39 protein-coding genes (1 of these 39 running past the window's edge) are annotated in these 57,671 nt (G+C 53.7%); 26 read left to right on the top strand and 13 right to left on the bottom strand.

The window, feature by feature from the left end; genetic code table 11:
- Both E1757_RS12645 and E1757_RS12650 read left to right on the top strand, forming a co-directional pair.
- Window positions 1-7,406: PQQ-dependent sugar dehydrogenase (locus E1757_RS12645; protein WP_133228475.1), on the top strand; the 7,406-nt coding region annotated here is incomplete at its 5' end.
- 592 nt (window positions 7,407-7,998) lie between these two features.
- Window positions 7,999-8,781, top strand: a complete 783-nt coding sequence (locus tag E1757_RS12650) for a prohibitin family protein (protein ID WP_246079196.1) — start codon at window positions 7,999-8,001, stop codon at window positions 8,779-8,781.
- A gap of 102 nt (window positions 8,782-8,883) precedes the next feature.
- Here E1757_RS12650 and E1757_RS12655 read toward each other — a convergent pair whose 3' ends face one another.
- Complete coding sequence (locus E1757_RS12655; RefSeq protein ID WP_133228480.1) at window positions 8,884-9,132, bottom strand: hypothetical protein; 249 nt, start codon at window positions 9,130-9,132, stop codon at window positions 8,884-8,886.
- 266 nt (window positions 9,133-9,398) lie between these two features.
- On the opposite strand from E1757_RS12655, the gene E1757_RS12660 reads away from it, so the two are divergent.
- The 8 genes from E1757_RS12660 (at window position 9,399) to rpmG (ending at window position 21,143) form a co-directional block, all read left to right on the top strand.
- Window positions 9,399-10,583, top strand: a complete 1,185-nt coding sequence (locus tag E1757_RS12660) for an MFS transporter (protein WP_133228483.1) — start codon at window positions 9,399-9,401, stop codon at window positions 10,581-10,583.
- A 135-nt stretch (window positions 10,584-10,718) separates the two neighbouring features.
- Window positions 10,719-11,723 (top strand): zinc-dependent alcohol dehydrogenase family protein, encoded by a 1,005-nt coding sequence (locus E1757_RS12665; RefSeq protein ID WP_133228485.1) that lies wholly within the window; start codon window positions 10,719-10,721, stop codon window positions 11,721-11,723.
- A gap of 504 nt (window positions 11,724-12,227) precedes the next feature.
- On the top strand, window positions 12,228-12,905 hold the full coding sequence (locus E1757_RS12670; RefSeq protein WP_133229086.1) for a response regulator transcription factor: 678 nt from the start codon (window positions 12,228-12,230) through the stop codon (window positions 12,903-12,905).
- The gene (locus E1757_RS12675) at window positions 12,902-14,275 is read left to right on the top strand and encodes a sensor histidine kinase (RefSeq protein ID WP_133228488.1); all 1,374 of its coding nucleotides are present in this window, start codon (window positions 12,902-12,904) and stop codon (window positions 14,273-14,275) included. Before E1757_RS12670 ends, E1757_RS12675 begins: the two co-directional genes overlap by 4 nt.
- A 526-nt stretch (window positions 14,276-14,801) precedes the next feature.
- Window positions 14,802-17,915 (top strand): efflux RND transporter permease subunit, encoded by a 3,114-nt coding sequence (locus tag E1757_RS12680; protein WP_133228491.1) that lies wholly within the window; start codon window positions 14,802-14,804, stop codon window positions 17,913-17,915.
- A gap of 89 nt (window positions 17,916-18,004) precedes the next feature.
- Window positions 18,005-19,327, top strand: coding sequence for an efflux RND transporter periplasmic adaptor subunit (locus E1757_RS12685; RefSeq protein WP_133228493.1), 1,323 nt, complete (start codon window positions 18,005-18,007; stop codon window positions 19,325-19,327).
- 415 nt (window positions 19,328-19,742) lie between these two features.
- Window positions 19,743-20,960, top strand: coding sequence for a GTP-binding protein (locus E1757_RS12690; protein ID WP_133228496.1), 1,218 nt, complete (start codon window positions 19,743-19,745; stop codon window positions 20,958-20,960).
- A gap of 33 nt (window positions 20,961-20,993) precedes the next feature.
- Window positions 20,994-21,143: a 50S ribosomal protein L33 gene (gene rpmG / locus E1757_RS12695; RefSeq protein WP_133228499.1), complete on the top strand. Its 150-nt coding sequence runs from the start codon at window positions 20,994-20,996 to the stop codon at window positions 21,141-21,143.
- A gap of 532 nt (window positions 21,144-21,675) precedes the next feature.
- Here the strand turns inward: rpmG and E1757_RS12700 are convergent.
- The gene (locus tag E1757_RS12700) at window positions 21,676-22,581 is read right to left on the bottom strand and encodes a LysR family transcriptional regulator (RefSeq protein ID WP_133228502.1); all 906 of its coding nucleotides are present in this window, start codon (window positions 22,579-22,581) and stop codon (window positions 21,676-21,678) included.
- Window positions 22,582-22,716: 135 nt separating this feature from the next.
- Here E1757_RS12700 and E1757_RS12705 point away from each other — a divergent pair, with 135 nt between their 5' ends.
- The gene (locus E1757_RS12705; RefSeq protein ID WP_133228505.1) at window positions 22,717-23,994 is read left to right on the top strand and encodes an adenylosuccinate synthase; all 1,278 of its coding nucleotides are present in this window, start codon (window positions 22,717-22,719) and stop codon (window positions 23,992-23,994) included.
- An 89-nt stretch (window positions 23,995-24,083) separates the two neighbouring features.
- On the opposite strand, the gene E1757_RS12710 is transcribed toward E1757_RS12705, so the two are convergent.
- The 7 genes from E1757_RS12710 to uraA all read right to left on the bottom strand — a co-directional run bounded on the left by E1757_RS12710 (window position 24,084) and on the right by uraA (window position 34,815).
- Complete coding sequence (locus tag E1757_RS12710; RefSeq protein ID WP_133228507.1) at window positions 24,084-25,523, bottom strand: sulfatase family protein; 1,440 nt, start codon at window positions 25,521-25,523, stop codon at window positions 24,084-24,086.
- 29 nt (window positions 25,524-25,552) lie between these two features.
- Window positions 25,553-27,139: an arylsulfatase gene (locus E1757_RS12715; protein WP_133228511.1), complete on the bottom strand. Its 1,587-nt coding sequence runs from the start codon at window positions 27,137-27,139 to the stop codon at window positions 25,553-25,555.
- A 7-nt stretch (window positions 27,140-27,146) separates the two neighbouring features.
- Window positions 27,147-28,808 carry an ABC transporter substrate-binding protein gene (locus E1757_RS12720; RefSeq protein WP_133228515.1) on the bottom strand — a complete coding sequence of 554 codons (1,662 nt, stop codon included), beginning with the start codon at window positions 28,806-28,808 and terminating at the stop codon, window positions 27,147-27,149.
- Window positions 28,809-28,944: 136 nt separating this feature from the next.
- Window positions 28,945-29,841, bottom strand: a complete 897-nt coding sequence (locus E1757_RS12725; protein ID WP_133228517.1) for a carbohydrate ABC transporter permease — start codon at window positions 29,839-29,841, stop codon at window positions 28,945-28,947.
- Between the two features lie 35 nt (window positions 29,842-29,876).
- The gene (locus tag E1757_RS12730) at window positions 29,877-30,845 is read right to left on the bottom strand and encodes an ABC transporter permease (protein WP_133228520.1); all 969 of its coding nucleotides are present in this window, start codon (window positions 30,843-30,845) and stop codon (window positions 29,877-29,879) included.
- A gap of 221 nt (window positions 30,846-31,066) precedes the next feature.
- On the bottom strand, window positions 31,067-33,421 hold the full coding sequence (locus tag E1757_RS12735) for a helix-turn-helix domain-containing protein (protein ID WP_165972093.1): 2,355 nt from the start codon (window positions 33,419-33,421) through the stop codon (window positions 31,067-31,069).
- A gap of 125 nt (window positions 33,422-33,546) precedes the next feature.
- On the bottom strand, window positions 33,547-34,815 hold the full coding sequence (gene uraA, locus E1757_RS12740) for a uracil permease (RefSeq protein WP_133228526.1): 1,269 nt from the start codon (window positions 34,813-34,815) through the stop codon (window positions 33,547-33,549).
- Between the two features lie 204 nt (window positions 34,816-35,019).
- Between uraA and E1757_RS12745 the strand changes: the two genes are divergently transcribed.
- The 8 genes from E1757_RS12745 (at window position 35,020) to E1757_RS12780 (ending at window position 45,829) form a co-directional block, all read left to right on the top strand.
- A complete protein-coding gene (locus tag E1757_RS12745; RefSeq protein WP_133228529.1) occupies window positions 35,020-35,508 on the top strand; it encodes a DinB family protein in 489 nt (162 codons plus the stop codon).
- Window positions 35,509-35,857: 349 nt separating this feature from the next.
- Window positions 35,858-36,877 carry a response regulator transcription factor gene (locus E1757_RS12750; protein ID WP_133228531.1) on the top strand — a complete coding sequence of 340 codons (1,020 nt, stop codon included), beginning with the start codon at window positions 35,858-35,860 and terminating at the stop codon, window positions 36,875-36,877.
- Window positions 36,877-38,694: a cache domain-containing sensor histidine kinase gene (locus E1757_RS12755; RefSeq protein ID WP_133228534.1), complete on the top strand. Its 1,818-nt coding sequence runs from the start codon at window positions 36,877-36,879 to the stop codon at window positions 38,692-38,694. The genes E1757_RS12750 and E1757_RS12755 overlap by 1 nt, the downstream gene beginning before the upstream one ends.
- Window positions 38,695-38,788: 94 nt before the next feature.
- Window positions 38,789-39,760 (top strand): ABC transporter permease, encoded by a 972-nt coding sequence (locus tag E1757_RS12760; RefSeq protein WP_246079172.1) that lies wholly within the window; start codon window positions 38,789-38,791, stop codon window positions 39,758-39,760.
- A gap of 15 nt (window positions 39,761-39,775) precedes the next feature.
- Window positions 39,776-40,669 (top strand): carbohydrate ABC transporter permease, encoded by an 894-nt coding sequence (locus tag E1757_RS12765; protein WP_133228537.1) that lies wholly within the window; start codon window positions 39,776-39,778, stop codon window positions 40,667-40,669.
- A gap of 50 nt (window positions 40,670-40,719) precedes the next feature.
- Window positions 40,720-42,378, top strand: coding sequence for an ABC transporter substrate-binding protein (locus E1757_RS12770; RefSeq protein WP_133228539.1), 1,659 nt, complete (start codon window positions 40,720-40,722; stop codon window positions 42,376-42,378).
- Window positions 42,379-42,496: 118 nt separating this feature from the next.
- Window positions 42,497-44,746 carry a glycosyl hydrolase family 95 catalytic domain-containing protein gene (locus E1757_RS12775; protein WP_133228542.1) on the top strand — a complete coding sequence of 750 codons (2,250 nt, stop codon included), beginning with the start codon at window positions 42,497-42,499 and terminating at the stop codon, window positions 44,744-44,746.
- Window positions 44,747-44,791: 45 nt separating this feature from the next.
- A complete protein-coding gene (locus tag E1757_RS12780; RefSeq protein WP_133228545.1) occupies window positions 44,792-45,829 on the top strand; it encodes a glycoside hydrolase family protein in 1,038 nt (345 codons plus the stop codon).
- A 174-nt stretch (window positions 45,830-46,003) separates the two neighbouring features.
- Here the strand turns inward: E1757_RS12780 and E1757_RS12785 are convergent, their stop codons facing one another.
- Window positions 46,004-46,351, bottom strand: coding sequence for a sensor histidine kinase (locus E1757_RS12785; protein ID WP_133228547.1), 348 nt, complete (start codon window positions 46,349-46,351; stop codon window positions 46,004-46,006).
- 168 nt (window positions 46,352-46,519) lie between these two features.
- Here E1757_RS12785 and E1757_RS12790 point away from each other — a divergent pair, with 168 nt between their 5' ends.
- The 4 genes from E1757_RS12790 to E1757_RS12805 are packed head-to-tail and all read left to right on the top strand — an operon-like array spanning window position 46,520 to window position 50,298.
- Window positions 46,520-47,065 (top strand): SiaB family protein kinase, encoded by a 546-nt coding sequence (locus tag E1757_RS12790; RefSeq protein WP_133228551.1) that lies wholly within the window; start codon window positions 46,520-46,522, stop codon window positions 47,063-47,065.
- 22 nt (window positions 47,066-47,087) lie between these two features.
- Entirely contained in the window at window positions 47,088-47,474 is a 387-nt protein-coding gene (locus E1757_RS12795; protein WP_133228554.1) for a DUF1987 domain-containing protein, read from the top strand.
- Window positions 47,475-47,478: 4 nt separating this feature from the next.
- On the top strand, window positions 47,479-48,456 hold the full coding sequence (locus E1757_RS12800) for a sensor histidine kinase (RefSeq protein ID WP_133228558.1): 978 nt from the start codon (window positions 47,479-47,481) through the stop codon (window positions 48,454-48,456).
- A gap of 3 nt (window positions 48,457-48,459) precedes the next feature.
- A complete protein-coding gene (locus E1757_RS12805; RefSeq protein WP_133228561.1) occupies window positions 48,460-50,298 on the top strand; it encodes a SpoIIE family protein phosphatase in 1,839 nt (612 codons plus the stop codon).
- Between the two features lie 137 nt (window positions 50,299-50,435).
- Here E1757_RS12805 and E1757_RS12810 read toward each other — a convergent pair whose 3' ends face one another.
- Window positions 50,436-51,788 carry an FAD-dependent oxidoreductase gene (locus E1757_RS12810; protein ID WP_246079173.1) on the bottom strand — a complete coding sequence of 451 codons (1,353 nt, stop codon included), beginning with the start codon at window positions 51,786-51,788 and terminating at the stop codon, window positions 50,436-50,438.
- Window positions 51,789-51,903: 115 nt separating this feature from the next.
- Here E1757_RS12810 and E1757_RS12815 point away from each other — a divergent pair, with 115 nt between their 5' ends.
- Window positions 51,904-52,944 carry a LacI family DNA-binding transcriptional regulator gene (locus E1757_RS12815; protein WP_133228565.1) on the top strand — a complete coding sequence of 347 codons (1,041 nt, stop codon included), beginning with the start codon at window positions 51,904-51,906 and terminating at the stop codon, window positions 52,942-52,944.
- Between the two features lie 280 nt (window positions 52,945-53,224).
- Here E1757_RS12815 and E1757_RS12820 read toward each other — a convergent pair whose 3' ends face one another.
- On the bottom strand, window positions 53,225-54,190 hold the full coding sequence (locus E1757_RS12820) for a mannonate dehydratase (RefSeq protein WP_133228567.1): 966 nt from the start codon (window positions 54,188-54,190) through the stop codon (window positions 53,225-53,227).
- Between the two features lie 217 nt (window positions 54,191-54,407).
- On the opposite strand from E1757_RS12820, the gene E1757_RS12825 reads away from it, so the two are divergent.
- Both E1757_RS12825 and E1757_RS12830 read left to right on the top strand, forming a co-directional pair.
- The gene (locus E1757_RS12825) at window positions 54,408-56,657 is read left to right on the top strand and encodes a heavy metal translocating P-type ATPase (protein WP_133228570.1); all 2,250 of its coding nucleotides are present in this window, start codon (window positions 54,408-54,410) and stop codon (window positions 56,655-56,657) included.
- A gap of 45 nt (window positions 56,658-56,702) precedes the next feature.
- Window positions 56,703-57,659 carry a sulfite exporter TauE/SafE family protein gene (locus E1757_RS12830; protein ID WP_342774566.1) on the top strand — a complete coding sequence of 319 codons (957 nt, stop codon included), beginning with the start codon at window positions 56,703-56,705 and terminating at the stop codon, window positions 57,657-57,659.
- A 7-nt stretch (window positions 57,660-57,666) separates the two neighbouring features.
- Here the strand turns inward: E1757_RS12830 and E1757_RS12835 are convergent, their stop codons facing one another.
- Window positions 57,667-57,671, bottom strand: partial view of a FixH family protein gene (locus tag E1757_RS12835; RefSeq protein ID WP_133228573.1) — the final stretch only. 445 nt of this gene lie beyond the right edge of the window; only the last 5 of its 450 coding nucleotides appear in the window; its start codon lies beyond the right edge, outside the window; its stop codon occupies window positions 57,667-57,669.

Consider the following 57,671-nt stretch of genomic DNA (forward strand, 5'->3'; position numbering starts at 1 on the left):
CGGATGCGTTCGGAGCGGCCAAGGAGCCGTCCGCAGCGCTGGCGAGCGGCGACAAGCTGACCGTCACCGCAGCGAACGGCCAAGCGTCGCGGACGTACGCGATCGCCGTGTCGACGGTGCCGGCAGAGCCGAGCGCCAACGTGCAAATCCAACTGAAAGCGAGCGGTCACGCGAACCTGATCGCGCTGGATGAAACAGCGCACACGGTAACGGCGCTGGACGGTACGACAGTCGAGCAGCTGACGGCGCAGATCGAGTCGACAGACGGCTCGCAGCAGACTTACGCCGTGACGGATGCGGGCGGAGCGGCCAAGGAGCCGTCCGCAGCGCTGGCGAGCGGCGACAAGCTGACCGTCACCGCAGCGAACGGGCGGGCACAGTCGGTTTACAGCATCATCGCGGCTGTATCGAAACGATATGAAGGCGAAGCGGGCACTCCGTTTACAACATCCGGAGTAACTGCCGGAACGGCCAACGATGCCAATGCAAGCGGAGGCAAATATTTGCAGCTGAACGGGACGCCTGCTGTCGGCGACTGGCTTGAATTCAAACTGAATGTGTCCCAAGCGGGTACTTATCATGTCGTGTTTGGCTACAAGTCCAACAACAATCGGTCGATCACCCAATTGTACGTGGACGACGTTCCGTTCGGCAATCCGATCGATCAATACGCTGCGGCATCGGCAATGACTTCCGTCAAGCTCGGCAATATTACATTTGCCCAAGCCGGCGAGCATAAATTCAAATTCGTCATTACAGGCAAAAATGCGGCCAGCTCCGCATATGCGACCACGTTCGATTTTATCGAGCTGACGGATATTTCCGGCGGCGGCAATCCCGGATCGGAGTCGAGCAATACGAATATTCAATTGAAAGGGCCGCATCCGTATGTGACATCCGTCAATACGGCGAACGCATCGATTGCGGTATTAGGCGGAGCAACGGCAGCGGATTTGGCCGGCCTGGTCGAAGCTGCCGACGGCTCCGCCCAGACTTACGCCGTCTTGAGTACGAACGGCAGCAGATCGTCCAAGGAGGCCGTTGTCAAGAAGCCGGGCTCGCCGCTTGCCACCGGCGATAAGCTGGTCGTAACGGCGGCAGATAAAATGGCGACGGCTTCCTATGCAATCAACGTCACCATCCCGAAAAAGACCGATATACCTTATGACGTGCGGATTATCGCGGAAAACCTGCATATTCCATGGGCGTTCGATATGGCGAAGAACGGCACGCTTTATTTCACGGAGCGCAATGGCAAAGTACGTTTGATGCGCGGCGACCAGCTGAGAAGCGAGCCCGTGATCGATCTATCGGCCAATTTGTTCCTGAAGGGCGAAAGTGGTCTGCTCGGTATGGTACTCGATCCTAATTTTGAAACAAATCGTTACATGTATGTTTACCAGTCTTATATTAAGTCGGGCACGGCTACCGCTAACCGCGTACTCCGGCTGGTTGTGTCGCAGGACGGGAATACGGCGGCGATCGACAAGACGCTGCTGGACGATCTTCCCGCTACGCCAACGAACGGCAACGGCAATCATAGCGGCGGCCGAATCAAAATTGGCCCGGACGGATATATGTATATTACAGTCGGTGAAAATTACGTTCAAGAGAAAGCGCAAAATTTAAACGATCCCGGCGGCAAAATTCTCCGCATGAAATTGGACGGAAGCGTCCCTGCCGATAATCCGTTTGTCGGCAACCCGGCTGCCAATCCTTATGTATATTCTTACGGCCATCGGAATCCGCAAGGGCTGGCCTGGAATGATTCGGGGGTGTTGTACAGCGCGGAGCACGGTGATGTCGGCCACGACGAGATCAATATCATTGATCCGGGAGGCAACTATGGATGGCCTGTGATCGAGGGCGATCTCGAATCCGTAGTAAACGGTGTTACGCTGCGTGCGCCGATCCTGCATACCGGCAACGACCGGCTGGCTCCTTCGGGAATCGCTTTTGTCAAGAAAGGGCCTTGGACCGGCAAGCTGTTCGTCACCAACCTGAGAGGCTCGCAGCTGGTGCTGCTGTCTTTCGAGGATGGCAGAATGAAACAGGAAGCTTATTTTAACAGCGAATACGGCCGGATTCGAGACGTATTCGAGGATGCGGCAGGCAATATTTACATTTCGTCAAGCAACCATACGGATCCGAACAAAGACAGGGTCGTGAAGCTGACGCCGATGAATCGTTCGGCGAATACAAACATTAAGCTTAAGGATCAGCACCCGAATCTGCATGCCGTTGATATAGGGACACTGACGCTGAAAGCGATGATCGGCTCCACCGTTGCAAATTTGTCGGCCCAGATCGAATCGACATCCGCAGATGCGCAAGGTTATGCCGTAACCGACACAAGCGGCCAAGCCAAAACGGAAGGTCCGCTGGCAACCGGAGATAAGCTGGTTGTCACGGCAGCGGACGGCATGACGAAAGCGTCCTATACGATAACGGTGTCCAACATATATATCGGGCGGACGACGCCGTATACGGTTAATCCAACGAGAACCGTAACGACGCCCAACCAGGCCGGGGCGATAGACGGCGTACATTTGCAAGTAGCGACTACGACCGTGGGAGATACTGTCGAATTTACGCTGAATGTGCCGGCGGCGGGCAATTACGGAGTTATTTATTCGTATAAAAAGCACCCGGGACGCGGTATTTTCCAGCTGAGCATCAACGGTACGCCGCAGGGAGCCCCTCTGGACCTGTATGTTCCGGATGCGCAGGCGGGAATGTATAAGTCGAACATGGGCGAGGTCGCCATTGCGGAAGCGGGCGGGCACAAATTCAGATTCGTTTATACAGGGAGAAATGCTGCGGCGACGAGCGGAGCGCTCTCTGTCGACTATATTGAGCTGGTGCAGCTGTCGGCAAGCGGCAATCCCGAACCCCAATCCAATAATACGACGGTTCGATTAAAAGCGTCCGGGCACGCGAACTTGACCGCAGTCGATATGGTTAACAAAACGATAACGGCTGTTAGCGGTACAACGGTCGCGCAGCTTGTAGCGCAGGTGGAAGCGGCGGACGGTTCGGCGCAAACGTATGCCGTCACGACCGCAGGCGATCAGGCCAAAGTCGCAGGCGCATTAGTCTCCTCGGATAAGCTGGTTGTGACGGCCGCCGACGGATCGACCAAAGAGGCTTACACCATCACCGTGGAAACGGACAATGCCAATGCGACCAGCGCAGGAGAGCTCAGTCTCGTGGATGAGGTCATGACCGCAGGCACGACCCGCAATATCCAGGTCGCTTATAACGTCACCAGCAAAGTTCCGCTTACGACGAGCTCGACCAACCACCCGGTATTCCCGAAATGGGAAGTCATCTTTACGCTGCCGAATGGCATTGCGGCTACTACGGCAGACGAGGTTTCCATTGTCGGCATGGATAAGCGCAAATTGACCTCGGGCGAAATCAGCGCGAACGGCAAAATCGTGACGCTCAAAGAGCTTGAGCTTCAGCCGCATAACGGCACGGATGTGCTCCTGTTTCTGAACGCGAAGGCCGTTCCTGCCGTTTCGTCCCAGGGTTATGAATTTAAAGCGACGAATGCGATTCAAGGAAAAGATCACAGCGTCGGAGCGGCATCGGAGAAGGCTGTGCTGAGCAGCGTGGACACTGTCTCCGATTTGAAACGGGTAATCAAAATCGAGAAATATTCGGAGCCCGATTACACGAGGACGCAATTGTCCTGGCTGACGCCGGCCAACGCGACAAACGTCAAAGTCGAGCAATCGACCGACGGCGGTTTGACATGGAGCGACGCGAGCTTCACCGTTCAGCAAAAAACGGTTACGACCGACGATGTCAATAAGATTAAAGCACTCAACGGGGAGCTAGTCGACAGAAAGCCGGCTTCCGAGTTGACCGATCTCGATAAAATCGCGGTCGGGCTGCATGAAATTCCGAAATATGCGGTTGGCGTTTCTGTCACGACAGCGGATGTAACGAATCTGACGCTGAATAAAAATTATGAATTCCGGTTAAAGGTGACCGGCGGAAACAATGCAGGAATATCCAATACCGCCAAGTATTATACGGGCCATTTTAACATTGCCGATTTCGGCGCGGTTTCTGCAGCTTCCACGGCCGGCGCGATTGACAATACAAGAGCCATACAAGCCGCTTTCGATACGGCGGCGGCAACGGGCGGCGGTACCGTATACGTGCCTGCCGGCATTTTCGGCCAAGGCACGATTCATCTGAAAAGCAACGTGTACCTGTATTTGGCGGAAGGCTCCGTGCTGTGGGCATTGAAAGGAGCGATCGACGACAGGGGCGTCCGTTTGAACCAATACCAGGATAACGGCCACAGCTTCCATCACAGCGCGATGTTTTACGGATTGCGGCTCGATAATGTCAAAATTGTCGGTACCGGCCTCATCCACGGCGGAACGGCCATGATCACCGGCGATCCGGCCAGCAGCTCCGGACAATCCGACAAGCAGGTATCGCTCACGCTCAGTACGAACTATGAGTTCGGCGGATATGGCGCAGCAGGCGGACCGTATGCGTTGAAAGACAAGAGCAACAAGCTGAAGGTGCAGCGGGTCGGGCACTTCCAGCTTCTGTCCGGCGGCGTCGACTACATGGATATTCATGACGTATATGTCGTAGACGAGGACACGGCCAAAAAGTTCGACAACAATAACAACCTGATCGGATATATCGGCGGCACTTATACGAACCGGGATATTTTCGACCTGATGTCCGACAGCTTCGTATCGATCGTCAATGTGTACACCGAATTTGCGGCGGACGACATCGTCAAATTAGGTAGCGACTATGCGCTCGGATTTACGAGGCATACGGGCAACTACAGAGTCGATCAAATCGAAGGCTGGACATGGTGCAACCTGTTCCAGATCGGCTCGGAGACGGTCGGCAACATTTCCAATATTCATGTTTCCAACATTAATGTGCACCAGGCCGATAAATCGGGCTTTTCGATCTCCATCAACGACGGGACGACAGTCAACAATCTGCTGCTTGACGGCACGAATAAAATGACAGGCACGAAGGCGCCTATTACGATGGCCATCAGCAACAGAGGACGCCGTCCCGGAGGACCTGAAGCCGGATTGGTGGGAGGCATTAAAAACGTAACGTTGAAAAACATTCAAATCACGGAGGCGGTAGGCGTCAAGAGCGGCGAAACATGGGCGCCGACCGTAAGCGGCTATTTTAACAAGGATACCGGCATTACGCATTACGCCGAAAATATTACTTTGGAGAACATCAGCATCACCGCCAAAAAGGCGAACCCGACACGCAGCTCGGCGCAAGTGGCTTTAGGTCAAAACCTGACCGATCCGGTGAAAGATGCCGTTCCGGTCGAAATGCCGACCCGGTACCCTTCGCCGGCGGGCAACTACAATGTAGGCGATTTGGGGCAGCGTCCGTCCTATGGTTTTTATTTGCGCCATATTAAAAATGCGGAGCTGAGAAATGTGACGACAACCTTTGATGCCGGTGAGGATGACGGACGATATGCCGTTGCCGTCGAGGACGTTATCGGCGCTCGCTTCGATCGTCTGACAGTTCCAAAATTCAGCGCTAAAAACGATTATTTGGTAAAAATTAGCAAATCTAGCGGTGTTACATTTGTAAACAGCGCTCCGATCGGCGATTTGAACGGCATCGACGTGGCCGATCAGCAGCTGCTTCCGGCGCAAGGCGGCTCGACCGCCATCGAATTGAAGCCGGTTCATCCGAATTTGATTGCGTTAGACCCGGTCGCCCGCATCCTTACAGTCGGAGCCGGTACATCGGTTGAGCAGCTCATGGCCCAGATTCAATCGGCGAACGCCTCGTCTCCAACCTTTGCGGTCGTAACGGCAGGCGGCCTGCCTAAGGTGACAGGGCCTGTCGCGGCCGGGGATAAGCTGGTCGTCACATCGCAGGACAGCTCGAACTCAACGGACTATTCCATTGTTTTGGAAGCGCTGAGCGCCAATACGGATATCCGGATGAGATCGGCGCATCCGAACATTCGGGCTATCGATACGGCCGCCCGCTCGATCTTAGCGGATACCGGAACGACGGTCGAGCAGCTGCTGGCCCAGATCGAATCGGCCGACGGCTCGCACCAGACTTATACGGTGGCCGACTCGGCGGGCGGCGAACGGGGCGGCGGCGCGCTTGCCGCGGGAGATAAGCTGAACGTGAGGGCGGCGGACGGCGCCGCGCAGGCAAGCTATGCGATCGTCATGTCCGTATCGCGAATTTATGAAGGCGAGTCTACGCCGTTTACGACATCCGGCATCAATACGACTACAGCTAACGATGCCGCCGCCAGCGGAGGAAGCTACAGACAGTTCGGCTCGACTTCGGCTGTCAACGATTGGATCGAATATACCGTTAACGTTCCGGCACCGGGTACTTATAATGTCCTGTTTACTTACAAGACGAACAATAACCGGGGGATCGTCCAGCTCTTTATCGATGGGACGACGCAGGGCAATCCGGTTGACGAATATTTCGCCAGCCAAACGTACCGGACCGCCGATCTCGGCAATGTAACATTCACAACCGGCGGCGACCGCAAATTCCGGTTTGTCGTTACCGGTAAAAATGCAAGCAGCAGCGGAACCGGCATCACCTTCGACTATATTAAACTGGTCGAGATTCCGGGCGGAGGTCCCGCACCGGGCCCAATGAACGTCAGGCTTCAAACGATACCGCAGCAACAACCGTTCGTTCAAGTAAAGCAGAATGCGCATCCGCATATCATCGCTGTCTATAATCAGGAGAGGAGCATCATCGCGTATACCGGCACGACGGCAGCCGATCTTACAGCCGAGATCGAGTCGCCGGCCGCCATGAACCAGTCCTATACGGTGACGGACGCCGTCTACGGTCAAATAAGCGGAAGCAAGCCGCTTCAAACGGGGAACCGGCTTAACGTCACGTCTCAAGACGGAACGGCAAGCACGTCGTATTCCATCACCGTGACAGATATCGTTTATGAAGCAGCCGTGACCGGCAAATACACCATGTCGGGCAATTTTTCGACGACGGCCGGAACCGACCATGCGACGAATTATGCCTACAACGGAGCGACCAACGGTTCGCAGCTGCAGGTAACATTTACCGCCGCAGGGGATTGGATCGAATTTACCGTTAACGTTCCCGCCGCCGGAAATTATCAAATCGCTTTAGGCTATTGTAAAAGTAATAACAGAGCCAATCCGCAGCTGTCGGTTGGCGGGACTGATGTCGGTTTGCCGGTAGTTCAATATGTATCGGACGCCGCATTGCAGGGTATGTATTTGAGCGCGATCGGTCAAGCGCATCTGGAAGCAGGCAGTCAAACCTTCAGATTCAAGCACGCGGGCCGCAGCGGCGGCAGCGGAAATGTCATTTCATTCGACATCATTACGCTGACGAAATTGAACTAGGACCGCAAAAGTGACGCGAAGCTTTGAAGCCGATTCCGCTAACCCGTGTTCACCGGGTTTCATCAAGAGTGAAAGCGACTCTTGATCTTACTTTTGGGGGAGCCCCCATTGGATACATCATTAAGTAATTAATCGCATGTCCGTCCTGCGGAGAAAGGCTGCCAACCGGCAGCCTTTCTCTATTGACAGACAGCTTAAGCATGATTGGCTTCGCCTATCCTTGACATGTATGCCCGTCAATGAAGACGGAGAAGCCGTTTAGTTTTGTTGAATAGCAAGTATAAGATTTTATACTTTGCTTCGCACAACCTTGATAAACGCGCTCGTCCCCTAAGGACGCGGAGCCGTTATCCTTGGAACGGAGCGTTTGCCTTATTTTAATGTTTGCGAAACGGCAAGATGCTATCCCTGCAAGAAAAGCTGCCGTTAAAGCGCCGATGCGGCTTCTTCGGACCGCTTCGGGTCGGGCCATAATAATTTTTACGAAACATATCCGCCGTTCCCACGTATTGAATAGCATATAAAAACGAACTACAGGAGGGTTATGTGGATGAACAGTGAAACGACCGTAAAATTTCCGGGTCCGAAGAACATGTCCAAAACGATTGTAGGTCTGGTGGTTGCAGTCCTCATTATTTTGCTTGGACTCCAGTCGTTTACCATCGTGGAGGCAGGCCACCGCGGCGTCGTATTGCAATTGGGGGCGGTTCAGCCGCAGGTGCTGGAGGAAGGCTTGCACTTTCGGATTCCGTTGATTCAGAAGGTGATTCCGATCGAGGTCCGCGTGCAGAAGGCTGAATCCAGCCAAGTTTCCGCCAGCCGCGATCTGCAAACCGTAACGACGACATTGGCGGTTAACTATCATTTGGAAGGGGTAAACGTGAACAGCCTGTTCCAGAAAGTCGGCATGGAATATAAAGCCCGCGTCGTAGACCCGGCGATCAGCGAAGCGTTGAAAGGAATTACGGCACAATATACGGCTGAGGATCTCATTGCCAAACGTTCCGAAGTCAGCTCCAAGGTCAAAGAAGCGCTGGCGGCCAAGCTGAGCCTCTATAATATGGTGCTGGACGAAATTAATATTACGGAGTTTAAATTTTCCGAGGAATTCGACCGCGCTATTGAGCAGAAGCAAATTGCAGAGCAGCAGGCGCTTAAATCGAAGCTTGATCTGGACCGGATCAAAATTGAGAAGGAGCAGGAAATTACGCGCGCCCAGGCGCAAGCGGAAGCGTTAAGGCTCCAAAAGCAGGAAGTTACTCCGGAGCTTATTAAACTAAGGGAGATCGAAGCCCAGCTTAAAGCGATTGAAAAATGGAACGGCTCCATGCCGAATGTCACCGGCGGCGCGACACCGTTTATTAATGTGAAATAACCGGAACAAGTGTAATGAACAGCAGAAAACCGAGCGATTTTCATCGCCCGGTTTTTTTGCCGTTGAGGAAATAATGCGCGGCCGAGGGCCGCAGACAGGCTATCAGAATCTCCGTCTATGTCTTGTTGACAGCAGCGTGATAACGAGCAAATCGAAGAGCACAAGCGACAAAATAAACGGAAAGAAGGATGTGTGAGCTTTATTGCCGTCGCGGAACGAGGAAACCTGCAGGTATACTTTTTTCTTGTCTACCTTGACGATTTTGCCTTTGTACGTGCCGCGTTTCGTTTTGATGGAGACGTATTTATTCATATAAGTTTTGCATTTTATATAATTCGATATGGCTGACATTCGGATCCACCCCATTCTATTGCGCCTTATTATCCAGCATATGAAAGGCGAGAGCGAACGGTGTGGGTACAAGACCTGCTGAACGGAATGAACGGAATTGTGGGGGACACGATGCCGTTAAATCGGAGTGGACGCCCGCTTGCGTTCCGGTTAACTAGAAATTTTAATTGTCATCCTTAACCGCAAGTGGAATAATAGAAAAGGATCGGCTTTCATACCGGGAAGCTTCCCGATTAAAAAAGGCAACCGAGGAAGGCGGATTTCCAATGAACAATAAGAACATTGTGATTCTGGCGCTCTTTTATGCGTTTATTTATATGAGCACGGGATCTTTCTCGTCTTATATCGGCGTTTATTTCACGGAGGTGGGGGTCAGCAATACCCAAATCGGCGTGTTAACTTCCATCGGCGCCGTCGTAGGGATGTTTACGCAGCCGTTATGGGGGCTTGCCGGGGATCGCTCGAAGTCGAAAAACCGGATTTTGATCCTATGCACGCTGCTGTCCTGTATCACGGTATGGCTCGTGCCGGCTGCCGGAAGCCTGTTTTGGCCGCTGCTGCTGGCGATGGCGCTGTTCAGCCTGTTTCAGATTGCAATCAATCCGCTGAGCGATGCGATCACACTGGAGCTGTCCTCCAAAGGGGTCGTACGGTTTTCAACGATTCGGACGTTCGGTTCGGTCGGGTATGCGTTTATTTCCATTTTTGCCGGATGGCTGTTCGCCGTTCACATTCATTCGATTTTTCTGGTGACGTCGCTAATTATGCTGGGCTGTTTTTTGCTGTCTCTCGGAATTCCGCAGGTGGCCGGTCATCAGAGCGGCATGAAAAAGGTGAGGCTTGTTGAGATTTTTAAAAACAAACAGCTGACGGTGTTGTACGTCTACACGCTTTCCTTATCGATTTCGATGGGTTTTTTATGGTCGTTCCAGGCGATATACAGCAGAGATCAGGGGATCGGCATGGAGGTTATCGGGCTCGGTCTCGCGATCGGCTCGGTCGCCCAATTTCCGTTCATGATATTTTTTCAGCGGTTTTACAACCGGTTCGGCATTCGCAACATTCTTATTTTCTCAGGAATCATCCATACGTTAAGATGGTGTTTGTACGCTTTTGCGCTGACTCCGGTGACGTACATATTGACCTGGATACTGCATGGCGGGACTTACATTTTGTTTTATATGTGTCTGGCGGAGTACGTCAATACCCATGTCGTAAAGGAACTGAAAGCAACCGGGCAGATGCTCAATTCCGTCATCCAGCTAAGTATCGGCAAAATTATCGGCGGGATGCTGGGAGGCTTGTACGCGGCGCACTTCGGCTTTCAAAATTCCTTTGCGGTACTGGCTTTGATGGGCGCCGTCTCGACGGCGGGCTATTATTGGGCCGGAAAATATTTTTCGGCAAAAGCGGCGGACCGGGAGCCGTTGGCGCAAAGCGGTAAAATGTGATTAAAGGCAAAGCCGTCGGCGCATAGGCGGTAAAATGTGACTACAGGCAAGATACCTGCGGAGCGCCGCTAGCATCCCGGCATACCGGAACGAATCGCAAATAAAACTCAAACAAAACAAGGAGGACTATCACTAATGAAAGCAGCCGTGTTAAAAGGAACCCATCGTATCGAAGTGGGCGAATGGGAGACGAAACCACTCTCGCAAGATGAAGTCAAAATCCGGGTAAAAAGCTGCGGCATTTGCGGCACGGATCAGCATATATACCACGGCCATCCCGGCTCGGCGGCCGTGACGCCGCCGGTTGTGCTGGGTCATGAGCTGGCTGGAGAGGTCGTGGAGCTTGGGGCAGGGGTCACCGGCCTGCAGGTGGGGGACCGCGTATCGGTGGACCCCAACATCTACTGCGGAAGCTGCGAGTACTGCCGCAGCGGACGCGTGCAGCTGTGCGACAATCTGCAGGCCGTCGGCGTGACGCGCGATGGCGGGATGGGCGAATATTGCATTGCGCCTGCAGCCAATTGCTACTTGCTGCCGGATACGATGAGCTATATCGAAGGGGCGATGGTCGAGCCGCTCGGCTGCGTGCTTCACGGCTTCCGTAAGGTGGATATCCGCCCGACGCATACGGTGCTGCTGATCGGCGGCGGATTTATCGGGCAGCTGTTTCTGCAGCTGGTCAAGCGTCAAGGCGCCGCGCGCATTATCGTAAGCGATCCGGCGGTCGAGAAGCATGCCGGACTGCTTGCCCTGGGCGCGGACGAAGCGGTCGTCCCCGCAGGAGAAGCGTTGGAGCGGCTGCAAAACTCGGCCGATGTTGTCATTGAATGCGTAGGCCGCCAGCAGTCCATGGAGCTGGCGATCCAAGCGGCGAGAAAGGGCGGCCAGGTGCTGCTGTTCGGCGTCGCATCGCCGGATACGCAGATTGCCGTATCGCCGTTTGCGATATTCGCGAAGGAGCTGCGGCTGTTCGGCTCTTTCATCAATCCGCATACGCACGAGGAGGCGATCGAGCTGATCCGGCAAGGCATCGTGCGAATTGAGCCGATCATCAGCCATCGCTTTACGCTGGAACAAATTCCGGATGCGATGAGCCGCTATCCGCAATTGAACGTATCGAAAGGCGTTATCGTCTGGTGATCGAGCTATTTTCCGCTTTCTCCGCAATTTATTCACCGGACTTCTAAAGCTGGAAAAATGCGCATGTCCATTGTGCATTAGACGTATATTGCATACCGCAGGACGCCGAAAGGCGTCCTTTTCGATCTGTGAAAGCCAGTCCTTCAATTACACCATTTTCCCCCAAATAACGTCGCCTCGGTCCGTCCCTCGTATTTAAGGGGTTAAGCTTGAAATTTGTGTTTTGTTCATATTCAGTTCACATTGGCACGGTAATATAAAATGAGCATAAATATACGCTCCGGACTGCAACGCATTACATAAGACAGGACAGGAAGCCGTCGTTGAACGGTAGGGCAGCCATGCTTTTTTTCAAGCCTTTATTTCTATTCATCTACAGTTTGGGACAGGCGGCTTGATCGTTCCGATCCGGTCCGGCTTGCCGTATCTTAACGCCGGCCTGCTTCTGAGATAGACTATTATAAAGAAAAAAAGTTTGCGTATCAACGAAAGAGGGAAACCATGGTGGCCAAAATTTTAATTGTGGACGATGATCCTTTTATTAGACAGCTGATCAAGCTGGCTTTGCGAAACGAAGAGACGCAGTTGCTCGATAGCAGCAACGGGCTTGAGGCGCTTGAGTTGTTGGAGCGGACAATGGTCGATCTGGTCATTCTTGATATTATGATGCCGCTGATGGACGGATGGGAGCTGTGCAAGGAAATCCGCATCCGCTATCCCGACCTTCCGCTGCTCATGGTGACGGCCAAAAGCGAGCCGGCGCATAAGGTGAAGGGATTTCAGTTAGGCACCGACGATTATGTGGTCAAGCCGTTTGACCCGATGGAGCTGGCTATGCGGGTCAAGGCGCTGATGAAGCGGTACCGGATTCATACCTCTCAAGTTATGCTGCTTGGGGATACGGAGTTAAACGTCAAAAATCTCGAAGTAAGCCGCCAAGGCAAACGGCAGACGCTTCCTATGAAGGAATTCGAGCTGCTGTTCACGCTCGCGAAGCATCCGAATCAGGTGTTCACGAGACAGCAGCTGGTCGATCTCATTTGGGGAAGGGATTACGAAGGGGGAGAGCGAACCGTGGACGTTCATGTTAAGCGTCTTAGAGAACGCTTCACTGAGGATGCGCCTGACTTTGCCATTGTGACCGTACGCGGATTGGGCTATAAATTGGAGCTTAAGGCATGATCCGTTCCCTCTATGTTCGTGTCGCGCTGACTTTTATCGTGTCGGTTATCTTGGGGTTGAGCATCGCCTTTTATACTTCCAATTATTGGTTCAGGGATTTATTCGAATCGGGGATGCAGAATGATTTGTATAATGCTTCGGAGGATATGGTCGCGATTTTCCAGGAGATGAAGGGGACCGATATGGAAACCTATTTGCATAACCTTCATTGGGCCAGACGGTACTCCGTCACGCTGTACGATTCGAAGCTGAATAAAGAAGTGTTCGGTCTGCAGCAGGATCGTGTGAATATACCGGATTCGGCGGTGGAGCAAGTATTGAACGGTCAGGCTGCCAGGCAGACCGGGGAGCCGTTCGAGCAGTACGTAGGATATCCGTTTCAACTCAAGAACGAAAGCTACGCTCTTTTCGTTAGGCCGGTTATACGGAATAACGAGGACAATTTCAGATATATCTTATCTACCTTTCTTGCTATTACGCTCATTATGGGGAGCGCCTTCGTACTCATTGCCGCGCGTTATTTGGTGAAGCCGCTCAAATTGCTGACCCAGGCAACCCAACGTATATCAAAGGGCGATTTTGACATTACATTCAGCTGGTTGAACCGCAAGGACGAGGTTGGCGACTTGGCCCGCAGCTTCAGCCATATGGCGGGAGAGCTCAAGCAGCTGGAGCTGATGCGGCAAGATTTTGTCTCCAGCGTGTCTCATGAAATTCAGTCGCCGCTAACGTCAATTGCGGGATTTTCCAAGCTGATTCGGTATACGGAGCTGCCGGAGGATGAACGGCATCAATATTTGGAAATCATTATGACCGAGTCGGAACGATTGTCCCGTCTAAGCGATAATTTGCTCAGCCTTGCTTCTCTGGAGTCGGAGCATCATCCGTTTCACCCGGTATCTTACCGTCTTGACGAGCAAATACGCCGGATTATCGTATCTCAGGAGCCGCTCTGGTCGGCCAAGCAGTTGGAGATGGAGCTCATACTGCCCCAGGTGATGATTGTCGGGGATGAGGATCAGCTGAGCCAAGTATGGATTAATTTGCTTAGCAACGCTATCAAGTTCACGCCGAAGAACGGCAAAATTAAGGTGAAGCTGGAATTGCTGACCGACCGCGTGCAGGTAACGGTCCATGATTCGGGAATTGGCATATCTCCGGATGCCATCCATCACATCTTCGATCGCTTCTATAAAGCGGATCGTTCCAGGCAGCGGGAAATAGGAGGCAGCGGACTGGGGCTGGCGATCGTCAGGAAGATTGTCGAGCTTCATCAAGGCGTTGTTGCCGTGGACAGCAAGCAGGGCAAAGGATCTGTGTTTAAAGTAACGCTCCCCGGCGTAATGAAGAAAAAGGCAGCCGTATCTTGAAAAATAAATTCATAAGCAATGCCGCAGGAAGCGGGTGCCCGATGATAGGGCGCCTGCTTTTTTCAAGTGAACTCGTTCAGCTTTGCTGAACATCGGGGAATCAGATGGGGACTCTACCCCACCTGATTCAAGGTCCACCTTAGAGGTGGAGGTCTTAACCCGATAAAGTCGTAATCGGATAAACGAACGATAAGTTTACGAAGCCTCCAAGACAGTCGATTCCATGGGGTTAAGGGCTTGGAGGATGGCTGGGCAAGTTCATGTACCGGGGGCTCCCCCAAGTAAGCCCAAGAGATGCTTACACTCTTGACGAAACCCGGTGGACACGGGTTTGCGGAATCGGCTCCGAAGCGTCAAGTCGCCTTTGGGGGACTGGTATTGGCTTGACACTGATGCCAAAGCCCCGTTTTGCCGGATTATTTTCGGATTATTCATATTAAGTTCATATTGACATATTATGCTAGTCTCTGTACATAAGAGAGCAGCTGAAAAGACAAACCAGGAAAGGACCGAGGGGAGTGCTGAAATGAACCGATTAATCCAATTTTCCATGAAAAACGTATCGGCTTTGTTCATCATCATGATTCTATTGTTTGGAAGCGGCGTTTTTGCGACGAGCAAGCTCAAGGTTGAGAACATGCCGAACGTATCGTTCCCTGTTGTTATGGTAAGCGCAACCTATACAGGCGCGCCTAAGGACGTTATGGAACAAATCACAGAGCCGCTGGAGAAGAAGCTGGCTAATATCGAGGATCTCGATTCCATGAGTTCGACCTCGAGCGAGAATAACGCGAGAATCATACTGATGTTCAAGCAAAATGTAGATACCGATAAAAAAAAGCGGGATGTCGAAAGCTTGCTGCAGGAAGTGATGCTTCCGGATTCGGCGGGAACACCGAAAGCTTCGACCTTCGGAGCTTCTTCGATGCCTTCCGTTTATTTGGTAGCTAACGCGGAGAACGGGATGAGCCAGACGGAGCTTGACAAGCTCTATGAAGATACGATTAAACCGGATTTGGAATCGATCAAAGGAATTGACCATCTGGACTCCATCGGGGTTCGCGACAGCAGCCTGGATATCGAATTGGATGCGGACGCCTTGAGCGCGTATGGCTTGACTCCGACTCAAGTGACCTCGGCCATACGCGCCGCCGTAACCAAGAGCCCGATCGGCACCGTGGAAGTTGAAGGCAACGATAAAAGCGCGCGCGTTACGGGCGATATCAAAAGCGTATACGATATGGAGCAGATTGAAATTACGGGCGGCCAAGGAAACATCGTCACGCTGGATCGCGTAGCCAAGGTCAAGTCGATTACCGAATCCGATTTTGTCGGACGCTTCAACGGCAAGCCGGCCATCTCGATGATTTTATACAAGACGGGCAATGCCAACGCGGTCGATTTCTCCAATGCCGTCGAAAAATTAAAAGAACAATGGAAAACGTCCATGCCCAATGCGGTGTTCAAAACGACTTACGATAGCGCGGACGAGATTAGGGAATCGATCAACGGCATGCTGCGGGAAGGCGTGATTGGGGCGCTTCTGGCCTCGCTCATGATTTTGGTGTTTCTGCGCAATATTCGGATGACCTTGATTGTGCTCGTATCGATCCCGCTTTCGATTCTCATTACGCTGCTGCTGATGTGGGAGCTGGGTCTGACTCTGAATACGATGACGCTCGGCGGGATGTTTATAGCCGTCGGACGCGTGGTGGACGACTCCATCGTCGTTATTGAAAATATATATACTTCGCTTGAAAAGGCGCAAAAGCGCAATGAATCCGTCATTCTGCTGGCTACCAAGCAAGTGGCAATGGCGATTACGTCTTCAACATTGGCTACGGTAGGCGTCTTCGCGCCGATCGGCATGGTCAGCGGCGTGGTCGGCGGCTTTTTCCGTCCGTTCGCTATTACGTTGGCGTGCGCCCTGCTGTCATCGCTGCTGGTGGCTCTTACGGTCATTCCGATGCTGGCGAAGCTGCTGGTGCTGAAAGGAAAGCCCGGCAAGGGACATGCGCATGAGGGCGCATCTCAAAGCAAATTCATGCAAGCCTACGAAAATTTACTTCATTGGTCGTTGAAGCATCGGATTAAATCGCTTCTTATGGCAGCGCTGTTGTTCGTCGTCACGTTGGCAACGACCATTCCTGCGTTGGGGTTATCCTTTCTGCCGGAAGGGAAGCCTTCCCGAACGATGTATTTCGTTATGAAGCTGCCGAACGAAACGGCGTTCGAGGCTACGAATGCGAAGACGCAGGAGCTGGAGCAGATGCTGATGGACGAGAAGGACAGCCTGGGCAATCCGCTGTTTACTTATGTAGAAGGCTTGGCCGGATATAACGGCAACGGCACCAACCGTGTAACTTATGCTTCCCAAATTTATGTTGAGGTGAACGAGCAAGTAAATCCCGACAAAGTGAAGGAACAGGTGAAGCAGTTTATTCTCTCCGAGCTTCCGGCGGGCTCCGAAGTACAGCCGAGAAGTGTGGGGGGAGGAAGCGGCATATCGAGCACCGATTTCTCCTATAACCTGAAGGGCGAGGATCAAGCGCGGCTGGAACAGGCTGCGGCGATTGTCAAAGCGAAGCTGCAGGAGTTCGAAGAGCTGAGCGAGGTCGAGGATAGCTTGAGTGACGGAAAAACGGAGATCGAAATTGCCGTCGATCAAAAAAAGGCGCGTTCTTTCGGCTTGACCGCATCCTCGGTCCGGGAAACGGCGAGCAATTGGCTCCAAAAACAAAAGCTCGGCGATTTGAAGCTGGATGGAGAAACCTTTACAACGACGGTATCGATGGACAAGTCGGATAAAAATTCGCTCGAGAAGCTCGGCAATATCCCGCTAAGCGGCCCGAACGGTTCCGTCGTCTATTTAAAGGAAGTCGCCAAGATCAGCCTTATATCAGGCGCCGTCTCATTAAGCCGCGACGATCAGAAGCAGCTTGTTAAGGTAACCGCGAAGATTAAGGCGGACAATAAAGCCGCAGTAAGCGCCAAGGTGTCGGGCGCACTGCGTACCGTGGAGCTTCCTGACGGCGTAACCCGCGAAGTGAAAGGGGTCAATGCAGATATTAACGAAAGCTTTACGCAATTGTTCATGGCTATGGCGGTTGCGGTCTTCATGGTATATCTCATAATGGTGCTTGCGTTCGGAAACGCATCCGCGCCGTTCGCGATATTGTTCTCGCTTCCGTTGGCGGCCATCGGCGGACTGATCGGGCTGGTCATCACCAGGCAAGCGCTCAACGTTACTTCCATGATCGGCTTTATGATGCTTATCGGTATTGTCGTTACGAATGCCATCGTATTGATTGACCGTGCCCAGCAGCTGCGCGAAGAAGGCTATACGGTTCGTCATGCCTTGATCGAGGCGGGCAAGATCCGGTTCAGACCGATTATTATGACGGCGGGGGCGACGATTATGGCGCTGATGCCGCTGGCTCTCGGTTTGTCGGGAGAAGGCGCTTTAATCGGCAAAGGCCTTGGGGTCGTCGTTATCGGAGGCTTGACGACAGCGACGATTCTTACGTTGGTCGTTGTACCGATCATTTATGAGCTTATAGAGGAAATGAAGGCGTACATCTCGCGGAAATTTCATAGCGGCGGCCATTCTGCAAGCCATGAAGGCACGCTTGAAGGATAAGCGTTCACATTAAAGTCCGGCATCGTGCCGTAATTCACCGGACTTCCAAGCAGATAGAAAGTTCGCAAAAGCATGGAGGAGGCAAAGCAATGAAGAGGATGAGCACAGACAATACCAAAAAAACGATTCGTCCCGTACGCCTGCTGGCGATAATGGCGCTGGCCGCAGGCGTGGCGGCGATGGCTGCCGGCTGCTCGGCTCCCGGGGGACCGAAAGGGATGGCCGAGGCGCAGCTTAAGGTCAGAGCGGTGAAAACGGAAGCGATCACGAAGCAGTGTATTGCGGATCCGGCCGAGCAGGTTGCGGATATTTCCGCCGGTACCGCCATCGATATCGTTACGAAAGCGAACGGAGAAGTTATCGAGGTGTTGAAACGCCGTGGAGATTATGTGGAGAAGGGCGACATTTTATTCCGAATCGACAGCCGGGACGCCGAGTCGGCCAAACAGAAGAACGAGCTTGCAGTAAGAAGCTCCCAGGAATCGCTGCAAAAAGCCAAGGACGATCAGATCAACAATCGTAAAGATTTGGCGGATGCGGTGGAGAAGGCCGAGGTTGCGCTGAGAAATGCGGAGAAAGATTACAATAAGATGCGCAACGATTACGATGCCGGCACGATAACGGATCATCGTCAGCTGGAACAGGCTAAGCAGCAGGCGGATAGCGCGCGCATGAGCCTGGAGTCGGCGAAGAACAAGCTTGCCGCCAACGACAACAGCAACACGATCGCGTCGGCCGAGACGCAGGCGAAGACGAATCAGCTTGCTCTGGAAGATTCCAACCGATCCCTGGACAATTACAATGTCAAGGCTCCGGCAAGCGGCATTTTGACGGATTATACGCCGGAGGCAGGGCAAACTGTGAGCACATCCTCCAAGCTCGGACAAGTGCTGCAGATCGATCCGGTCAAGATCAAGACCGAGCTGAGCGAGACGAATATGCTGTTGGTGAAAAATAAAAAGGAGCTTGTGTATTACAGCCCGGGCGATCCCGATCATAAAGGCATGGCCAAACTTAATTATTTGGCGCCGGTAATGAGCGCGCAGACGAAAACATACTCGCTGGAGCTGGAGGTCGCCAACCCGGATCATCGGATAACTCCCGGTACGCGCGTAATGATTCAGCTGACGTCAGAGGAGGAAGAGAAGGTAGTCGTCGTACCTACTTTGAGCATTATCCGGGAAGAAGGCGGAACGTATGTCTTCGTTCTTCAGGGAGATACATATCAGAAGCGCAAGATTCGGCTTGGCAGAATCAACGGCACTTATCAAGAAGTGCTCGAAGGGGTGAAGGAAGGAGAGAAGCTGGTCACTACAGGCCAGCATCAGCTCAAGGACGGACAAAAAGTCGAGGCGGCTTCTCCGGAATCATCTGCACCGGCGGGAGTGGCACCTGCCGAGCAGAAGAAGTGAACTCGTTCAGCATTGCTGAACATCGGGGAATCAGATGGGGATTCTACCCTACCTGATTCAAGGCCCACCTTAGAGGTGGGGGTCTTAACCGGATAAAGTCGTAATCGGATAAAGCTTATATAAATCAGTAGAGGCAGTCTCTCCCCGAAGAGGCTGCCTCTCTGCATGTTACGCCCGGTGTGGGCACTTTAAGGCTGCTTGACCGTTTTGCCTGCATTCAGCCAACGGAACACGATAGCAGCCAAGTCCGCGCCGGCAAGCGGAGCCGCCAGGAACATCAGGGCGGTTGACAGTGCGGGGAAAAATAAGTATCATATATTTAATCGTAATAAATACGTTTAACCGAGTTGTTGCAGCTCGGTTTTATTGTTGAATTATAACAGTAAAATTTACGCATAAAGGAGAGAGAATATTGATGCAAGAACAAAAAATTCCGGTCGCGGTGTTAAGCGGTTATTTGGGAGCGGGGAAAACAACTGTACTGAATCATATTTTAAACAATCGCGACGGTCTGCGAGTCGCGGTTATCGTCAACGATCTGAGCGAAGTAAACGTGGATGCCGGGCTTATTAAAGATGGAGGGGGGCTTTCGCGCACCGATGAAGCGCTTGTTGAAATGTCGAACGGCTGCATCTGCTGTACGCTGCGCGAGGATTTGCTGCGCGAAGTCGAACGGCTGGCGCGGCAAAACCGTTTCGATTATATCCTGATCGAATCGACGGGCGTTGGCGAACCTGTACCGGTCGCCCAAACGTTTACTTACCTGGATGCGGAGCAAGGAATCGATCTGTCGCAATATTGCCGGCTCGACTGCATGATCACGGTTGTCGACGCTTACCGGTTCTGGAGCGACTTCGCTTCGGGCGAAACGCTGCTTGAGCGTAACCAGGCCGCAGGCGAGGACGATACGCGCGAAGTGGTCGATCTGCTGATCGATCAGATCGAATTTTGCGATGTGCTGATCGTCAACAAATGCGATATGGTCGACGCGGATACATTGAACGAGCTTGAAGGCGTTCTCCGCACCTTGCAGCCGCGGGCCAAGCTGATCTTAACGTCGAACGGACAAGTGAACCCGTCCGAAGTATTACATACCGGGCTGTTTGATTTTGACGAGGCCAGCGCGTCAGCGGGTTGGATTAAAGAAATGTCAAAGCCCGTTCACGTGCCGGAGACGGAGGAGTATGGGATCGCTTCGTTCGTATATGAGCGGCCCCGGCCATTTCATCCGGGAAGGCTGATGACCTGGATGATGGACTGGCCGGAACAAATTGTCCGTTCGAAGGGCACCGTATGGCTGGCAACCCGTCCGCAAATGGCGCAATCTTTCAGCCAGGCCGGACCTTCGATCCGCTTCGGTCCTTCGGGCTACTGGGCCGCGGCGTTGCCCGAGCGGGAGCTGCAGGAGCTCGTACAGGAGGATGCCGGGCTGCTGGACAATTGGGATCCGGTATATGGCGACCGGATTAATAAGATTGTATTTATCGGTATCGAGATGAATCGCGCCGAGCTGACCGCTTCTCTGGACGCATGTCTGCTGACGGAAGCGGAAATGCGGATGGACTGGAGCGGCTTCCCGGATCCTTTTCCCAATATGGAGGAGGAGACCCGGCAGCAGGAGCTTGTTCAGTAGTTTGAACGATGAATCCAATAGGAGGTGAGCCCAATGAGAGTAATCGTGACGCTGGCATGCACGGAAACCGGCGACCGCAATTATACGACGACGAAAAATAAAAAAACGCATCCCGGACGCATGGAGCTGCGCAAATATTGCCCGCGCCTGAAACGGCATACGCTGCACAGGGAAACGAGATAACACAGCTCCTTTGAACTGCGCCGAAAACGTCGTAAGCCGCTGCCCAAAAAAGGGTTAGCATGATGGAAAAAAACGAATTGCACGCAAAAGAACCTTCAATTCCACCTGAAAAGCGGAGATGAAGGTTCTTTTTATTAACGGACATGAGCGCGGTTATTGGCCGCGATTTCGACCGTTTGAAATTGTAACGGACCTGAGGAGACTATCGATTAATAGGGATAAGGGCTTGGAGAATGGCTTCAGGGCGAGTTTTTTATTGCCTTGTTACCGAAAAGTATAATGAAATCAAGGCAATAAAACGTGTTTGAGCTTCGAAGTCATCTCCAAAGCCCGTTCCCGTCCTTTAATCGATAGTCTCCTTAGTAGGGGTCTTAACCCGATAAAGTCGTAATCGGATAAATCGCGGAGAGAGCGGGAACGTTCTGAAGAAACGTAAGCGGTCGCCTTTGTCCCAGGATTTCTACTGCTAGGATGGTATACATTCAAGCATCCGGAGGCCGACGGCCTTTCGGGGTTTAGCGCCGCCGCAACTTTAATGGGCGCCGTGCTGGCCGTCGAGCATCATTTCCAGCAGCTGCCTGGACGCGGCGGACAGCGGGGTGCCTTTCAAGGTGACGATGCCCGCTCTCCGGGGCGGGATCGGCGTCGTCAGCCGGATTTCGTGCAGCTGGCCAGCGGCAAGCTCCGGCTGGATGAAATCCTTGATCACGCAGGCGATCCCAAAGCCGCTGCGCGCGAAATCGGCAAGCAAATCGATGCTCCCCAGCTCGATTTCCGGTTTTAGCGACGTCCCTTGCCGCTCGGCGAAGGCGTCGAGGTAGGCGCGGCTGCTGCTGCCCCGCTCCAGAAGAATGAGCGGATGGCGGAGCAGCGTATCGAGCGGAATGGGCCGCTCCGCCAAATGCTTGTACCTGGCGCCGGCAACGAAGCAATCCTCGATGGAGCGGCTTTCCCGCACTTCCACTTTGGGATCGGCCGGTTGGAAAGGCAAATTGACGATGCCCAGGTCGATCTTTCCCTCCTTCAGAAGGGTGACCGTTTCGGGCGTCGTGCGGTTAGTTACTTGAAATTTAATATTCGGGTATGTCTCGTGAAAGCTTTGCAGGTAAGGCAGCAAATAATGCCTGCACAGCGTATCGCCGGCTCCGACTTTAATTTCCCCGTCGTCGAGCTGATGCATCTCCGCTATTTTCCGTTCCCCGTTCAAAATAAAATGATAGGCCTGCTCAATATATTTGAACAACACCTCGCCTTCGGCCGTCAGCTTGACGCCCTTGGAGGTGCGGAAAAACAGCTGCCCGCCGAGCTTCGCCTCGAGCTGTTTAATCGCATGCGTGACGGCGGGCTGGGTGATGAACAGCTCTTCGGCCGCTCTCGATAAGCTCCCGGCTCTGGCTGTAAAGTAAAAAACGCGGTACCATTCCAGATTTTGAACCATCGCCAAAACCCTTTCTTAATATTACTAATATTAATATCAAATATAAGTAATATTCATTATATTTATATATTGTCTACGATTATACTTATTTCTGTAAGCGAACACAAATATAATGGATGAAAAGAGGGAAAAGGAATGACAGTCACCGCTATTGCAGGTGCGAATTGGGGCGATGAGGGGAAGGGTAAAGTAACCGACGTGCTTGCGGCCGAAGCCCGCTATGTGGTCAGGTATCAAGGGGGCAGCAATGCCGGACATACGATCATTAACCCTTATGGCAAATTCGCGCTGCATTTGCTGCCGTCAGGTGTGTTTTATCCGGATACGGTCAATGTCATAGGTCCTGGGGTTGCTCTCAATATTGAAAATTTGTTTGCCGAGCTTGACCAGCTGCAGGCAAGAGGCGTACCGGAGCCCCAATTGCGCATTTCCGACCGGGTGCAGCTTGTACTCCCATACCATATCCGGTTCGACGAGCTGGAAGAGGAGCGGCTGGGCGAGCGGAAATTCGGCTCTACGAAGCAGGGTATCGCGCCGTTCTATGCGGATAAATATGCGAAGCTTGGCGTTCAGACGGCCGATTTGTACGATGAGCGAAGGCTGCGGGCGCAGCTGGAAGCGTCGCTTGCCTCGAAAAATGTGCTGCTGCAGCATTTGTACAACAAACCATCGTTGTCAGTCGACGAGCTGGCCTGTGGCTTGCTGCAGCTTGCGGAACGATTGAAGCCATATGTATGCGATACGACCGTTTTGCTGCACGACGCTTTGGCGCGGGGCGAACATATTTTGGTCGAAGGTCAGTTGGGCGCACTGCGCGATCCGGATCACGGCATTTATCCGTACTCCACCTCCTCGTCGACATTGGCCGGATTCGCCGCCGTCGGAGCCGGGCTGCCGCCGCATGCGATCAAGCGTGTCGTCACGGTTGTGAAAGCTTATTCGAGCTGTGTCGGAGAAGGGCCGTTCGTCTCCGAAATCGCCGGAGCCGAAGCGGATGAGCTGCGGACGCGAGGCGGCGATGCGGGAGAATTCGGAGCGACCACCGGGAGGCCGCGCCGGATTGGCTGGCTGGATGCGGTCGCGACGAGGTACGGCTGCATGCTGCAGGGCACAACAGAGGTCGCGCTGACGAATCTCGATGTGCTCGGCTACTTGGACGAAATCCCGGTCTGCACGGCATACCGCATCGACGGCAAGCTGACCGACCGGTTTCCGGTCACTGCCGAGCTGTACCGCGCAGAACCCGTCTACGATAGGCTTCCCGGCTGGAAATCGGATATTTCGCATATCCGCTCGTTCGCGGAGCTGCCCGCCAATGCCCGCGAATACGTGCTGCGGCTGGAGCAGTGGATCGGTCAGCCCATCCGTCTGATTTCCATCGGACCGAAGCGCGAGCAAATGATCGAGAGATGAACGGAGGCAAACTTTGAGCGTGGCCGGGCATAGGGCCGCCGGTAAAAAAGGAGCGCCTCTTTATAATGGAAGGCACTCCTTTTCCCGGGCTAGCTCAATACTTGGCTCATGAACAGCTGCAGCAGCCGGCCGCGCAATTCGGCCAATTCCCCGGCGTAGGCGGGATTGCCGGCCAAATTATGAAATTCGCAAGGGTCCTGCTGCAAGTCGAACAGTTCGTATTGCAGCTTGTTGTTTTTTTGCAGATGAATATATTTGAACCTGCCATTGCTGACGCTGGAAAATCCTTCGCCTTCGGCAAATACGTAGTCGTATCCTCCATTCCGACCGGACTCTTTGAAATCGCGTCCTTTCATCTCCTCATGCTTCAGGCCCGCGGCCTTCAAGCAGGTCGCCATAATATCGGTCAACATCACCTGTTCATTGGTTACCGACCCTTGCGATTCCCCCGGATATTGCACCAACAAGGGGACATTTAGAACATCTTCGTAAGCGCAATTGTTTTTCCCCCAAAGCCCGTGGTTGCCGAGCATTTCCCCATGGTCCGCGGTAAAAATGACCAGCAGGTTGTCTCCGAACTTGCGGCGGGCCGCATGGATAATGGTTCCTATCTGATCGTCAATCAGCGCGACGTTCGCATAATAGCTTCGTCTCAAGCTTTGCCAATACGATTCGCTATGGTTTTTGCAAGCCCGATCCGCTGCCGCGCCGGAACCTTCGATGCCTCCGGGTCCGTAGTAGCTTTCGTGATGAATGCGCGCCTTGTCGTCGAATTCTCCCGGTTTGCAGTTCCGCGTGGCATCTTTGGCCATGTCGACCCGGTCGAAGTAAGATTCATGGGCATCGAACGGGAAATGAGGGCCGCTGAACGAAACCCAGGCGAACAACGGGCGATCCTCCGAGTAGGCTTCCAGATAGGCCGCGCTTTTTCGTCCGACCCAATGATCCGGATGCCATTCCGCCGGCCCGGGGAAGGCGAACACTTTGCCGTTCGCCTTTTCGCTCCAAACCTGTTTTCGATAGGCTTCCAAATAGCCGGCTTGGTCCAGCTCCTTGGCGTAATCGTCATAAAACCAGACGGATACTTGTTTATCGTCCTGCAGATCAAGGTGGTCGATTCCCAGGCTCATATAATAATCTTTAAATTCGTCGTAAGGCAGCGTCGTATCGGGACGGGTAGAGCTGTAGGGGACGGGGGAAAAGTGGCATTTGCCAAATACGGTCGTCCGGTACCCGTGATCGCGTAAAATGCCGAACAAGTTCGGGATTTCAGCGGATAATTCGCATTTGCGGAAATTGCTGTAGGCTCCGCTTTCGTGTGGAAGCAATCCGGTCAATATGGCGCAGCGCGAAGGCAGGCACCACGGGCTGACGCTGTAGGCCTTCTCGAAGCGGATGCTTTCCTCCGCCAGCCGGTCCAAATGCGGCGTGGCCACGGCTTTGTTACCGTAACAGCTCAGAGCATCCTTGCGAAGCTCATCCATCGTGATTAACAATATATGCGGACGCGTCCTATGTTCCATTTGCATGTTCGATTCACCACCCGGTTTTCTTATAATTATGAATTGTAAATGTTCAAAATGTTTTCTCTGGGCACGACCCCGCATCTGAGAGCCCACTTCTCGTATTTGCCGCTTAATTGTTTCACCACTTCGGGATATTCGGCCGAAACGTCGTTCATTTCCGTACGGTCGGCGACCATATCGTACAGCTCCCATGGCTGCGGGTATCGCTTCACGAGCTTCCATGTTCCCGACCGCACCGCTGCATTGCCTTCATGCTCCCAGTAAAGCTCCCGGTCTTGTTCTATGTCTCCAGCCAACAGCGAAGCCATGCTTCTGCCTTCGAGGGGAAGGATCGCATGCCCTTGATACCAGGTCGGATAGTCGGTCCCGGTCAACTCCAATACGGTGGCCATGATGTCGGGGAGCTGGCATGGCGTATGCCGGAGTCCGCCTCGTTCCGATATGCCGGCCGGCCAGTGGACCATAAAAGGGGTGGCGATGCCGCCTTCATGAACCCAATGCTTATACAGCCGAAAGGGCGTGTTGGACAGATTGGCCCAGGCAATGCCATAGCTCTGGTACGTATTTTCCGGGCCCGGCATTCGCCACGGGTCATTGCCGAAGTGAACCCGCTCGCCGTCTCGCGTATGGGATCTGGCAATCAGCAGTTTGTTCACCAGATTGGGCCCGTTCTCCGGACGCATCACTTCCGCGCAGCCTCCATTATCCGCCAGGAAAATAACAACGGTGTTCTCGAGGTCCCCGCCCGCTTCGAGCTGCGCCAATATGCGGCCAATCCCCTGGTCCATCGCGTCAATCTGGGCTGCGTACACCTCTATGCAGCGGAGAAGCCACTCCTTATGCTTGGCGGCCTCCCATTCCGGCTGCGACGGATCCCGGCCGGTCAGGCGCCATGAGCCGTCGAGCAGCTCCATTCGGACCAGCCGTTCCAGTCTTTGCTCCCGCAGCCGGTCCCAGCCTTCATCGAATCTCCCTTTATATTTGGCGATATCCGTTTCCCTTGCATGCAGTGGCCAGTGAGGGGCGGTATATGCGACATACAGGAAGTAAGGCTTGGCGGCATACTGCTCCTGATGATCCCGAATAAACCGGACGGCGTTGTCGCTGATCGCATCCGTGTAATAAAAATCGCGGTTTTCCTCGGCTTCATGCTCGATATTTTCATTATCCCGGGTAAGCGTATTCGGATCGTAAAAGCTTCCGGCACCGGCAATCGTGCCGTAGAAGCGGTCGAAGCCTCTTTGCTTCGGCCAAGTATGCTTTTCCCCGGTAAAGTCGTGGGCGACGTGCCATTTGCCGCTCATATAAGTCCGGTAGCCGCTGCCGCCCAGCGCTTCGGCGATCGTCACGCAGTTCCGGTTCAGATTACCGGGATAGCCGTCCGGTCCGTCATCTTCGGTCAAAATGCCGATGCCCGTTTGATGCGGATGCAAACCCGTGAGCAGCGAGGCGCGAGACGGACTGCAGCGGGCCGTGTTGTAAAATTGCGTAAACCGCAAGCCGTTCTCCGCAAGCCGGTTCAGGTTGGGCGTATCGATTTCACCACCGTAGCAGCCGAGATCGGAATAGCCCATGTCATCGTTCATGATCAACACAATGTTGGGTCTGTTTCGCTCCATCGGTCCCTTATCCTTTCTTGTATTGTTGGGTATAAGCTTCGTTATAAATTTCCAGCATCCGTTTCAAATTCATATTTTCCAATGTTTTCACATAAACATCCCATTGCGAATCGATGCTGACGTTGCCGGTTACAAACCGGGTCGTCATTTGCTCCACGTAATCGTTGACGGTTTTCTCCAAATCCGCCAGCTCGCTCGCTTGCTGCTCGGTAAAGAAGATCGGCGGGACCATGTCTTCAACCTTCGCCTTATAGCTGTCGTAATTTTTGAGCGTCTCGTCCCACAGCGTTTTTTCCGCATCGATATTCGGATCGGCATACAAGCTTCCGCGCAGCTCCAAATCTTGCAGTGTTGTGGTCGACTGATACCAATGTTTATTTTGTACGATTCCAAAAGGCATCAGCTTCTTCCACTTGGCCGGCTTGCCGTTAACGCCTATTTCGCCCGGTGCCGCTTTATCCCAATCGACGCCCGGCTCGCCGTGCACAGAGCGCAAGGTGAATTCTTCGTTATACATCGCATCGGCCCAGCGAAGCGCAATCTCCGGGTTTTTGCAATTTCTGGTAATGACGAACACCCCGGTAGCAAACGGGTAAGGATTGTAAGGCGTAATCTGCAAGCCGTTCGGACCTTTAAGCGGCGGGACCGTTTTATAGTCTTTCCACCGGTTCAGCTTGCCGGCGATATTGGTCATATCCTGAATAATGTTGGCCGTTGCCGTACCGACGATCGCATCCTGCTTTTCCGTCATTTGCTTAAGCTGCGCCCGGTCCTGCGTATAAATTTCAGGAGCGATCAAACCTTCGGCGTACAGCTTGTGCATATATGCCACGCCTTCTTTCCAGCCGGGCTTGTTATACGCGACATCGATTTTTCCGTCCTTGAAAATGAGCCGGTTGGAGGTCGTTTCATTGTCAAGTTGAAACGCATTCATCAGGAAGCGGATCGGCTGATGCGCTTTTTCCTTCGCGCCGGCCAACGGAATTTCGTCGGCAATGCCGTTGCCGTTCGGATCCTGCGTCTTGAACGCCTTCAGCACCTGATAAAATTCCTCGGTCGTCGTAGGCATTTTCAAGCCGAGCTTATCCAGCCATGGGGTATAAATCCACATTTTCTGGTTCATCAAGTCGTGATAATTTTCATTAATGCGTGGAAGCGAATAAATTTTCCCGTCCGGCGCGCTGATCGCCTTCTTAATATTCGGATAGCGTTCGAACAGCTTTTTCGTTTCGACACCGTATTTCTCGATCAGCTCGTTCAACGGCATGAACACGCCTTGCTGGCCGTAAATCAACTGCTGGGTGGGCGAAATTCCGAAATTCATAATGACGTCCGGGTAGTCGCCGCTGGCCAGTACCAGATTCAGCTTTTCGTTCGGATTACTGGCCGGCGCCACTTCCCATTCGATATGCACATTCGTTTTTTCTTCCAGCCATTTGGTAAATGCGTTTGTGTTCATATCTTCAATCAACGAGTTACCGGTCACCAGTACTTTTAACGTTACTTTATCCTTGACAATCGGGAACGATCCTGGCGCTGTAGCGTCGGCGGCAGGCTGGCTGCCGCTGTCAGCGGAAGCTCCGTCCTGCCCGTCGGCCGAAGTGCAGCCCGTTAATCCGATGCCCGCGGTGAGAAGGATCGCCAATCCTTTAGACCATGCTTTCTTCATCGTATTGCCTCCTAATTTTGTTTGGAACTCGATGCGCAGCCATTTTTACGAATATCTGGGCTCCCCCAAAAAGTACCCGGAATCAGCTTCGGAGCCTCGCGTCGCTTTTAGGGGTCAAACCGGGGTGCCCCTTTTCCTACCCCTTGACGGAACCGACCATGACGCCTTTTACGAAATGCCGCTGCACAAACGGGTAAACAATCATTAACGGAACAGAAGAAACGACGATAAGCGAATATTTGAGCAGCTCGGCCAGTCCTTCTTTGGCGGCCATAATTTCGGGATCCGTAATGGTGTTGGTGTCCACCTGATTTTGAATCAATATATCCCGCAGCACCAGCTGCAGCGGATATAAGTCCTTTTGCTTCAAATAAATGAGCGCGCTGAAAAAGGCATTCCAATGGGCCGCCGCATAAAATAACGTGAGCACGGCGATGATCGGACCGGAAACCGGAATGACCACTTTCCATAAAAAGATCAGATCGGTCGCGCCATCCATCTGCGCGGCTTCCAGCAGCTCTTGGGGTATCGTCGTTTGAAAATAGGTGCGCGCGATGATGACATTAAACACGCTCAGCGCTCCGGGCAAAATCATCGACCATACCGTATCCAGCATCCCCAGATTCTTAACCAGCAAATAGTTCGGGATCAGCCCTCCGTTAAAAAACATCGTCACCACGAAAAACAGCATAATCCACTTTCTTCCCCATAAATCTTTCCGCGACAAAGCGTAAGCGGCCATAACGGTTAAAGCGACATTGATAGCCGTACCCGTTACGGTGTAGTAGATCGAATTGAAGAAGCCGCTGCCGATATATTTATCCTTGAACACGGTTTTGTAGCCTTCCAGGCTGAAATCGACAGGGAACAGCCAGACGTGACCCGAGACGACCGCGCTGGTGGAGCTGAACGATGCGCTGACCACAAAGATCAGCGGGTACAATACGGCCAACGTAAACAAGCCGAGAACAAGCCCGTTCACGATCGTAAACAACCGGTCTCCGAACGTTTCCTGCACCGAATGATGCTGCAAGTTGCCGCCCTCCTTCCTGATTTGGTATCGCTTTGTTACCATAAGCTGCTTTCGCTGAGCTTTTTGGCTGCCGCGTTGACAACGAGCAGCAGCGCCAGATTGATCACGTTTTTGAACAGCCCGATTGCGGACGCATAAGAGAAATTGACTCCCGCCGAAACTAACCCGATTTTATAAACATAGGTGTCGATCACTTCCGAAGTGTTAGTATTGAGCGGATTTTGCATCAGCAGCACCTTCTCGAAGCCGGTGTCCAGCAGGTTCCCTACGTTAAGGATCAGAAGAATAACCGCAATCGGCATAATTCCCGGCAGATCGATGTGCCACATCCGCTTCAGCTTGGAAGCCCCGTCCACCACCGCAGCCTCGTGCAGCGACGGATCGATGCCCGAGAGCGCTGCCAAATAGACGATGCAGCCGAACCCTACATGCTGCCAAATGCCGGACCATACGTACAAGGAATGAAAATATTCGGGAATGCCGAGGAAATTGATTTCCTGAAAGCCAAGCAGCTTCAGGAAAATATTGACGCCTCCCGTACGGAGCGCCAAAAACTGCATCATCAGCCCGACCACCACGACAACCGAAATAAAATGGGGGGCATACGTAATCATTTGCACCGTTTTTTTGAAATAGGCATGCTTCAAATAGTTCAGCGACAGCGCCAACAAAATGGGAAAAGGAAAGCCCGCAATTAACTGATACAAGCTCAAGCCTAACGTGTTTTTCATAATATCCCAAAAGTTATAGTTGTTAAAAAATCGGACAAAATGTTTCATCCCGACCCAGGGGCTGTCCCCAATTCCTTTGGTCACAATGAAATCTTTAAACGCAATCTGCGCCCCATAAATGGGAACATATTTAAAAATGATCAAATATAAAACCGGCAAAACAAGCAGCAAATATAACTGCCGGCCTTTGCGGATCTGTTTCCATGCCGCGCCCTTACGTTTGTTTACATTCGCTTGGACATGCGGATGACGATTGACGGCCACGCTTTTCATGTTTGTTCACCTCCTTTTGCTTGCCAGTTGCTCCCCCGGCAGCGCTTACATTAGATAATCGGGGGCTTTGTTCTAATGTTAGAGCATGCGCAGGCAAACCGGTTAGATGAAACATTTCGGATATCGTGACACGGTTAGGAAACGGGATCATGATTTTTTTAACTTTCATGACATTTCTAGGATTGGAGCGCGGGGAATCCGCTATACAAACAAAAAAAGCCTTAAGGAGTAAAGCTTTTCCTTGAGGCGATCGCTGCATGCTTTCTAAACTCGGTCGGGCTCATGCCGTGAACTCTTTTGAACGCTTTAAAAAAAGAATTGGCGGAATTGTATCCCGCATCCAGCGAGATCTGATTGATCGTTTGGCGGGTCGCCAGCAGCTTCTTGCATGCGTAACCGAGCCTTCTGCTCTCCAAATAATCGGAAAAATTGATGCCCAGCTGCTCCTTGAAAAATTGCGATAAGTACGCCTCGGATATCATGAATTTCTCGGAAAGCAGCGTTAGTGACAAGTCCGTGTTTTTGAACTCGTTGTCGAGATACAGCTTGATCTCCTGAATTAAACGGTCGTTGCTGCTTTTCTTTTTCGAATTCATTTCGTCGCATACATGCTCATAGTACAAATAGATCGCATGGTAATGATGGAGCGCATCCTCGACGGAACGCACCTCCTTGCCCAGCAGCCGGATATGTTCGGCGACCGTATCCTGCAAAATATCGACCTGCTCGAACAGCTTGAGCACGGTTCCCCACATATCGTAAATCAACATTTGGATCATATAAAAGGGCAGCTGCCTGGTTTCGAAATTAACTCGGTGCAGCTCTTCCAACATATTGCGGATTTCTTCTTTATCTCCTGCCTTCGCAAAATTGATTAATTTAATTTCCTGATCTGCCGGGTAAAAGTAACTCAGCATATCTTTCGGCAAACTTTCGTACCATAGAATCTGGTTATCCAGTTCCCAGACATGGCCCGTTAGAGCTTGCTTAGCTTGTTCGTAGCAGCGGGGAAGGTCCATTAGGCTGTCCGCCATATCGCCTACGGCAATGACGGTTTTGAGCCGGAACTTGCTGATCAGCCCGGTTTGAATCCGGCTGAGCAGTTCGGCCAGCTGCCGCCGCAGATCGCCGCCGCTTCCTTCCGCGGTCACGATAAATACGATTTGTTGGTCCTCATTTTCATGCAGATGGGCTTGTTTGCCGTAAGCAAGCGCAATCGTCTCTTTGACTGCGATCTTCTTGACATCCATTTCCTTCATCGCGTCCGTACTCATTCCAAGCCCTTGGCCGTAATGGTGCAAATCGAAGATGACGACCGTATACAGATCGCCGGTTATGCCGACCTCCGCATGCTGCAATAAAACGTCCAATTGCTCCCGGGAGCGAATCTGGCCTTTCAGCAGCCGTTCATATAACGAAAACCGGAGAAATGACGCCTGCTCGCGCATGCGTTCGACTAGCCCTGCGTTGGTTCGGTGGAGCACGTCATTGTTATCGATCAGCTTGGTCAATCCGGCTTGAATCATGCCGAAGGCGTCGTGAACCGGAGATTGCTCGACCCCGATCCGTTCGCCGATCGTTTGAATTAACCTTTTCACGGGACGGCTGTTGCGGTAAGCCATCAGAATCGCTCCCGCCGCTCCGAGCAGCAGGGAAACGACCATCACCGTTTGCGTCCACCGTTTGTAGGAGTACATGTTTTCTTTTACAATCTGCGCGGGCTGGGCAACCACATGCGTCCATTTAAACTTGGGCGATTTGTTGTAGGTGACAACCATGTTTTGCCCTGCAATCTCCGTTTCGAATGATCCCCGCTCTCCGCTTAGCAGCGCATCCGCCAATTTGTATTCCCGATTGTTATGCGGATAAGCGGTAATGATATGGCCGTTGTCGTCGGCAATGTAAGCGAAACCTCCTTCGCCGGTATGAAGATCGCGCAACAAGCTTTCCACCTTCGAGCTGTCCAGCAAAATCATGATCGCACCCTGGATATTATTAGGCTGACCTAAAGTCTGAATAACGGGAATGACGGAATGTTCTTTCCCTTCCGATACCATGGTGACAGTCGGTAGATAGGCGTTATTGTAAAAGCGGTTAAGGTAATCGTTCTGCCATTCCTCGGCAGTCAATTGTCCAAATTGGTAAAAATTGTAAAATTCTTGCAGCGGGTAAGCCGTTCTTTCATTCAGGACAACGCCGCTATTTTTCAGCACAATGAAATAATCCATAATAAAGTTGTTGGAGAGGCTGTAATGATACAAGGAGGTCGTCGTTTCGACCACATGATACACCGAACTGCCTTCCATCACTTTGTGCAGCTGCTGCAGGTGGACGATTTTCGGGTTTTCTTTAAGCTCGCGAACGATTTGCGCTATTTCGTTCATCCTCGCATCCAGCATATTTTTGCTTTGCTCCAGCATGGAGATGTTGGCCGTTTCAATTTCTTTGCCGAGAAGCGCCACACTTTTATTGTAGGTCAGCAAACCCATCGATAATGGTACGAACAGGAGAAGCAGGTATGGGATCGAGAAACGTAATATCAAAGCTTTTTTGCCGGTTCCAACCGATTTCTTCATGACATCTTCCTCCAAAGGAATGAAAGCGTATTCTTTTTTTGATAAGCCGGGCCTTTTCCTCATTGTATCCACTCCGGAATAAAAAAACCAGCGACAATTCGTCGCCGGCTATACGAAGGGGTTGGTTATTCGCTCGACAGCTTGCAAACTTCCAGCAGCTTGAAGAACAAGCTGAGCAAAATCGTCACGACGGTAGCGAGCGCCATCCCCTTCAGCTCGATGTGCCCCCACTTCAACGCTGCGCCGCTGAGGCCGATGACGAGCACCACAGTTGTCAAAATGAGGTTGACCGGCTTGGAATAATCGACCTTCGTCTCGACCAGCATCCGAATGCCGGACGCGGCGATGACGCCGAACAGCAGCAGCGACACGCCGCCCATTACGGGCGTCGGGATCGTCTGGATCAGCGCCGATATTTTACCGACGAACGACAGCACGATCGCCAGCACCGCAGCGCCGCCAATAACCCACACCGAATAGACGCGGCTGATCGCCATCACGCCGATGTTTTCGCCGTACGTTGTATTCGGGGTGGAACCGACCAGGGAAGAGAGCATGGTCGAGACGCCGTTTCCGAGCAGCGATTTGCTCAGTCCGGGGTCTTTGGACAAATCTTTGCCGACCATATTGCCGGTTACGATCAGATGGCCGATATGCTCGGCAATGACTACCAGCGCCGCCGGCGCGATAATAAGAATGCTCGCCAGATCGAACGAAGGTGCATAAAAGTTCGGAAGCTTGAACCATTTGGCCGCGGCCAACGTTTCCTGAATATGGACCATACCGAGCAAAACCGCGAGCGCGTAGCCGAGCACAATCGCGGCCAAAATCGGAATGACCTTCAGCAGCCCGCGGAAAACGACGGAGCCGACGACTCCGACCAATAACGTAAATACCGCCACGGTTACGGCAGTCGGATCGGGCGACCAGCCTTCCGGCGCTCCGGGAGGCGCGATGAAGCCGGCCATGTTTGCCGCAGTCGGCACGAGCTCCAGACCGATGACCGAAACGATGGCCCCCATCGCCGCAGGCGGAAAGACGACATCGAGCCAGCGCGTACCTACGTAACGGATCAACAGAGCGACGATGGTGAAAATCAATCCGACGACAAGAAAGCCGCCGAGCGCCGCGTTGTACCCTTTGGAGCCGAGCACGACGAATACCGGCGACAGAAAGGCGAAGCTGGAGCCTAGAAACGCCGGTATTTTTCCTTTCGTCATCAAAATGTAAAGCAGCGTGCCAATCCCGTTCATTAATAAAATCGTCGCCGGATCGACCTTGAATAAAATCGGCACGAGCACGTTGGAGCCGAACATGGCGAATAAATGCTGCAGACTGAGCGGAATACTCTCGCCGATCGACGGGCGCTCGTCCACTTGAATAATGCGCGACACGGTGAAACCTCCCTTTTTTAACAATCGTATACCGTACGATATATTACCATATTTCAAACGGATTCGATAAATTTTTTCAAAAAAGTTATCGATCTATCATCTTTCGGCCGACCGCCGGATATAGTTGGAATCGTCTCTATTGTTGGTGTATACTGAAGGTGACATGTTCAAATAAACGGTTAATTAAGGGAAGGGTGAATCGGGATGGAAGCATTGAACGAGTCCCGCGACAAGCTATGGGCTTGTATAGCAGGCTTAACGGAAGAACAGCTGCACCGCAGTAATGGGGATGCCTGGTCGGCGCTTGAAAATTTGGAGCATTTGCACCTGATGGAACACGCGGTGTCGGGTCTGCTCCAGCAAGCGCTTCAAGCTCCGCCGGGCGGCGCTGTTCCCCGTGTAAACCTGGAAAGCATGCTGGACCGCTCGAACAAATATAACGCTCCGCCGTTCGGGCAGCCGAGAGGCTTGGTACAAAATCTCGATCAGGCGAAGCAGCTGCTCGGCGAGTCGCAGTCCGCCCTGGAGGCGGTTCATGCCGCCGTCCGGCAGCTTGATCATCCTGAAACCTATTCGATGGAGCATCCGGTATACGGCGCAATGAATTTGGACCAGTGGCTGGAGCTGTTCGCCCTGCATACGCTTCGGCATTTGGCGCAAATCGAACAGTCATTATCCCGCTCCAACGGTTGAAATTTGCAGGCAAGGCCGAGCGCTGACGCTGCCGCAGAACGATCCCGCCCCTCAGCATCTTAACTGTCTTGACTATATAACGATGCGTTTTCACGGCTCACAAGCCGCCCATCATACCCAAACGAAGCCTCCTATTCCCGTCCGAACCGCGGGGTTTTGGAGGCTTCTTTGCTCTCGGGCTGAAGCCGGCTCACTCCTTCTTAATGCAATGGCCGCTCTGAGTCGGCTCCATCCGCATAGCTGCGCGTCCGCTGGACGATATTGGAATCCGCCGTTTTTTTCATGAACCTACAACTTTCCCCGCGTTTATTGTAAAGTAGATGAAAGCTACCGAAGGAGGTTGTCCGGCATGAAACGTATTTACATTATCGATGATGAACCCATGATTTGCATGGGCTTGAACCAGATGCTTCACGATTACGGCCGGTTTGACAGCATAGTGACGTTCACCGACAGTACGGCGGCTCTGCAGGAAATTATCGCCAACCCGCCGGAAGCGGTTTTATCGGATATTAGCATGCCGCGCATGGACGGGCTGGAATTGTGCAGAAACATTTATGAGCGGAAGCTCCAGACCCGAATCATCATTTTATCCGGCTACAACAATTTCGATTACGCGCAAAAGTGCATCTCTTACGGAGTCAGAGAATATTTATTGAAACCGGTTACCGAGCTGGAGCTGTTTCCTGCACTGGATAAGGTGCTGAGCGAAAACAGAACGGGCGCTTTCTCTTTATCCTGGTTGGAGCAGTGGCTGGAGCGGATGGAGGAAAGCATTTGGACCTCCGACGGCAATCGCACGGACGAGCTGCTGCGGCAGATGCAAAGCGAGCTGGCGAACGGCGAGCTTTCGTTTCAACGGCAGGCCGTGCAGGACGGGCTGATGCTGCTTGAAAAAAAGCTGAACACGCGCGGCACCTACACATTTCAGCGGCTGCCGGACGACGGCGAGGCAAAGCGGGATGCATCTGATCCGATTGCGAAGCTGGAGCGTCAAATCCGCGAGTGGTGTCAACAGCTGGCCGTTTACCGGGGCGGCAACCAGATTAATGTGCTGGAGGCCGCGCTCGCCTATATCGACGACCATTTAAACGAGGATTTATCGTTGGAGGCGGTAGCCGAGCAGATGGGCTTGACGCCGAACTATTTCAGCCATTATTTCAAGAAAATGACGAACGAAACTTTCGTCCAATACAGGCTGCGCAAGCGGGTGGAGCGGGCCAAGAAGCTGCTGGCCGTGCCGCACAGCAAAATTATCGATATTATGGCGGAGGTCGGCTACGACAGCTATCCGCATTTTTCGCGTACCTTCAAGAAAATGACCGGCTATTCGCCGACCGAATACAGAGCGTTTTTGGGGATCAAATAATGAAGAACAGTCTCGCAGCCCGCATATATTTATATTTTGCCACGATCATTGTGCTTGCCGTCGCCACCATCGGCATTACCGGCTACTTAAGGTCGAGCAAGGAACTGGAAAATCAGTACCAGAACCTGCTGGCCCAAATCGTCGATAACGTCCTGCACCAGACCGACCTGTATTTAAAAAATTACGAACGGGCTACCGTGTCGATTTTAACTTCGCCGCTCGTCAAGGAAGCGCTTGATTCGGGCACGAAATCGGTTACCGATCTGAAAACGACGACGGCGACCATCAATCAGCAGGTGTTTCAGCCGGTGCTGATCAATAATCCGCAAATTACGATGGTCTATTTGGCCGGAAATAACGGCTTTCAGACGACCGATTTCAATTCGCACATCGTAAATTTCAATTACAAGGGCTTTCAGGAATATATCGAGCAGCTGCAGGAGGACACCCGCGAGGACGGGGGATTGACGATACAGGATTCCGGTTTTCTGGACGGGCATTTGACGTTGGCGCGCAGAGTCGCCGATCGTCAAACCTCCAAGGTTTATAAGGGCGTCATGGGCTTCGAGCTGCGGATCGGCGAGCTGACCACGCTGTGGAAGGGCATCCACCTCGGGGAGTCGGGCTATTTCTTTATCGTTAACGACCGCGGCAAAATATTGTACCACCCCGATTCGAAACGGATCGGCAAGCAGCTGAACGGAAGACAGTTCGAAACGATTCAGCACAATAAAAATCTCGTATTCGAGCTGCCTGAGGAAGACGGTCGCATCTTTTTCAGCAGACGGTCGGAATATTCGGGCTGGACGCTTGTAGCCAGCATGTCGGTTGCCGAGCAGCGGAAGCCGATTTCCAACCTGCGGCAAACGACGATCTACGTCGGGCTGGGCACGCTGCTGCTTGTTACGCTGCTCGCAGTTCGTTTCGGACGCTCGATCGTTCGTCCGGTCCGACTGCTTGAGGATGGGATGCGGCAGACGGAGAGAGGGCTTTGGACGAAGGTGCCGCTGACCGGCAGCAGGGATGAGATGGACCGGTTAATATCGAGCTATAATACGATGGTCGGCCGGCTGGAGGAGCTGGTGGATCGCGTGTACGAAACCGAGCTGCGCAATCAGGACAATTTGTTCAAGCGGCAGCTGGCCGAATTCCAGTCGCTGCAGCTGCAAATTAATCCGCATTTTTTATACAACACGCTTGAAATTATTATTTGCTATGCCGTCATCCAGAAATCATCGGAAATTAAAGATATCGTCCGCTCGCTGTCATATATGTTCCGCTATTCGATCCGTACCGATCTGGAGGAAATTACGGTCGCGAACGAGCTGAAGCATGTGCTTAATTTTATGAACATTATGCATTACCGCATTCAGCGCCCGTTCGAAATCGACGTCCGCATCCCTCCGGAGCTGCTGCTCCACAATATGGTTCGTTTGACGCTGCAGCCGTTGGTGGAAAACGCGTTCAAGCACGCATTTCCCGACGGGATCGAGGACCGGCATACGATCGTCATCGACGCCTGGAACGACGACGCTTATTTTTGTGTGACAGTCGAGGATAACGGTTGCGGAATCGACGAGCGGAAGCTGGAGCAAATCCGCGAGCGGCTGCAGGACGGTCAATTGGCGCATAAGCAGTCGAACGAGCCGCCTGCGGCCGGCGGCAGCATCGGACTCGGCAACGTACACAGCCGCATTCAGATGGTATTCGGCGAACAGTACGGCCTATCGATCGATAGCCGGGCCGGCGAAGGTACCCGCATTACGATCCGAATGCCGTCGCAGCATGTCAAAAAAAATCATGCCGAAGTAATTTAGGATAATGTCCCTCCCGATGAAAAGAGCTATTCTAGGCATAACGGAAGGCATGCCGCCATTTTTATACAACACCGAGAAAGGAGGGGCCTGTCCATTGGAAATTTCCGCCGGCCAATCCAAGCCCATCGCTGCCGCGCCGCCGAAGTCCGGAATTTGGGCACGGTTCGGCAAAAACATCGTCGAACGATGGCAGCTGTACCTCCTCATCCTGCTGCCTATCATTTATTTGGCCGTATTCAAGTACGTTCCGATGTACGGCGCGTTGATCGCCTTCAAAAATTATGTCCCGACCAAGGGCGTTTGGGGCAGCGATTGGGTAGGCTTTAAATATTTCATCCGGTTTTTCAACTCGTACGAATTTGTCCGGATCATGAAAAATACGCTTGTCGTCAGCTTCTACAGCCTTTTGGCAGGGTTTCCGTTTCCGATCGTTCTGGCGCTTTGCCTGAATTATGTGAAGTCGAAATTTTTCCAAAAATCCGTACAGATGATTACTTACGCGCCGCATTTCATCTCGGTTGTCGTGATGATCGGGATTGTGGTTCAGTTTCTCGATCCCCGGATCGGCCTGGTCAATCTGATTTTGAAAGCGTTTGGCTTCAGTCCCGTCAACTTTATGGGCGAGCCGGGCTGGTTCAGTCACATTTTCGTCTGGTCGGGCATCTGGCAAAATGTCGGGTTCTCCTGCATCATCTACCTGGCTGCCCTGGCGGCAATCGATCCTTCGCTGCACGAAGCCGCCGTTATGGACGGGGCCAGCAAAGTCCGGCGCATGTGGCACGTCGATTTGCCGGGCATTATGCCGGTTGCGGTCATTATGCTGATTATGAATACCGGGCATGTGCTCGATATCGGCTTTGAGAAAATTTTGCTGATGCAAAATCCGCTTAACACGAGCGCCTCCGAGGTGATCGACACGTATGTGTACAAGGTGGGCCTGGCTTCGACGGCGATTAACTATTCGTACTCGACAGCGATCGGGCTGTTCAAATCCGTCATTAACCTGATTCTTCTGATCGTAGTGAACCGCGCAGCCAAAAAATTGGGACAAACGAGTCTCTGGTAAAAGGGAGTGCAGCTAATGACAGGTAAAATGAAAGAAGCGCTGGACGACCGGCTGTTTAATTATGCGAACCATATCATCTTGTTTATATTTGCCGTCACCGTCCTGTATCCGCTTGTTTATATTATCAGCGCCTCGTTCAGCTCCGCATCGTCGGTCATTTCCGGCCGCGTCTGGCTGTTTCCGGTGGAGCCTACGCTGGAAGGCTACGCAGCGGTGTTCAAGCACAGACTAATCGGGTCCAGCTTTTTAAACTCGCTGTTTTATACGGCCGTCGGTACGGTTGTTAATGTTATTTTGACGTTAATGGCGGCGTACCCTTTGGCCAGAAAAGATTTTATGCCCCGCAACATCGTCATGGCGCTGTTCGTGTTTACGATGATGTTCTCCGGCGGCTTGATCCCTTCGTATCTCGTCGTGAAGGAGCTTGGCCTGATCGATACGCGCTGGTCCTTGATTATCCCGGGAGCGATCGCGGTCTGGAACATGATTATCGCGCGCACTTATTTTCAAACGACGATTCCGGACGAGCTGCTGGAAGCGGCGCAAATGGACGGCTGCAGCGACATGACCTTTTTGCGCAAAATCGTCATCCCGCTCTCCGGTCCGATTATCGCGGTCATTGCGTTATTTTATGCGGTCAGTCATTGGAATCAATATTTTAACGCGCTCTTGTATTTGAAACGCCAGGAGCTGTATCCGCTGCAGCTCGTACTCCGGGACATTCTCATTCAAAACGAGGTCGACGCGTCGATGATTACCGATGTGGCCGATCAGGCTGCGCGTCAAGGACTGCGCGAGCTGCTGAAATATTCGTTGATTGTCGTATCGACGGTTCCGGTGCTGATCATTTATCCGTTTATTCAAAGGCATTTTGTCAAAGGCATGATGATAGGCTCATTGAAGGGCTGAACGGCGGACCGGTGAAGATTCATTTAAAACGATAAAAAGGGGATATAACGATGAGAAAAGGTGTTACGGCTTTAGTGTCGATGTTAACCGCGACCGCGCTTCTGACCGGCGCATGCTCCAGCGCCAAGCAGAACGGCTCCGAGCCGGAAGCGGGAGGCTCCGATCAGGTGACGGAGGCGGGCGTATTCCCGATTACGAAGGAAAAAACGACCTATAAGGTCATGATCAAAGGCTCGAGCATTGTCGAGAACTTCGCCACGAACGAATTTACGAAATGGCTGGAGGAAAAGACGAACATTCACCTCGAATGGGAAGTCGCCCCTGAAAAGTCGTTCCAGGAGAAGCTGAACGTAGCACTGGCCAGCGGCGATTATCCGGACATTTTGATCAATATGAGCATTTCGCCGATTCAGCAGTCCATTTACGGGAAGGACGGCGTGTTTATACCGCTGAACTCCTATATCGATAAATACGGTACGGAAACGAAAAAGATGTGGGGGCAGGTTTCGTACGCCAAAGATTTGATGACGATGCCGGACGGCAAAATATATTCCCTGCCGCAGATCAATCAATGCTATCATTGCTCATATGGGCAAAAAATGTTTATTAACCAGACCTGGCTCAAGAAGCTCGGCCTGAGCATGCCGACGACGACCGACGAATTTTACGAGGTATTGAAAGCGTTTAAGGAAAAGGACCCGAACGGCAACGGCAAGGCCGATGAAATTCCATTGGTCGGCGCGGTCGGCGGTCCGTCCACGACGATTCAGCAGACGCAGCTGGACCCGTTCATTATGAGTGCGTTCGTCGAAAAAGATTTCGCTTACAAGCTTGTGAAGGACGGCAAAGTTCAGGTGGCCTATAACCAGCCGGGCTGGAAGGAAGGCCTCAAATATTTGAACAAGCTGTACAAGGAGGGCCTGATCGCTTCGCAGTCGTTTACACAGGATAAAAATCAGCTGAAGCAAATGGGCATGAACCCGGAAGCTCCGATTATCGGTGCGGTTCCGGCGCAAAATCAAGGCAATTTCATCGAGATCGATTCCGAGCGCTTTAAAGATTTCGTGACGGTACCTCCGTTAAAAGGGCCGTCCGGCGTGCAGTCCGCACCGTTCCAGCCGTACTACATTTTGCAGGGACAGTTCGTGATCACGAACAAAGCTAAAAATCCGGCCGCCGCCTTCCGGCTCGCCGATCTGTTGATGTCGGAAGAAGCCGCCCTGCGCAGCACCGTTGGCCGTCCGGGCCAAGAGTGGGACAAAGCCGCAGACGGCGAGCTTGGACTTGACGGCAAGCAGGCCAAATGGAAACAGCTGACGACCTTCGGCAAGCTGCAAAACGTGCATTGGGCGCAAGCGGGCCCTTCCGTTCGCACGAACGAATTCCGGTTAGGCCAGTATGCCGATCCGAAGATTCCGCTTGAAACGATTTTATATAACGAGTCGAAGAAAAACTATGAGCCCTATCAGCTCGATCCGAAAAAGGTCGTTCCACCGCTCTTCTTTACGAACGAACAATCCGAGGAGCTGGCCAATATCGAGAAGGCGATCTCGGACTACCGCGCCGAATTTTTCGCCAAGTCGGTTACGGGCGCAGTCGATATCGACAAGGAATGGGACAACTACTTGAACACGCTGGATAAAATGAACCTGAAACGGTATATCGAAATTCACCAGCAAGCGTATGACGAATGGAGCAAAAAGAAATAAGCCTGCAGCCGCAGGAGCAGCAGGACACACATGCAGATGAGCGGGGGCGGTCAATCCGGAAGGGTTGCCGCCCTGTTCCTTGGAAACACATTCAGCACTCGAAAGGAATGAATCCGCGATGATTCATACGAACATCGATTGGCCGGCTTTTATGGCCCGGCACGATATGACATGGTCCGTCAAGCCGATCTCCTGGGACGAAGGCGCGTTTATCGGCAACGGGATCATGGGAGCGATGATTTACAGCGAGGAGCATCGCGACAAGCGGAATGTGCTCCGCTTCGTCTTGGGACGGACCGATGTAACGGCCCGCAAGCCGCAGGGCGGCTATCCGCCGCGCGTTCCGGTCGGCGAGCTGCACTTGGAATTGGCAGGCTGGCTGTACCAGCCGGTTTCGCTCCGGGTCGATTTGTGGAATGCGGAGCTGCGCGCCGACATCACGACGACCGTCGGCAAGGTAAGCGTCCGCGCGTTCGTTCACAGCCGCGATATGGCGCTCGCCGTCGAGCTTAAGACGAGCGGAGAAGAACGCGCCGCCAAGCTGGAATGGTATGCGTTCAGCGAAGTGGACGAAGTGCTGAAAAATGCGGACGGCCGCAACCTGAATCAATACATTCCGGAAATCCGCGTAACCCGCTATCCGTTGGAGGCTATGACGGTCGGCGTCCAGCAATTTATACCGCACGGCGGCTGTACGACCGTATGGCAGGAGCTGCGGCCGGACGGCGAGCCGGATCGGCGCTTGCTGTATTTGTCCATCGCCAATGAAGCCGGCGAGGCCGTCCAACGGCAGGCGGCGGCGGTCGTCCGCAGCGCTGCCGCCCGGCCTTGGGCGGAATGGGTGGAGGCGCACCGGAGCTGGTGGCATGATTATTACCGCCAAAGCTTCATATCGATTCCGGACACGATGCTGGAAGGCTTTTACTGGATACAAATGTACAAGCTTGCCTCGGCAACGCGCGAGCATGGTATGATGATAGATAATCAGGGGCCTTGGCTCGCTCCGACGCCATGGGCCGGCGTCTGGTTCAACATGAACGTGCAAATGAGCTATTCGCCGGTCTATACGGCAAACCGTCTGCATATCGGCGAATCGCTCGTCCGCGCCTTCCGCGACAACTTTGACCATTTGAAGAATAATGTGCCGGAGCCGTACCGGGAAGATTCGTCCGGGCTGCCGCGGAGCTGCAGCTATGATCTGATAAACCCCGTCGGCACGGAGATCGGCAATCTGACCTGGGTTTGCCACAATTTATGGCGGCATTACCGGTATTCGATGGATGAAGCGCTGATCCGCGATTTGCTGTATCCGCTGCTCAAGCGCAGCGTGCAGTACTACCTGCACCTGCTGGAGGAAGGCGACGACGGCAGGCTTCATCTGCCGCCGACCGTATCGCCGGAATACGGCTCCTTTCTGCAGATGACCGTGCCGGATACGCATTTCGATCTGTCGCTGCTGCAGTGGGGATGCGAAACGCTGCTGCGCATGAACGAGCTGCTCGGTCTGCAGCAAGAGGATGCGGCGTACCGGGAGCGCTGGAGCTCGACGCTGGAACGTCTGACGCCCTTGCCGGTCGATGAAACCGGCTTCATGATCGGCAGCGGCCAGCCGCTGGAGTTCGGCCACCGCCATTTCAGCCATTTGATGGCGGTATTCCCGCTGCATCTCATCAGCGGAGACGATGAGCGGGAGCGCGAGCTGATCATGCGCACGCTTCGCCATTGGTTTTCCATGGAGGGCGATCTGCGCGGCTTTACCTTTACAAGCGCGGCATCCGTTGCCGCAGCCTTGGGCAACGGGGACGAAGCGCTCGGCTATTTGCAATCGTTTATGCATCTGATTAAGCCGAATACGATGTACAAGGAGGCGGGACCCGTGATCGAGTCGCCGTTGGCGGCAGCGGAAGCGATTCACGATATGCTGCTTCAAAGCTGGGGGGATACGATCCGCGTATTCCCCGCCGTGCCGGAACGGTGGCAGGAAGCGTCGTTCCACGAGCTGCGGGCGGAGGGCGCGTTTCTCGTCAGTGCCGCCCGCTCCAACGGAGCTACGTCCTGGATTCGCGTCAAAAGCCTTGCGGGCGAACCGTGCCGCATTCAAACCGGCATGGCCGGGGACATTCGCCTTGCGGGCCCGGCTTCGGCCCGGCTTCGCAGGCTGGGCGGCGGCTTGTGCGAGCTGGAGCTGAAGCGGGGAGAGGAGGCCGTTCTCTACGTCGGAGAAGAGAACGGCGGAGGCTCCACCGTTGCGGAAGGAACAGCAGCCGGAAGGCAGTGGATCGTCGAGCCGGTACCGGCCGACCCGCATTTGTGCGGCTATTTCGGCGGCCGCAAGCCGTGGCGGCTGTACGGCCTGCCGATACGCTAAAGCGGGCCGGCAGATGCGGATACCTATATAACCTATGGAGAGAGGATGATTGTTTTGACAAGAAGTTTGCACGACAGATTGCTGCCGGCGCCGAAAAACGGTGGCTTCCGGATGGAAGGCTACTGGGTATGGTGCGGTTCGGTGGTAAAGGGCGAGGACGGCCGGTTTCATATGTTCGCATCCCGCTGGCCGAAGCATCTTCCGATGCATCCCGGCTGGCTGGTCGCGTCGGAGGTCGTCAGAGCGGTCTCCTCTACGCCCGAAGGCCCATATGAATTCCAGGAGATTGTGCTTCCCGCCAGAGGAGCCGAATATTGGGACGGCCGCAGTACGCACAACCCGCATATAACGAAGCACGGGGACACCTATATTTTGTATTATATGGGCTCGACGCATCCGCTGCCGGATGTCGCTCCGGGCGAGGCGTACGGGCTGGAGGATCCGCGCTGTATCGTTGCCCGGGCCAACAAGCGGATCGGCATCGCCACCGCCAAGAGCGTATTCGGACCGTGGGAGCGAAGGGACGCGCCCGTTCTCGGCACGAGACCCGGCAAGTTCGACAGCTTCCTGACGTCCAATCCCGCGCCCTGCGTGAACGGGGACGGCTCGGTGCATTTGATTTATAAAGCCCGGAAGTATGAGGGCAACACACACGGACAAATGATGATCGGAGCGGCCGGCGCCGACCATTTCGAGGGGCCTTACCGCGTACTGAGCGAAGAGCCAGTCTTTCCGCCGTCCCGCTTCCATCTGGAGGACCCGTTTATTTGGAAGACGGAGCAGGGCTACGAGCTGATTGCCAAAGACATGGACGGCAATATTTGCGGCGAGAAGCATGCGGGCATCCACGCTTACTCGAAGGACGGACTGTCCTGGCAGCTGGCCGATCATCCGAAGGCGTACTCCCGCGAAATTGTATGGGACGACGGCACCACGGCAAGAATGGGCAGCTTCGAAAGACCGTTCCTGCTGTTCCAGGCCGGCAGGCCGACCCATCTGTTCGCGGCGACGGCCGACGGCTCGGGCGGTTTTCACAAGGCGAGCGGAACCTGGAACATGGTAATCCCGATTGCGCCGGAGTAACGCCTCCGGGTAAAATAACAAAGTGGCTGTCCATAAGGATATCAACCGGTGATACAGTCTCAAAAATAAGCAAAGCCGCCTCCAACACCACTATATAGGGGATGGAAGCGGCTTTTTACATGTAAATTCATTTCAGAGTGAGGGGATGAAGGTCCAAAATTGACCTTTGATCATTTATGCATCCTGTATCACGTCCGTATCCAAATACAGCGGCAGTGTAAAATAAAAGGTGCAGCCCCGTTCCGGATTGTTGCATGCCCAAATTCGGCCGTGATAATGCTCGATAATTTCCTTGCATATCGCAAGCCCGAGACCCGTTCCGCCGTCCTTTACGTTCCGCGATTTATTGCTCGTATAATAGCGGTCGAAAATATACGGCAGGTCTTCCTCCGCAATGCCCGCCCCTGTATCCTTCACTCCTACTATAACCGAGCTGCCGCTGATCTCAGGTGCGAATACTACGACTTTCTCATTGCGGGGGGCTTCGGCTTCTGTACCACGCCAGGAAGCATTCCGTTCCACCCCCCTTAATACCTACGATTGCATTATAGAACACCAGGAAAATTGTCGGAAAAAGGATTTTTTTAATGCGCAGCGAATTAAATTAACAATAAAGCTTTTAACTTCAGCAGCCGCTGGTTAACCGCTTCCATCCTGGAGGCGGGCAAAAGCGGACCGGGAGGATTGTTAATGAGCAACAGCTTGTTGGAATTGCAGCATACGCTTAGTCAGTATGGTCTGCTAATCAGCTTTTCAGGGACGTTTACGCAGGAGATTATCGAGGAATTGGGCGAAGCGGTCAAAAAATATTTGGAAACGGAGGAGCGGCCGAAAACCGATATTTATAACGTATTTTCGATTTTTATCGAGCAAACCCAGAACATCAAAAATTATTGCATGAGTCAAAAAGGGACAGAAACGTACGAGCAAATTTCTTCCTCGTGCATTATTACGATCGGACGGTCGGGCGACGGCAACTATATCAGCTCGGGCAATTTGGTTTTGAAAGAGAACGTAAGCAAGTTGGCCGGCATTTTGGATCAACTGAACGGATTGGACAAGGCCGACCTGAAAAAGCTGTACAAGGAAAAGCTGAAGCAGGAGGCATTTTCCGACCAGCCGGGAGCGGGCATTGGACTTGTGGATATCGCTCGTAAAGCGGCCCAGCCCTTGGAGTACACGTTCACACCGGTCGATGCGCAATTTTCATTTTTTACATTAAGAGCTGTCGTTTAAGCCGCCGCTAGGAGTGATCATAATGGAACGATTACAAATTCAAGGTTCGAGAAGCACGCCGGAGATTGATTTCGATGCGGTCAGCAACATCCTGCTTGTGAAGGGACAATCTTATCCGGAAAACTCGTTCAAATTTTATGAGCCTGTCCTTCAGTGGGTTGACGACTATTTGCTGCAGCTGACGGAGGAGGAAGTGCACGTCCATTTCAACTTGCCATATATCAATACCAGCAGCTCCAAATGCATCATGATGCTGCTTGAGAAGCTGGACCAGGCGCATCTGGCCGGAAAAACGGTCATATTGAACTGGTATTACAGTGCGGACAATGACAGCGAGCTGGAATGTGCGGAAGAGTTTAAAGAGGATATGAGTTTACCGTTTTATATTTTGCCTTTGGAAGAGGGATAGAAACGTGTCTCATGACAATAACGGTAAAATGGACATTTTTCATAATGAGCTGCAGTTTCTGGAAGCCGCCCGGGGGATTCTTGACCATAGAGAACAGTATGTGGACAACGAGCTGTTGCCGCATTACGAGCAGCTGCTGCACGAATACGAAAGCCTGGTTCGGCTGACGACCAAAATATTCAGGATCAGCGATCTTCAAAGCGAAAATGTAAAGCGGCAGGAAACGGAAATACGCCGGTATAATGACCATTTGCAGCAGATGGAAACGTCGAGGCGCCAGCTGCTGACCGACATTTCCCACGAGCTGGGAACGCCGATGACGTCGATTCAAGGCTATTTAAGAGCGATGCTTGATAATATTATCGAGCCGAACGCGAAATATTTGCAAATGATTTACAACAAAACGGTTTTGATCAATCAGTTGGTCGAAGACCTGTTTGAAATTTCGAAGCTGGAAATGAATCAGACGAAAATGGAGTTCATAGACATTCCGGTCGACGATCTTCTTATCATGTTCAGGCATAAATTCGAGCTGGAAATTAACGACCGCGGCTATTTGTTCGCAATGGAACCGCTGCAGGGGCTGCCCGCTTTGCAACGGGCCGTAGTATCCGTAGATACGGTGCGAATCGAGCAGGTGATGAACAATTTGATCTCCAACGCCTTCAAATATACGCCTCCGGGCGGGCTGATCAAGTTCCAGTGCGAGGTGGATGCGGAGCAGTCCGTATGTACGGTCAAAGTGTGCGACTCCGGGCCGGGGATCGACGAATCGTCGCTTCCGAACGTATTCGACCGCTTTTACCGTGGCGACAAATCGAGGCAAAAGCAGCCGCCGGACGGCAGCGGCTTGGGCCTGGCCATTGCCCATGAAATTATTAAAAAGCATAACGGACGGATGGGTGTGGACAGCAAGATGGGGGAAGGAGCCAGCTTTCATTTTTCACTGCCGATTGTAATCAAGCAGCTGGGTACGGGGTAAGCCATGGAAACGAAATTGACAGCAATACGCCGGGATCAGGGCATGTTTAAAGTGATCGTGTTTGCAAGCCTGATCATCATTTTCTCGATCGTATTGGTGGGAACGGTCGTTTTTTTGATTACGGAGAAGGAAGCCGTGAAAAAGGTGAAGGAGAAGGATCTTGCTTATATCGCGGAATCGATTGCATCCAATGTGGACGGCCGAATCGAGAGAGCGGTCGAAACGTCGCTTTTGCTTGCGCAGGACCCGGCTATGCTGCGATGGGTGACGAGCGCGGAAACGGACGAGCAGGCGGGCAAGGACGCGCTGCAAAAGCTCCGGAGCATGACCAGCGATTTCGATTACACGAATGCGTTCCTTGTGAGCAATATTACGAACCATTACTGGGCGGAGAACGGGAAAATTATCGGCACGATCGACAAAGCCAACGCCGGAGACCAATGGTTTTACAAAATGCTGGCATCCCGCAGCAAAGTTATCGTACAGTTGGATTATAATGTGCAGCGAAAAGATACGTTTACGTTTGTCAACGTGCTGATGGGGGATATCGATAAACCGGTCGCCGTGACAGGCGTCGGCATGAGTCTGAAAGATTTGTCCAATGAATTCGAATCGTACAAGTACGGAATGAACGGCAACTTGTGGCTGATTGACGAAGCGGGAAAAATTCATTTATCCGATACGGTGGAGCATGACGGCCTCATGATCGACGCTTTTCTTCCCGGAACCATTAAAAACGAAGCGATGGCCGTAAGCCGGAAAGAAGGAGAGACGTCGGTCCTGCCGCTTATTACGGAGTACCGAAACGGGCGTGGCGAGCTTATGGATTTGATCAGCTACCCGATGAAATCGTCCGCGAACTGGAAGCTCGTCTACCAAATTCCGCGCAGCGAAACGGTATCGTTTCTCAATACGATCAAGGTTAATACGTTTGCGGCAGCGCTGATCAGTATTATCGCGATCATTTTTATTTTTTATTATGTGTCGACCCGGCTGGCCAATCCGTATAAGCGGGCGCTGCAGCTCAACGAGGAGCTGGAACGCAAGGTTGCGGAGCGGACAAGGGAGCTGTTCGAGGAAAGGGAGAAGCTCGTCGACAGCATCGATTACGCCAAGCGGATTCAAGAGGCGGTACTGCCTCCGCAGGAGCGGCTGAACGGATTGTGGAAGGAGCATTTCCTGGTCTGGGATCCGCGGGATACGGTCGGCGGCGACTTTTATTGGCTGCGGGTCTTTGAAGACGGTTATCTTGTCGCCGTCGGCGATTGTACGGGCCATGGCGTGCCGGGCGCGTTCATGACGATGGTTTCGGTATCGATCCTGAATCAAATTACGGACGAGAGCAACAAGACCGACCCCGCCCTTATTTTGCGGGAGTTGAACCGGCTTGTAAAGCAAACGCTGCAGCAGGAACGGGAGCATTCGCGGACCGACGACGGCCTGGATCTCGGGATTTGCTATGTGGGGCGAGACGGAAGGCTGATTTACGCCGGAGCCAAAAACACGCTTTTCATCGCCGACGGACAGCAGCTGCAGTCGTTTAAGGGCGATAGGAAAAGCATCGGCTACCATAAAACGGAAGACGATTATACGTTTACGAATCAGGTCGTTGAGCTGAAGCGGCCGTCTGCCGTCTATATGTTTACGGACGGCTTTATCGACCAGAACGGCGGGCCGCATAACTATTCGTTCGGTCTCAAACGGTTCGTACAGCTGCTGGAAGAGATCATAAAGCTTCCGCTGTCCGAGCAGGAAGTCGTATTCCGGGAGACGCTGGCCGCTTACCGGAACGGCGAGCCGCAGCGGGACGACATTACGATGCTTGCATTCAAGGCGGAATAACGGGAATTTACATGTAAAATGCCGCTTCCATCCCCGCTTATATAGTGGTGTTGGAGGCGGCTTTGCCTATTTTTTGGGACTGTATCATCGGTCGATACCCTTATGGGACAGTCCCTTTTCGACGCGTTAATCAAGCGTTAATCAAGCACCGCATCGGCTGCGCGCAGCGCCTGCTGCAGCTCCGCGACGTCAATTTCGCCGGGAGCGATGCCGTGGCTGACCGCAATTCCGGCTGCCGTGCCGGCCGCCTGGCCGGTCGCCATGCAGCTCGGCGTCAGACGTGTCGTCGCCAGCGCCTCATGCGATGTCGAGATGCATCTGCCGCCCGTCAGCAGATTGACGATCCGCTGCGGCAGCAGGCAGCGGTACGGGATATCGTATGCGCCGTCGCCTTGCACCCATGCCGCCGTAACGCCTTTGCCCGACGGATCGTGAATATCGATCGGGTAGCCGCTGCGGGCAATTACATCGGCGAACCGCCGGCCCTCCACCACATCGGCGACCTGGAGAGCGTAGACGCCGTCGATCCGGCGCGTTTCCCGGATTCCGATTTGCGCGCCCACCTGCGATATCGACGCACGTTCGAAGCCGGGAAGCCGCTTGGTCATGAATTCGGCGACCTGCATCACCTGCTTGCGGCCGAGCGTTTCCGCCTCGGTCAAATCGTCGACGTCCGTCCCGTCCATGCCCTGCACCCGGGTCGTATTCACAAGCACCTCGTCCTCGTTCGGGCCGGTGAAAAACAGCACCTGATCGCGGTTGATCGGCAGATTCGCCTCTTTCCAATGCTTGAAATAGCCCATTACGCCGGACAGCGGCAAATCGGGCAGCTCGGCGAACGGCGTTTTGCGGTAAAATTCGTCCGGATGGTCCAGCATATACTGCTTTACCTTCGCCAGATCGACGCCTCTCATTCTGAATTTCATCGTCATCGGCTGCGTTTTTCCGTCTTCCTCACGCCCCTTCAAGCATGGCGCTCCGGCCAAATAAGCGATGTCGGCATCGCCCGTCGTATCGATAAAGACGGCTCCCTCGACATCGATGCGCCCCGATTTGCCGGTAACCTGGATCGTTTCGATGCGTCCGTCGTTCACGCTGACGGCGTCGGTGAAGCTGTGCAGCAGGAGGCGCACACCGGCCTCCTTCAGCATGTCGACGGCGACGATCTTATATACCTCGGGATGGTACGGCGTAATGGTGTGCACAAAGCCGACGGTATCCCGCAGATGGCCGGGCGAGGCGCCTTGTGCGGCCAGCCGGTCGATAATTTCTTGTCCGAGTCCGCGGATGACCTGTTTGCCGGCTGTCGTATGGAAGGTCATCCAGGGGTAGACCAGCGCGGCGGTGGACATGCCTCCTACGAAGCCGTACCGCTCGATCAGCACCGTCGACGCGCCGCTGCGGCCTGCGGCAATGGCTGCGCATACGCCGGCCGGTCCGCCTCCGACAACGACAATGTCCGCTTTGATCGTTTTATGTGCGATACCCAATTCTCATCACTCCTTTGTCGATCTCAGTATAAAAGAAAATAAACATTAAAATTAGTTTAATTTTAGTTTAAACTAAAAACAGGAATCGTCATTCGAGAAACGGAGGGACCCGGCTTTGCCTATAAAAAAGAGCGTTACCCTGCAGAGCCTTGCCGATGAGCTCGGCGTCACGATTCAAACGGTTTCGAAGGCGCTGCGCGGACATCCCGGGATGTCCGAGGAAACGCGGCGCCTTATTTGGCAGACGGCCAACGAGAGAGGCTACCGGACGAAGGAACAGCTGCGGCAGCTGGAGCAGGACCGGATCCCGCCTTATCCGGTTTTCCAGCGCCGGTTTGTGCTGGTGCAGACCGAGCAGTCGCTCGGGTTTCACCGGCTGCTGATGCAGGGGCTGCAGGAGCGGTTCGCCGAGTTCGGGCACCGCATTATGCCGGTGCTGCTGCCGCCAAGCCTGCAGCCTTCCGGATTTGCGGCATGGGTGGAGGCGCAGTCCATCCTGTATGCCGACGGCATTTTCATCGCGCCGCGCGTGACGCCGGATTGGTTCGAGGAACGGCTGCTGCAGCTGGATGCGCCGCGTATCTTGTTGAATTTTCCGCCCCCCGAAGCGAAGGTGGACAGCGTCGTCTGGGATGTGTACGAAGCGATGTACGTATGCGTCCGCACGCTGCATCGCAAGGGACACAGAAATATAATGTACGTCGGAGACATTCGCTCGCAGCGAGGCTTTATTTTACGCTGGCAGGCTTTTACGGAGGCGATGCGGGAAATCGGCGAGGAGGTCCGCATGGAACTCCATGCGGTCGGGGAGCGGCAAAGCGATGAGCCGTGGCTGGCGGCGGTGGAACAAAAGTTTAGGCAACTGCAGCCGACGGCGGTCATTTGCGGAATTGACGAGGACGTTGCGCCGGTCTATTACCGGCTGCAGTCGATTGCGGCAATTCCCCGGCAGTGCTCCTTCGTCGCATTTTTGAATGAACCGTCGCCGATGCTGCCGCTTATGGACAGGCCGTCTCTGCTAATTCGGGAAGCCGGCTACCGGGCGGCCGACAGGATGCTGTGGCGTATTGCCAACCCGCAGCAGCCATACGAGCATATTCGACTGCGAGCCGGCTTTCAACCGGGAAATACGGTAAACGGGCCGCAGCTGCGCTGATGCTTGCCTGGTTTTTGCAGAGCTGCAGATCGGACATGCGCAGCAAGCCGCCGCAATCTACGTCTCGGTAGAGTCGGACGTTGCGGCGGCTTGCTATGCGCGAGGCGAATAAGAAAATGATATGCTGACTGCTGGCCAGCCGCTTAAGGCTGTCGATTCGGTGAACTCGTTCAGCATTGCTGACATCGGGGAATCAGATGGGGACTCTACCCCACCTGATTCAAGGTCCACCTTAGAGGTGGGGGTCTTAACCCGATAAAGTCGTAATCGGATAAACCGCTTATTGCCCGGTATATTCCGCCAATGCGGCCAGCAGCGCCTTTATATAACCGACCGAATACGTCCAGGCGAGCAGATGGTTGCTGTCATCGCCCTCCAGCTGCGGCATATGATCCGCATTCAAGCAGCCCGTAAAGCCGATTTTATGCAGAGCCAGCACGATTCGAAACATATTCATATCCCCGTCGTCCAGCAGCGTTTCCTCAAAGCCGTACGCGGTCGCGAGGCTTCCCCGTACGTTGCGGAGATGGACGGAGAAGATACGGCCTTTGCGCCCGTAATGCTGGATTTCGTCCAATACGAGGGAGGAACCGCCGGCTTCGCCTCTCGTTCCTACGCAATACACGTAACCGACCCGCTTGCTCGGGAACGCGTCGATAATCCGGTGGAAGCCTAGGCTGCTGTATGGCATGCCGGGAAGAGGCGTATCGGTCGGATGCATGGCGAGCAGCAGGTTGTGCTCCTCGGCGGCCGGCACCAGACGCGAGTATACTTCGCAAAAGCGGGACCACCAATGCTCCTGCTCTTCCTGCGTCGGCAAATCGGTCATCCTATTGGCCCAATTTTCGCCCCGGGCCGTCAAGCCGCCGCGCTGCTTGGCGCTGTACATGATATTTTTATCGAACCGGTTGTCGCCTTGAATGCGCTGCCGGACGATGGGAATGCCCGCTTCGCCGAAGACGCGCATCGCCGTGACCGAATGCTCGAGCTCCTGCTCTCCGCCTTCAAGGCCGTCGACAAACCGGCTGGACAGATCCGGCAGCGTTGCACGGTTAATGTCCATCCCCCAGGACTGGATTCGTTTGCGCAGCTTGATCAGTGCGTCCAGATCGGGGAAGCCCTGCTCCTTGACTCCGGCAAATGAGGAGCCGCTGCCAAAATCGATGCAATCTACCCCGATTTGCGTTAGCAGCCGCAAGTGGCTGTCCGATACGTCCGTTCGTGACAATGTTACCGATACCTTCATACGGATTCTCCTTTGTATTGGTGCTCCCGAGGGAAGCCTGGATAAAATCTCACCCTGTCATTGTATCATGCAAAGGCAGCGATTGAGAACGTTTTCATAAAATTCGCAAGACGTCGGGTTGTCCGATTATTTTCGCGGAAAGTCATGAAAACGATAGCCGGTCCATATATTGGTACTGATTAGATCGGTCATTTTGGACAAAAATGGAGTGGGTTTCGTGAGCGGACAACCGGCTGTGCAGCAGGTGGTTTTGGATATTTCGGGGATGACGTGCGCGACATGCGCCGCCCGCATCGAAAAAGTCGTCGGCAGGATGGACGGGGTGGAGCAAATCAACGTCAATTTGGCGCTGCACCGGGCATCGGTGGCGATTGTTCCCGCGAAAACGAGCATGGAGCAAATCGAGAGCAAAATCGAGCAGCTTGGCTACAAGGTGCGCAAGCGGATTTCTTCCGTAGCGGGGATCGCCGACAGGGAGGGGGAAGACCCGTTCGATATACGTTATACCGGCCTGCGGTTTGTCGTTTCGTTCGTGCTGATGCTGCCTTTTGTATGGGCAATGGCGAAGCATCACGATTTCGCGGCATCCTTGCCGGTCCCCGAGCTTCTCCTGAACCCGTGGTTCCAGCTCGCCTTGGCGACGCCGGTGCAGTTCGTCATTGGCCTTCCCTTCTATGTAAGGGCGTTCTATGCGCTGAAAAGCGGAAGCGCCAATATGGACGTGCTGGTCGTCATCGGTACCTTGGCCGCGTATATGTACAGCCATTATTTGATGTTTCATCCCGGACATGCGGCCGTCGGACACGCCGCACACGGTGCGGCCACGGGAGCGTATACGCCTTTATATTTCGACGCGGCAGTTATGATTATGACCATCGTATGGCTGGGCAAATGGCTCGAAGCGATCGCCCGCAAACGAACGCTCGGCAGCTTGCATCAGCTGCACGCGCTGCGGCCCGAGGCGGCTCATGTCGTCAAAGGGGGCAAAGAGCTTCGCGTGTCAGTAGCCGATATCGCCGTCGGCGACATCATTGTCGTTCGGCCGGGCGAGAGCATCCCGGTGGACGGTTTCGTCACGGACGGGCATGCGGCGGTCAATGAGGCGATGATCAGCGGCGAAAGCTTGCCGGTCGACAAGCAGCCGGGAGACCGGGTGATCAGCGGCACGCTGAATACGAACGGCGTCCTGAGCATACAGGCAAGCGGGGTGGGCGGCAGCACGACTTTGTCGCGAATGATCGACTTGATGGAGGAGGCGCAAAGCTCCAAGGCACCGATACAGCGTATGGCGGACACGATTTCCGCCGTATTCGTGCCTGTCATTATTGGCTTGGCGACGATAACGTACGCGGTCTGGTACTTGGTTCTGGAGCCGGGAGCGGCGGGCGTCGCATTGGAAAAAGCCATCTCCGTGCTGCTGATCGCTTGTCCCTGCGCGCTTGGACTGGCAACGCCGACGTCGATCCTGGTCGGCTCGGGCAGGGCGGCGCAGCTGGGCATCTTGTTCAAGGAAGGCAAATATTTGGAGCTCGTCCCGCGCGCCGACGTCATGCTGCTGGACAAAACAGGGACGCTGACCGCAGGCGCCCCGCGGTTGATCGGGGTGATGTCGGCGCGCGGTCCGGAGGCGTCGCTGCTGCGTCTGCTGGCGGCCGCCGAGCAGCCCTCCGAGCATCCGCTGGCCCATTCGATCGTTGGGGCGGCGCAGCGGGAGGGACTGGTACTGCCCGAATGCTCCGGCTTTGCCGCTGTGCCGGGACGCGGCATCCGCGCAATCGTGGACGGCAGGACAGTGCTGGCCGGCACCCGCAAATGGCTGCAGGAGCAAGGCGTGCCGCCGGTTCCCGCGTTCAATCGGATCGAGCGGTGGGAGCGGCAGGGCAGCAATGTCGTCTTCGCAGCCGTCGACGGGGCTTGGGCCGGGGCGGTGGCATTAAGCGACACGCTCAAACCGGCTTCGCGTCAAGCGGTACAGCAGCTGACGGCGATGGGTGTGACCGTCATGATGGTGACAGGCGACCACCGGTCGACCGCGGAGGCGATTGCGAGGCAGGTCGGAATCCGGCATGTGCATGCGGAGCGGCTGCCGGAGGCGAAGGCCGCCTTGATAAAGGAGCTGCAGGAACGAGGCTGCAAGGTGGCGATGGTAGGCGACGGCATCAATGACGCGCCGGCCTTGTCCGCAGCCGATATCGGCATCGCGGTCGCGCGGGGCACGGATATTGCCAAAGCGGCTGCAGATGTCGTTTTGATTAAAAATGATCTGCACGGGCTGCTGCATATGATCCGGATCAGCCGGCGGACGATGCGGATCATTCGGCAAAATCTCGGATTTTCGCTGCTGTATAACGTCCTGGCGATTCCGTTTGCGGTTTGCGGCTATCTTGCTCCCTGGATGGCATGCACGGCCATGGCGTTCAGCTCGGTCACCGTGCTCTGCAATGCATTGCGACTCCGGAAGGCTTGACGAAATGAAGCAGCGGCATGCGATTGGACTATGCAGGAAGGCGGAATGCAGGATAAGGGATCGATCATAAAAGGCGGCGCTTCGATGGATATCGGAAGCGCCGTTTTTTTGCCGCGATCGGAAGTATGTTCGCATCCGATCGTGCGTATTTATAAAGGAGGCTCCGGGCTTATGCGGAAATTGCCGCCGCTGTATAATTCGGCATGTGCCGGATATACATGTCGCAAAGGGAGTTGGGCGGGATTGCCGAGACGGCGTTCGTTCGGCTTGCATCCGGCGCGCCAATCGACATATCGCCAGGGAAAGGGGAGGATCGGTATCGTAAATGCAGACGGTCTATTGCTAGCCGCCATGACCGGTATTTTGGGCGCTCCTCATTGCATCGGCATGTGCGGGGGAACGGTGAGCGGTTTTGCGCTTAATGCGGAGAACGGTATGGTACGTACCGTTGCGGCTTATAATTTGGGAAGAATTACGACTTATACCGGACTTGGGGCGTTGATGGGAGCGGCCGGCTCCTTCGTTGAAACCGCCGGCAGGCTGGCCGGGCTGCAAGGGATTGCCAGCATTATCGGTGGCATCTTCATCCTGCTCTGGGTATTCCGAAAGGTTGCCTTGCCTTTGGCACGATGGGGGCCGCTTGGCATTCCATACTTCAGAGGCTTGTCACAAAAGCTGAAAAGCAGCAGGGAAACCGGTGCCGTCTATGGCAGCGGACTGCTGCTCGGTTTTATACCGTGCGGTTTAACTTATGCGATGCAGATGAATGCGGCGGCCAGCAGCGAAGCATGGAGCGGGGCGCTCATTATGGCCGTATTCGGGATTGCGACGCTGCCCGCTTTGTTTTTCGCCGGGCTGTTCGCCGGCTCGATCAAAAAATCGCTGCGGGGCAAGGTGCTGTGGGCGGGCCAGGCGGTTGCCGTATGGATCGGTATTTTATCCATACTGCGCGGCATGGCCGCCAACAGTTGGCTCCCGAGCGTTCATCCCTGGCTTTGGTGAGCGGGCTTCACC

The organism is Paenibacillus piri (assembly GCF_004354045.1).
GTDB classification, from domain to species: Bacteria; Bacillota; Bacilli; order Paenibacillales; family NBRC-103111; genus Paenibacillus_S; species Paenibacillus_S piri.

Coding starts and splice junctions, on each gene's coding strand:
- E1757_RS12690 (WP_133228496.1), top strand. CDS start 19,743: ATGCAAGAACAAAAAATTCCGGTCGCGGTGTTAAGCGGTTATTTGGGA.
- E1757_RS12655 (WP_133228480.1), bottom strand. CDS start 9,132: ATGTCAGCCATATCGAATTATATAAAATGCAAAACTTATATGAATAAA.
- E1757_RS12735 (WP_165972093.1), bottom strand. CDS start 33,421: ATGAAGAAATCGGTTGGAACCGGCAAAAAAGCTTTGATATTACGTTTC.
- E1757_RS12765 (WP_133228537.1), top strand. CDS start 39,776: ATGACAGGTAAAATGAAAGAAGCGCTGGACGACCGGCTGTTTAATTAT.
- E1757_RS12680 (WP_133228491.1), top strand. CDS start 14,802: ATGAACCGATTAATCCAATTTTCCATGAAAAACGTATCGGCTTTGTTC.
- E1757_RS12770 (WP_133228539.1), top strand. CDS start 40,720: ATGAGAAAAGGTGTTACGGCTTTAGTGTCGATGTTAACCGCGACCGCG.
- E1757_RS12705 (WP_133228505.1), top strand. CDS start 22,717: ATGACAGTCACCGCTATTGCAGGTGCGAATTGGGGCGATGAGGGGAAG.
- E1757_RS12795 (WP_133228554.1), top strand. CDS start 47,088: ATGGAACGATTACAAATTCAAGGTTCGAGAAGCACGCCGGAGATTGAT.
- E1757_RS12790 (WP_133228551.1), top strand. CDS start 46,520: ATGAGCAACAGCTTGTTGGAATTGCAGCATACGCTTAGTCAGTATGGT.
- E1757_RS12730 (WP_133228520.1), bottom strand. CDS start 30,845: ATGAAAAGCGTGGCCGTCAATCGTCATCCGCATGTCCAAGCGAATGTA.
- E1757_RS12805 (WP_133228561.1), top strand. CDS start 48,460: ATGGAAACGAAATTGACAGCAATACGCCGGGATCAGGGCATGTTTAAA.
- E1757_RS12660 (WP_133228483.1), top strand. CDS start 9,399: ATGAACAATAAGAACATTGTGATTCTGGCGCTCTTTTATGCGTTTATT.
- E1757_RS12710 (WP_133228507.1), bottom strand. CDS start 25,523: ATGCAAATGGAACATAGGACGCGTCCGCATATATTGTTAATCACGATG.
- E1757_RS12780 (WP_133228545.1), top strand. CDS start 44,792: ATGATTGTTTTGACAAGAAGTTTGCACGACAGATTGCTGCCGGCGCCG.
- E1757_RS12665 (WP_133228485.1), top strand. CDS start 10,719: ATGAAAGCAGCCGTGTTAAAAGGAACCCATCGTATCGAAGTGGGCGAA.
- E1757_RS12775 (WP_133228542.1), top strand. CDS start 42,497: ATGATTCATACGAACATCGATTGGCCGGCTTTTATGGCCCGGCACGAT.
- E1757_RS12685 (WP_133228493.1), top strand. CDS start 18,005: ATGAAGAGGATGAGCACAGACAATACCAAAAAAACGATTCGTCCCGTA.
- E1757_RS12650 (WP_246079196.1), top strand. CDS start 7,999: ATGTCCAAAACGATTGTAGGTCTGGTGGTTGCAGTCCTCATTATTTTG.
- E1757_RS12675 (WP_133228488.1), top strand. CDS start 12,902: ATGATCCGTTCCCTCTATGTTCGTGTCGCGCTGACTTTTATCGTGTCG.
- rpmG (WP_133228499.1), top strand. CDS start 20,994: ATGAGAGTAATCGTGACGCTGGCATGCACGGAAACCGGCGACCGCAAT.
- E1757_RS12720 (WP_133228515.1), bottom strand. CDS start 28,808: ATGAAGAAAGCATGGTCTAAAGGATTGGCGATCCTTCTCACCGCGGGC.
- E1757_RS12745 (WP_133228529.1), top strand. CDS start 35,020: ATGGAAGCATTGAACGAGTCCCGCGACAAGCTATGGGCTTGTATAGCA.
- E1757_RS12700 (WP_133228502.1), bottom strand. CDS start 22,581: ATGGTTCAAAATCTGGAATGGTACCGCGTTTTTTACTTTACAGCCAGA.
- E1757_RS12755 (WP_133228534.1), top strand. CDS start 36,877: ATGAAGAACAGTCTCGCAGCCCGCATATATTTATATTTTGCCACGATC.
- E1757_RS12830 (WP_342774566.1), top strand. CDS start 56,703: ATGCAGGATAAGGGATCGATCATAAAAGGCGGCGCTTCGATGGATATC.
- E1757_RS12715 (WP_133228511.1), bottom strand. CDS start 27,139: ATGGAGCGAAACAGACCCAACATTGTGTTGATCATGAACGATGACATG.
- E1757_RS12820 (WP_133228567.1), bottom strand. CDS start 54,190: ATGAAGGTATCGGTAACATTGTCACGAACGGACGTATCGGACAGCCAC.
- E1757_RS12750 (WP_133228531.1), top strand. CDS start 35,858: ATGAAACGTATTTACATTATCGATGATGAACCCATGATTTGCATGGGC.